At 56.2% G+C, this 41,429-nt stretch carries 31 protein-coding genes; 22 read left to right on the top strand and 9 right to left on the bottom strand.

Features of this window, described 5'->3' with window-relative positions:
• From DWX58_RS14940 to DWX58_RS14910, 7 genes are all read right to left on the bottom strand, one after another.
• Window positions 1–233: 2Fe-2S iron-sulfur cluster-binding protein (locus DWX58_RS14940; RefSeq protein WP_147382284.1), on the bottom strand; the 233-nt coding region annotated here is incomplete at its 3' end.
• Window positions 227–2,062 (bottom strand): NAD(P)-binding protein, encoded by a 1,836-nt coding sequence (locus DWX58_RS14935; protein WP_118645361.1) that lies wholly within the window; start codon window positions 2,060–2,062, stop codon window positions 227–229. The genes DWX58_RS14935 and DWX58_RS14940, both read right to left, overlap by 7 nt.
• Window positions 2,063–2,141: 79 nt before the next feature.
• Entirely contained in the window at window positions 2,142–3,476 is a 1,335-nt protein-coding gene (locus DWX58_RS14930; protein ID WP_118645358.1) for a sodium/glutamate symporter, read from the bottom strand.
• Window positions 3,477–3,581: 105 nt separating this feature from the next.
• Window positions 3,582–5,027 (bottom strand): aldehyde dehydrogenase family protein, encoded by a 1,446-nt coding sequence (locus DWX58_RS14925; RefSeq protein ID WP_118645355.1) that lies wholly within the window; start codon window positions 5,025–5,027, stop codon window positions 3,582–3,584.
• 19 nt (window positions 5,028–5,046) lie between these two features.
• Window positions 5,047–6,015 carry an aldo/keto reductase gene (locus tag DWX58_RS14920; protein WP_118645352.1) on the bottom strand — a complete coding sequence of 323 codons (969 nt, stop codon included), beginning with the start codon at window positions 6,013–6,015 and terminating at the stop codon, window positions 5,047–5,049.
• A 50-nt stretch (window positions 6,016–6,065) separates the two neighbouring features.
• Window positions 6,066–7,772 carry a hydantoinase B/oxoprolinase family protein gene (locus tag DWX58_RS14915; RefSeq protein WP_118645349.1) on the bottom strand — a complete coding sequence of 569 codons (1,707 nt, stop codon included), beginning with the start codon at window positions 7,770–7,772 and terminating at the stop codon, window positions 6,066–6,068.
• The gene (locus DWX58_RS14910) at window positions 7,769–9,844 is read right to left on the bottom strand and encodes a hydantoinase/oxoprolinase family protein (RefSeq protein ID WP_087397113.1); all 2,076 of its coding nucleotides are present in this window, start codon (window positions 9,842–9,844) and stop codon (window positions 7,769–7,771) included. Before DWX58_RS14910 ends, DWX58_RS14915 begins: the two co-directional genes overlap by 4 nt.
• A 352-nt stretch (window positions 9,845–10,196) precedes the next feature.
• Between DWX58_RS14910 and DWX58_RS14905 the strand changes: the two genes are divergently transcribed.
• From DWX58_RS14905 to DWX58_RS14840, 13 genes are all read left to right on the top strand, one after another.
• Window positions 10,197–11,615 carry a DUF4147 domain-containing protein gene (locus tag DWX58_RS14905; protein WP_118645347.1) on the top strand — a complete coding sequence of 473 codons (1,419 nt, stop codon included), beginning with the start codon at window positions 10,197–10,199 and terminating at the stop codon, window positions 11,613–11,615.
• Entirely contained in the window at window positions 11,612–12,913 is a 1,302-nt protein-coding gene (locus DWX58_RS14900) for an enolase C-terminal domain-like protein (RefSeq protein WP_243093565.1), read from the top strand. Before DWX58_RS14905 ends, DWX58_RS14900 begins: the two co-directional genes overlap by 4 nt.
• Before the next feature lie 151 nt (window positions 12,914–13,064).
• Window positions 13,065–13,913 (top strand): MurR/RpiR family transcriptional regulator, encoded by an 849-nt coding sequence (locus DWX58_RS14895; RefSeq protein WP_118645341.1) that lies wholly within the window; start codon window positions 13,065–13,067, stop codon window positions 13,911–13,913.
• 632 nt (window positions 13,914–14,545) lie between these two features.
• Window positions 14,546–16,540 carry a DUF4118 domain-containing protein gene (locus tag DWX58_RS14890; RefSeq protein ID WP_118645338.1) on the top strand — a complete coding sequence of 665 codons (1,995 nt, stop codon included), beginning with the start codon at window positions 14,546–14,548 and terminating at the stop codon, window positions 16,538–16,540.
• 377 nt (window positions 16,541–16,917) lie between these two features.
• Window positions 16,918–18,678 (top strand): potassium-transporting ATPase subunit KdpA, encoded by a 1,761-nt coding sequence (locus DWX58_RS14880; protein WP_118645335.1) that lies wholly within the window; start codon window positions 16,918–16,920, stop codon window positions 18,676–18,678.
• A gap of 15 nt (window positions 18,679–18,693) precedes the next feature.
• Window positions 18,694–20,742: a potassium-transporting ATPase subunit KdpB gene (gene kdpB, locus DWX58_RS14875; RefSeq protein WP_118645332.1), complete on the top strand. Its 2,049-nt coding sequence runs from the start codon at window positions 18,694–18,696 to the stop codon at window positions 20,740–20,742.
• A 13-nt stretch (window positions 20,743–20,755) separates the two neighbouring features.
• The gene (gene kdpC / locus DWX58_RS14870) at window positions 20,756–21,427 is read left to right on the top strand and encodes a potassium-transporting ATPase subunit KdpC (protein WP_118645329.1); all 672 of its coding nucleotides are present in this window, start codon (window positions 20,756–20,758) and stop codon (window positions 21,425–21,427) included.
• Between the two features lie 165 nt (window positions 21,428–21,592).
• Entirely contained in the window at window positions 21,593–21,787 is a 195-nt protein-coding gene (locus tag DWX58_RS14865) for a hypothetical protein (protein WP_118645326.1), read from the top strand.
• 167 nt (window positions 21,788–21,954) lie between these two features.
• Window positions 21,955–23,289: a potassium transporter TrkG gene (locus tag DWX58_RS14860; protein WP_118645323.1), complete on the top strand. Its 1,335-nt coding sequence runs from the start codon at window positions 21,955–21,957 to the stop codon at window positions 23,287–23,289.
• Window positions 23,290–23,307: 18 nt separating this feature from the next.
• Window positions 23,308–23,958, top strand: a complete 651-nt coding sequence (locus tag DWX58_RS14855; RefSeq protein WP_118645320.1) for a TrkA family potassium uptake protein — start codon at window positions 23,308–23,310, stop codon at window positions 23,956–23,958.
• A 33-nt stretch (window positions 23,959–23,991) separates the two neighbouring features.
• Entirely contained in the window at window positions 23,992–24,504 is a 513-nt protein-coding gene (locus DWX58_RS14850) for a LysR substrate-binding domain-containing protein (protein WP_118645317.1), read from the top strand.
• 40 nt (window positions 24,505–24,544) lie between these two features.
• Window positions 24,545–27,184, top strand: coding sequence for a sensor histidine kinase KdpD (locus DWX58_RS14845; protein ID WP_118645314.1), 2,640 nt, complete (start codon window positions 24,545–24,547; stop codon window positions 27,182–27,184).
• Complete coding sequence (locus DWX58_RS14840) at window positions 27,177–27,878, top strand: response regulator transcription factor (protein ID WP_118645311.1); 702 nt, start codon at window positions 27,177–27,179, stop codon at window positions 27,876–27,878. The genes DWX58_RS14845 and DWX58_RS14840 overlap by 8 nt, the downstream gene beginning before the upstream one ends.
• A gap of 519 nt (window positions 27,879–28,397) precedes the next feature.
• Here the strand turns inward: DWX58_RS14840 and DWX58_RS14835 are convergent.
• Complete coding sequence (locus tag DWX58_RS14835; RefSeq protein ID WP_118645308.1) at window positions 28,398–29,549, bottom strand: site-specific integrase; 1,152 nt, start codon at window positions 29,547–29,549, stop codon at window positions 28,398–28,400.
• A complete protein-coding gene (locus tag DWX58_RS14830; RefSeq protein ID WP_118645305.1) occupies window positions 29,530–29,859 on the bottom strand; it encodes a DUF6809 family protein in 330 nt (109 codons plus the stop codon). Before DWX58_RS14830 ends, DWX58_RS14835 begins: the two co-directional genes overlap by 20 nt.
• 758 nt (window positions 29,860–30,617) lie before the next feature.
• On the opposite strand from DWX58_RS14830, the gene DWX58_RS14825 reads away from it, so the two are divergent.
• The 9 genes from DWX58_RS14825 to DWX58_RS14785 all read left to right on the top strand — a co-directional run.
• Entirely contained in the window at window positions 30,618–31,577 is a 960-nt protein-coding gene (locus tag DWX58_RS14825; protein ID WP_158579309.1) for an SGNH/GDSL hydrolase family protein, read from the top strand.
• 14 nt (window positions 31,578–31,591) lie between these two features.
• Window positions 31,592–32,056 carry a DUF4358 domain-containing protein gene (locus DWX58_RS14820; RefSeq protein WP_118645299.1) on the top strand — a complete coding sequence of 155 codons (465 nt, stop codon included), beginning with the start codon at window positions 31,592–31,594 and terminating at the stop codon, window positions 32,054–32,056.
• A 324-nt stretch (window positions 32,057–32,380) separates the two neighbouring features.
• Window positions 32,381–33,448 (top strand): WG repeat-containing protein, encoded by a 1,068-nt coding sequence (locus DWX58_RS14815; protein ID WP_243093563.1) that lies wholly within the window; start codon window positions 32,381–32,383, stop codon window positions 33,446–33,448.
• Between the two features lie 12 nt (window positions 33,449–33,460).
• Window positions 33,461–34,135, top strand: a complete 675-nt coding sequence (locus DWX58_RS14810) for an S-layer homology domain-containing protein (protein ID WP_118645294.1) — start codon at window positions 33,461–33,463, stop codon at window positions 34,133–34,135.
• 646 nt (window positions 34,136–34,781) lie between these two features.
• The gene (locus tag DWX58_RS14805) at window positions 34,782–35,207 is read left to right on the top strand and encodes a hypothetical protein (RefSeq protein WP_118645291.1); all 426 of its coding nucleotides are present in this window, start codon (window positions 34,782–34,784) and stop codon (window positions 35,205–35,207) included.
• Between the two features lie 7 nt (window positions 35,208–35,214).
• Window positions 35,215–37,059: a leucine-rich repeat domain-containing protein gene (locus DWX58_RS14800; RefSeq protein ID WP_158579308.1), complete on the top strand. Its 1,845-nt coding sequence runs from the start codon at window positions 35,215–35,217 to the stop codon at window positions 37,057–37,059.
• A 94-nt stretch (window positions 37,060–37,153) separates the two neighbouring features.
• On the top strand, window positions 37,154–37,774 hold the full coding sequence (locus tag DWX58_RS14795) for a hypothetical protein (RefSeq protein WP_118645285.1): 621 nt from the start codon (window positions 37,154–37,156) through the stop codon (window positions 37,772–37,774).
• A 27-nt stretch (window positions 37,775–37,801) separates the two neighbouring features.
• On the top strand, window positions 37,802–40,156 hold the full coding sequence (locus tag DWX58_RS14790) for a right-handed parallel beta-helix repeat-containing protein (protein WP_118645282.1): 2,355 nt from the start codon (window positions 37,802–37,804) through the stop codon (window positions 40,154–40,156).
• Between the two features lie 449 nt (window positions 40,157–40,605).
• The coding region (locus DWX58_RS14785; protein WP_147382283.1) for a sigma-70 family RNA polymerase sigma factor at window positions 40,606–41,429 on the top strand (824 nt) is incomplete at its 3' end.

The following is a 41,429-nucleotide window of genomic DNA, read 5'->3' as shown; positions in this document are numbered from 1 at the left end:
CGGGGGGAGTTGGTGTGGACGGCCATGCCCTCCTGAACGGGGTTGTTGCAGGCGGTGACCATGGCACGCTCGCCTTCCACCTCCACGCAGCACACCCGGCAGGCGGCAATCTCGTTGATGCCCTTCAGGTAGCACAGGTGGGGGATGTGGATGTCGGCCTGCCGGGCGGCCTCCAGAATGGTGGTGCCCTCGGGCACCTGGACGGGGCGGCCGTCAATGGTGAGGTTTACCATTCTCTGCTCCTCCCTCCCTTGAAGATTCCGTAGCCGAAGTGGTCGCAGCGCAGGCAGCGGCTGGCCTCCTGGGTCGCCTCCTCACAGCTCATGCCCTCCTTGAGCAGTTCGAAGCTGCCCCGGTAGTCGTTGAGGTGCCGGTTTTTCAGATTGACCCGGCCGCAAGGCGGGGTGTTGGTCAGGTGGGCAGGGGGAATGTCCACCTCGCAGTGCATTTTATGGTCAAAGCCCAGGAAGTTGTCGATGTTGGCGGCAGCCACCTTGCCCGCCGCCACGGCGCGGATGACGGTGGCAGGACCGGAAACGGCGTCGCCGCCGGCAAAGACGTTGTCCACCCCGGGCACCGAACTGGTGAGGTCGGCCTGGATGGCACCCCGGCGGGTGGTAACGCCCACCGCCTCAAAGGGCTGGGCCACGATGGCCTGGCCGATGGCCACGATAACGTAGTCGCAGGGGATGCGGAACTCCTTCTGGTCCGCGTCCACGGGGCGGGGCCGTCCGTCCTTCCCGTAGGAGGTGATGAGCTGGGGACGGGTCCACAGGGCGGCCACCTTGCCGTCGGGACCGGCCTCAATGCGGGCGGGGGCCTGGAGGGGCAGAATCTGGCAGCCCTCGGCCATGGCCTCCTCAATCTCCTCGGCAAGGGCGGTCATGTCCTCCACCCGGCGGCGGTACACGCAGGTGACCTGCTGGGCCCCCAGGCGCAGGGCGGTGCGGGTGGCGTCCATGGACACATTGCCGCCGCCGATGACACATACCCGCTTGCCGGTGAAGTCGGGCACCCGGCCCTCGCCGATGTTGCGCAGCAGCTCCACGGCGCTGACCACGTTCTCCGCCTCCTCGCCCCCCAGCCCCAGCTTCTTGTCGGTGTGGGCGCCGATGGCGATATACACCGCGTCATAGCGCTTCTGGAGCTCCTCCATGTCCATGTCCAGGCCGATGGAGACGCCGGTGCGGACGGTGATGCCGGTGGAGAGAATGTGGGTGATATCCCGGTCCAGCACATCCTGGGGCAGGCGGTAGTCGGGAATGCCGTAGCGCAGCATGCCGCCCAGTTTGGGGCGCTGCTCATACACGGTGACCTTGTGGCCCATGAGGGACAGGTAGTAGGCCGCGGTGAGGCCGCCGGGACCGCCGCCGATGACGGCCACCCGCTTCCCAGTGTCAGCCGCCCTGGAGGGCGCGGACAGGTCGGGGGAGTGGTCCACGGCGTAGCGCTTGAGCCCGCAGATGTTCACGCTGTCATCCACCATCCGCCGCCGGCACTGGGCCTCGCAGGGGTGCTCGCACACATAGGCGCACACGGCGGGGAAGGGGTTATCTTTACGGATGAGGCGCACCGCGTCCTCGTACCGCCCCTCCCGGACCAGGGCCACGTAGCCGGGGATGTCCACGTGGGCGGGGCAGGTGGACACGCAGGGCACCGGGTGGCTTAGCCCGCAGATGCACCGGCCGTGGAGGATGTGCTCCTCATAGTCCTCCCGGAAGCCCCGAATGCCCAGCAGCACCATATTGGCTGCTTCGAAGCCGATGGCGCAGTCCGCCGAGTCGGCAATGACCCGGGCGGTGCGCTCAATGAGGTCGATGGTCTCCAGGGTGGCGGTGCGGTCCAGCACCTGCTCAATGAGTACGGCCAGCTGGCCCAGCCCGATGCGGCAGGGCACGCACTTGCCGCAGGTCTGGGCATGGCACAGCCGCAGAAAGTTCAGCGACATGTCCACCGGGCACAGCCCGGGCTGGCTGGCGCTGATGCGCCGGCCCATATCCCGGTACAGGCCGCTCAGTACGGTCTGGGTCTGGCCGGGGGTCTCAATAGCTAATCGACTCAATGTAAATGCTCCTCCTTGTCGCGGATTTGCAACAACATGGTACGCTTGCTCAAATCAGCATTAGTGCTTATGGCCGCAACTAATTAGACACTCTTGCCCTCTTTCGAAATACTTCTCCGGCAATCAGGAAGACGATTAACAGAACAACGCTGATGCCGAAGACCAGCTTAGGATTGCTGATAACCAGCATAGGCATAATAAGAAGATAAGGGAGCGAATAGCTGTAGCCTAGGGTGCAGGACGCTGCAACCGTTTCGGCGGCTACTGTTTTATGATCCGGATCTACTACCTTTGCCAGTAGCAGGCCGGTGGAGAGCAACCCCATGTAGGCACCGTACTGCGCCACGGCGGAAGCAAACCAATCCTGGGGACACCAGCGCTTGGAAAAGAAAATGGAGACCCAGGTTGTTGCGGCAATAACCACCACGGAAATGACCACAATAGGCAGCAGATAAGAGACAAAGGCCTCGATTGAAGTGGTGGCCACAGCAGAAGTGATAAGGTACTCCAGAGAAACATTGGAAATACGCTCAATGGTGTCGCGGTCAATAAACCGATGAAGCGCGGGAATTCGGCCGATAATGATTCCAAATACGCCGCTGCAGAACAGGGAAGTGGATAAAAGAGGAAGATTTTCCCAAAACGGATCAATGCTGATTAAAAAGTTTCGGAGCCAAAGGGCACAGGCGACAACAAGACCCACAAAGGCCAGCTGAAGGGTAAACGGGTCCACCGATGAGGATTTGGACACCGCGCTTCCAATGGAGGGCCGCTTTCCAAGGGCAATGTATCCGGTACGGAACTCCTCGGGCAAATCGGCCAACGAAGCGGTGGTGTGCTTAATCAGGCCCTTCCGAATGCCAATATTGACCATTACAATGCCGAACACAATTCCGCAGACCACGCCTATGGTGGCGATGGTGATAGCGACCGGCACGGCATTGGTCCAATAGCCCTCCTCCTCAAAGATGGTCGCGACAGGAACAGACCAGCCAATGCCTCCGTAAAGGGCAAAGAGCGGAATCAGTCCGAAGCCAATGGGAACAACGGCCTGAAAGAAGAAGGCCACAATCATACCCAGAACTGCCTGAGCCTGATGGGCGACGCCGCCCACCAGGGTTGCCGCCACCGCTTGCTTGGTGATTTTTTCCATGGACTCGCCCAAAAACGAGCAGGCAAAGGTGACGGCCAGCAGCACGCCGGACCACTCGCTGATGCTGGCGGTATAGGTCATATGTACGGGCGAGTACAGCCCCAGAATCTGAGGCCCGATTATGAGACCTACCAGGCCTCCGATGATGGATGCGGGGAGGAAGAGACACTGAAACAATTTGACTTTCATGCGAAGAAAATATCCGATGGCCAGTAGAATGCTGATAACTGCAAAGTCATGGGCGACATCCATTAAAGTCATATTCTTCCCTCCTACATAGAAAATAGTGGGAGCCGGCACCGGTGGGCTGTAAGGCCCAGCATCCGTGCCGGTTCCCGGTAAATTTAAAGTTCTTTGTTCCAAAACTCAGGAAATTGCCATTCTTATGCCCTTGATATAGGTGTATTCCTCCAGGGAATACCGGCTTCCGTCCTTCCCTATTCCGCTGTTTTTACAGCCGCCGTGGGGAACCGCCGGTCCGGTTCCGGGGCCGTTTACATTGACGATGCCGAACTGGAGACCGCGGGTCAGCCGGTAGACTTGGCTCAGGTCGGTGGACCAGATGTAGGAGGAGAGGCCGTATTCGGTGTCGTTGGCCAAGCGGATGGCCTCCTCCTCCGTATCATAGGGCAGAAGGGCGAGAATGGGGCCGAAGACCTCCTCGCGGAACACCCGCATATCCGTGGTGACGCCGGTAAGAATGGTGGGCAGGAAATAGAATCCGGACGCTTTGTCTGCGGGCCGGGTTCCGCCGCACGCCACACTGGCCCCCTTCTCTACCGCGTCCGCCACCAGCTGCTCCATCCGGGCAACCGCCGCCTCGTCAATCAGCGGACCGGTGTTGGCCTGCTCATCCAGCGTGCCGCACTTCGCTCCCGAGGCAATCTCCGTGCACAGCGCCAGAAATTCCCGGTACACGCTCCGGTGAACGAAGGCCCGCTGGGGCGCCACGCAGGTCTGACCCGCGCAGCGCATTTTGTTCCCGATCACATGGGCCGCGGCGGCGCTCAGGTCTGCCGAAGGCGTCACAATGACAGGGGCGTTTCCCCCCAGTTCCATGGAGAAGCGCTTCACGCTGGTGGCAGAATCCCGCACCATGCGCAGACCGCCGGCGGTGGAGCCGATCATGGTAATCATAGCGGGAATGGGACTCTCACACAGCGTGGTCCCGATTTCTTTGGCATCCCCGGCCACAAAATTGATTACGCCCTTCGGAAATCCAATGCGGTGCAGAATTTCGCCGAAGTAGAGGGTGGAAAGGGGCGTTTTGGTGGCGGGTTTAATGACGGCGGTACATCCCGACGCCAGAATGGGACCAAGCTTGGTGGCCAGGTTGTGCATGGGGAAATTCCAGGCCAGCGCGGCCACCACCACCCCCACGGGCTCCCGCACGGCCAGAAACATGTTTTTTCCGCCGGCGGCGTCCCGAATGCCCTGGGCATGCTCGCTTTTCGCCTGTTCCAGGAAGAAGCTGAGGTAGCCGGTCAGACTGCCGGTCTCAAAGGCCGCGTGGGAACGCAGCTTCCCGCTCTCCAGCATGAGCAGCGTCAGGAGGTTCTCACTCTCCTGAAGTACGGCGTCCCGCAGCTTCATCATCCAGGCGCCCCGCTCCTCCAGGGTCAGCCCGCTCCATGCGGGGAAGGCGTCACGGGCGGCCTCCAGAGCCAGCTGAGCCTGCTCCCGGGAGGCCAGGGCCACCTGGGCCACCGGTTCCCCGTTGCCCGGACAGCAAATTTGTGTCGTTCTCCCCTGGCCGGCGACCAGTTCGCCGTTGATGTACTGGAGAAAGTTATTGGTTGGAAGGGAATACATAAGGTTGCCCCCCTTTTTCTCAGCTGTAAATGTGGATCTTGGAAATGGCCTCGTCCAGCGCCTGCTTTTCCTGTGCGGTCAGCTCCCAGGCGGCGGCGGCACAGTTTTCCTCCGCCTCCGCCGCGTTGCCCACGCCGGTGAGGACGGTGTGCATGTAGTCATGGGCAAGGGCCCAGTTAATGGCCACCTGTGCCACCGTGGCTCTGTGGGCCTCGGCAATGCCGTCCATGACCTTCAGCAGCGCCTGGATCTGGGAGAAGCCGGGCTCGGTGAACATGGGGCCGTAGAAAGAGGCGCGCATATCGCCGTGGCCAAAGGTGGGCACCTCCCGGAACTGGCCGGTGAGGATGCCCCCGCCCAGAGAGCCGTAGCCCATTGTGCCGCATCCCTGGCCGGCATAGTACTTCAGAACATCCTCCTTGGTGCGGTTGACCATATTGTAGGGATACTGGACAATATCCAGAACGCCGTCCGCCAGCAGGCGGTCTGCCAGGTCGCGCTCCAAATTAGACATACCCAGGAAACGCACCTTCCCCGCGTCCTTCAGCTCCTTCATGCAGCCGATGGTCTCCTCAATGGGGGTCCCCACCCGGTCATCCCAGTGCATCAGGTAGCCGTCAATGTAATCGGTTTGGAGCCGCTTCAGACTGGCGTCAATGGACTTCAGCATGTTTTTGCGGCTGGAATCCTTAATGGTACCCTTGTCACTGTCATTGGGATCCACAAACTCACTGCCAAATTTGGTGATCAGAAATACCTTGTCCCGGTATCCGCCCTGCAGGGCCTTGCCCAGAATCTCCTCAGAGCCGCCGGAGGCGTAGATGGGGGCGGTATCCACAATGTTTACGCCGCAGTCAATCATGGCGTGCACCGCCGCTACGGCGTCTTCCTGGGTAACGGCGCCAAACTGCTTGCCGCCCAGCGCCCAGGTGCCCAGACACAAAACGGAAACATCCTTTCCTGTACTGCCGAATTTCTTGTAACGCATACAAAGCACTCCCTTCCAGTTTTTGTCTTAGATTTCAAACAAAGCGTTTTTTATGCCTTCCCAAATACGTCAATTTGTTCCAGCTCGTCCTCCGTCAGTCCGTAGTCTCTCAGCGCACTCTCCGGCGTAATATACCCCTCCTCCAAATCGTGGACAATGAGGGCGCGATCCCGCTCCATAGGATCCCCGTAGCCGCCGGCCCCCGGCATCTGGCAGCGGAGCACCCCGTTGGCCTTCAGGGTCGTTCCGGACTTCTTGGAGTCAATGACCGCCTCTTCCTCTGTTCCGGGGTAGATGGTAATGACACCGGGCAGGCCCGGCTTTCCGCCGAACAGACCCCAGGGCGGCGTCTTTTGGCGGTCGGCCTTAATGGTAAACTGGCTGTCGTGGCCCAGGACCCGAATATCCTTGCGCATGGACAGGCCGCCGCGGAATTTGCCCGGGCCGCCGGAATCGGGTACCAGGGTATATTGCTCCACCATATAAGGGAACTCGATCTCCATACTCTCAATGGGGAGGTTGGAGGTGTTGGTCATGTGAACCTGGACGCAGCTCAGACCGTCTTTGTTGAACCGGGCGCCGGATCCGCCGCCGAAGGTCTCCATATAGACGTAGTACTCATAGGTCTTGGGATCCACGCCGCCGAAGTAGACGCCGGTGATGGAGCTGTTGCTTCCCGCCATCACCTTGTGGGGCACAACCTGGGACATGGCCCCAAACACCATATCCGCCACCCGCTGGGCGGTATCGCTCCGGCCGGCGCAGGCGGCCGGCTCGGTGCAGCCCAGGATACAGCCCGGACGCGTCTTGATCTGGATGGCCCGGTAGTACCCTCCGTTGGCGGGGAGCGAGGGGTCCACAATACTGCGCACACCGTAGTAGACGGCGGCCCGAAGGGCGGACAGGGGGAGATTGATGGCGCCCTTTACCTGGTCCGGGTTGTCGGTAAAGTCCAGGGCAATGTCCTGATCCTTGATCTCCACCGTGACAGACAACTTGATGGGGCCGCTGCCCACGCCGTCGGAGTCCAGATAGTCGGAGAAGGTGTGCACGCCGTTGGGAATCTCCGCCAGAGCCATGCGGATCTTCCGCTCGGAGTAGTCCAGCAGCTCCTCCATGCAGGCGGTGACAGTGGCGGTGCCGTAGCGGGTGCACACATCCTCCACCCGCTGCACGCCCTTGCGGTTGCAGGCAAACTGGGCGTTCAAGTCGCCCCGGCGGATGTGGTTGACCCGGCAGTTGAGGAGGATGAGGTTGAGGATGTCCTCCACCAACTCCCCCTTCTGGAAAATCTTCACCGGGGGAATCCGGATGCCCTCGGCGTAGATGGAGTCGGAGTCGGCGGCGTTGGAGCCGGGGACTCGGCCACCCACGTCGTTGTGGTGGGCGATGTTGGCAACATAGGCCACTACCTTGCCCTCGTAAAAGACGGGGGAGGCCACGGCGATGTCGGGCAGGTGGGTGCCGCCGCCGTTATAGGGGTCGTTGGCGATAAACATGTCTCCGGGATGGATCTGGTCGGGAGTGAAATTCTTTTTGATCTCTCCGATCAGGCCCAGCAGGGAGCCCAGGTGCATGGGGATATGTTCGGCTTGAGCGATGGTGTGCCCTTCCGCGTCGAACAGCGCGCAGGAGCAGTCCTTGCGCTCCTTGATGTTGGTGGAATATGCGGACTTGACCAGGACTGCGCCCATCTCCTCGGCGATGGACATAAAGGTGTTTCCAATGACCTCCAGCAGGATACCGTCAATTTTCACGCCTCGTCGCCTCCTTTCCCGTCGCCAAAGGCATTTACAATCAGATTGCCGTGGATATCTACCTCAAACCAGGTGTTGGGCGGAATGACTGTGGTGGAGTCCATCTGCTCCACAATGCACGGGCCGTCCACGCGGGGACAGCGGCCGAATTTGCTTCTGTCGTAGACGGGGCAGCGAACCAGACCCGACTCCTCGAAGTAGACATCCCGATGGTCTATCACCGCTCCGGAGGGAGTCTCCATGTGCTCAGTCAGCTCGGCCAGTCGGGGCTTCTGCACCTGACCGATGGCCTCGCTGCGGAAGTTGACAAACTGAACGGGGGCGTTGGGATTGTAATAGCCGTAGTTCATCTCGTGGGCCCGGAAGAAATCTTCCTTCATTCGGTCCAGGTCCGCCTGATCCACCAGACCGGCGGGAATTTCCACCTGGAGCTCGTAGTTTTGTCCCACGTACCGCATCTCGGCCACGTTGTGGAACTGGCGCCGCTGCTCCGGGACGTTTTCCGAGGCCAGCCACCGGCTACCCTCCTCCATCAGCGGCAGAACTGCCTGGTTAATCTGCTCGGGCGTCGCCTGGTCGTAGGGGATGAGGGCGGTTTTCACATAGCTCTTTTTGATGTCTGCCGTCAGCAGACCCAGAGCGCACAGAGCGCCGGGGGCGGGGGGGATGAGCACCGTGCGGATGCCCATCTCCTGGGCCAGGTGGACGGCGTGGAGGGGACCGGCGCCGCCGTAGGCCACCAGGGTGAAATCAGAGGGGTTATGGCCTTTTTCCACGGTAATCACACGGATGGCCCGGGCCATGTTGGAGTTGACGACGCTGATGACGCCCTGGGCCGCTGCCTCCACGGAGAGCCCCATAGGGTCGGCGATTTGCTTTTTCATGGCCGCCCGGGACAGTTGGGCGTCGATTTTCAGCCGGCCGCCCAGTACGTAGTGGGGATTGATCCGCCCCAACACCAGATTGGCATCGGTGACCACGGGTTGTTCATTGCCCAGGTTATAGGCTACCGGCCCGGGATTGGCGCCCGCGCTCTCTGGCCCCACCTTCAGTGCGCCCGCGTTGTCGATGTGGGCGATGGAGCCGCCGCCGGCGCCTACCGCGTGGACATCGATCATGGGCACGCCGGAGGGCAGGCCACACACCTTGCGCTTGGTAGTGTATTCCGCGATTCCACCCTTTACCAGGGACACATCCGTGCTGGTTCCGCCCATATCATAGGTGATGATGTCCTGGAACCCCGCCGCCTTGGCAATGTAAATGGCGCCCATGACCCCTGCGCTTGGGCCGGACAGGGCCGTCTGGACAGGGGTCTGAATGGTGGAGGAGATAGACATGACGCCGCCGTTGGACTGGGTGATGTAGGGCTCCACCCTGACACCCACTTGGCGGATGCGATCCTGCAGGTTGTGGATGTACATCTTCATCCGGGGGCCCAGATAGGAGTTGATCACCGTGGTGCTGAGACGTTCAAACTCCCGGAACTCCGGAAGAATGGTGGAGGAGACGGAGCAGTAGACCTCGGGCCAGGTCTCCTTGATGCACTGCTCTACAATTCGCTCGTTTTCCGGGTTCAGGAAGGAGAACAGGAAGCATACCGCCAGCGACTCCACACCCTTTCCCTTCAGCTGGCTGAGTACCCGCAGCACCTCGTCCCGATTTACCTTCCGGAGGATGGTGCCGTCGGCCATGGTGCGCTCGTCCACCTCGCAGCGAAGCGCGCGGCGCACCAGGGTCTCTGGTTTGTCCTCCATAATATCATACAGGGAGGGGCGTGTCTGACGGCCGATTTCCAGCAGGTCCCGGAAGCCCTTTGTGGTGATCAGAGCGGTCTTCGCGCCCTTGCGCTCAATAATCATGTTGGTTGCAACCGTGGTGCCGTGGCCAAAATACTCCAGCTGCTCCACCGGGACCCCGTAGAGCGCCAGAGTCTCTTTTGTCCCGTTTGCAATTGCTTCTGACTGGTCATGCAAAGTGGAGGAAAGCTTATAGGTGTAGTAGGCTCCTGTTTCTGAGTTCAGCAACGTGACATCGGTAAAGGTACCACCTACGTCAATACCGATTCGATACATTGGCTCACACTCCTTTGACCGTTTAAAATTATATGGTTCGTCTGAATATATACATACAATACTGACCTATGCGTACAGTATATATCATGAATTTTGCGTATGTCAATATATTCAATCTGGATATTAAACAATAAATTAAACAAAATAGCCAAAACAAAACTAGCCATATTGCCGTATTGAATGCGAAAATGTACTATGATATACTTTTTTTGCCGAGCAAATATCCTATAACGCAGAACCTCTTAAAGGAAAAAATAGGGGGGAATACGCTGCGCCAGGGTGCCTGATCTACAAAATGTATGAGAAGAAACATTTTTTGACCTAGCGAATACTGCTGTATGGGGGTTTCTTTATGGGCGAAAAAATAAAAAATCGCAGCGAGCTTCTTTCGCACGGACACCGGCGTTCCCGGCAGACAGTTCTTGATATTACTGACGCCGCGCTGGAAGAACTGGATGCCTACGGGCGGATTCGCTCCATTTTAAAATGTGAGGGAAATCTGCTGAGGATTGGAGATCGCTGTTGGGATCTGGACCGCAAGCGAAACGTCTACCTCATCGGTGCGGGAAAGGCGTGCAACGCCATGGCTATGGCGGTGGAGGATGCGCTGGGCGAGCGCCTGACCGACGGGATCGCGGTGGTCAAAATTCTGGAGCCTGGGGACCGGTTTGTGCGTACCAGGGTTCGGATTGGCGGACATCCGATTCCCAACCAGGCCGGCTACGAGGCCTGCCTGGAGATTTTGGACCTCATTGACCGGGCCGGGCCGGAGGATCTATTCCTGTGTGTGATGAGCGGAGGCTCGTCGGCACTGATGAGCTGTCCGGTGGACGGAATTTCCCTAGAGGATGAGCAAAAGACCACGGATATTCTGCTGAAATCCGGCGCCGGAATCCTGGAGATCAACGCGGTGCGCCGCCACATCTCCCGCATGAACGGAGGCAGGATGGCCCAGCGGATTGCGGACCGGGGGGCGGAACTCATCGGCTTCAACATCAGCGATTCCGTGTCCAATCCGCCCACCAGGGACATTTCCATGCCTTGGGAGCACTACTGCGGCACGCCCATGGGCCCGGACCAGACCACCCTTCAGGACGCTCTGGCCTGCATCGAAAAGTACGATCTCCACAGCCGCCTGCCAGCGTCCGTGACCCGGTATCTCGCCTCCTGCGGCCCTGCCGGCGAGACGCCCAAAGCCTTTCCCCAAAATACATACTATCAAATCAACACCTTGCCGGACAGCGCTGCGGCCGCACAGCGCGCGGCGGAACAGCTGGGCCTGCGCACGGTGGTGCTCTCTACCTTCATCGAGGGAGAGGCCAGGGATATGGGGACGCTGATGGCCGCCATCGCCAGAGAAATACAGGCCTATCACCGCCCGGTGCCGCCCCCCTGCGCCCTCATATCCGTAGGGGAGTCGGTCACCACCATTCCGGAGGACTGTGTTATTACCGGGCATGGCGGACCGTCCCAGGAGATGGCACTCAGCTTTGCGGTGTCCGCCGCAAAAACCAGGGGTGCCTGTCTGCTCTCCATTGATACCGAGGGGACGGACGGCACCACCGTATGCGCGGGCGGCATCACCGATTCTGACAGCCTAGCGGATATGGAGAGAGCCGGCGTGGACATCTACGGTGCTCTGCGGGGGCATGCCAGCTTTGAGGCGCTCTCCGCTGCGGGCTGCGTAGTCATGACCGGCAATACCGGCACCAACCTGTGTGATCTGAATATTATGTATGTACCCGTTCCAGAGAAGGAAGAGGAGAAATGATGATGAATACCGTAATTCAGAAAATTTCCGCCCGTCAGGTATTGGACTGCAAAGCGCGACCCATGCTGGAGGTGGACGTGTTTACGCAGGACGGCAGCATGGGCCGGGGCGCCGCGCCCACCGGAACCTCGGTAGGAGCCCATGAGGCATTTGTCCTCCGGGACTATGATGTAAACGAGTTTAACGGCTTGAGTGTCCACAAGGCCGTAAATACAGTGGAAACGGTCATTGCTCCGGCACTGCTTGGAATGGATGCAGCCGATCAGCGGGCAATTGACCAGCGTATGCTGGAGCTGGACGGAACGGAGAACAAGGAGCGACTGGGCGGCAACTCCATTTACAGCGTCTCCATCGCCTGCCTGCGCGCTGCGGCTGCTGCCCACAAGATGCCGGTGTACCGCTATCTTCGGGGAGGAGCGCTGACCAACATCCCTCTGCCTACCTTCAATGTGATTAACGGCGGACGCTATCCCCAGCTGACTCAGCCCTTTAACGAATTCATGCTGGCCCCCTGGAAGGCCGACTCGGTGGAGGAGGCCGTGGAACTGGCGGTGAAGGTCTATCAACGCCTGGAACAGGTGATCAGCCGGTATTTGGGAGGCAAAAAGCCCTTCCTGGGCGGGTCCTACGGCTGGGCGGCTCCTAGCGATGACCCCGATGTTGTCCTGCAGCTGATGGCTCAGGCGGTGGAGGAGTGCGGCTGCGCGGATAAAATGGCCTACTGCTTGGATTGCGCCTCCAGCGAAATGTACGACAGACACACGGATACCTATCTCTACGGCTCCCGCCGGGTCTCTCGAGAGGAGCTGATCGACCACGCCGCCGAGCTGATTCGGAAGTATCCCATCTTGTTCATTGAGGATCTGCTGGCGGAGGACGATTGGGATGGATTTGTTCAGGCCCATCAGAAGCTGAAGGGGGTCAAGCTGATCGGCGACGATTTCATTGTGACCAACCGCCGGCGGCTCCAGAAGGCCTATGAGTGCCATGCGCTGGACGGATTCATCCTAAAACCCAACCAGGTGGGCACCATCACTGAGGCCCTGGATACCCACGCCTACGCCCAGAGCAGCGGTCTGCTTACCATCCCCTCCGGCCGTTCCGGCGGGGCTGTGGGCGATATTGTGGCCGACTTGGCGCTGGCCCTGGAGGCACCCATTTCCAAAAACGGGGCACCCAAGTCCGGAGAGCGGCTGGACAAAATCAACTCCCTGCTCCGCGCCAGCAGCGACAACCCCGCCAGCCATCTGTGGAATCTGACGGAGATATTCCGTCCGCTCTGCCTCCAACACGCTTAAAAACGCACAGAACCGTTAAAAAATTTGCCGCAACCTCGGACTCTCTTGTCAAAAACGATAAAATACGCTATAATTAAGCTATCATTTCTAGCAGAGACGGTGTTTGCGGCTGATCGGGAAAGTGACGCTGCATCAGGAAGGATAGGGTTCTATGACAGATTTCCAACAGCAGATCCGAAATGCGTATGAGCATTTGACCAACATCCAGCGGACCATCGCAGATTACTTTCTGGAACATCTGGATACGATTCCGTTTAAAAGGCTGGAGGAGTTGGCAGATCTGATTGGGGTCAGCACCACCTCCGTGATTCGATTTACCCGCAGCATCGGCTATCAGGGTTACGGCGATATGCAACAGGAACTGCAGCAAAGTATTTTGGGAAAAGCCAGCTTACCGGAACGGCTCAAAAGCTCCATACAGGCAGAAGGGGATAACCACCTGCTCCTGCGTACATTTCAGACGGATGTCGATAATATTCAAGAGACCTTGTCTGTCTTATCTGAAACGGTTTTGTCGGAAACGGTGTCCTCTATTGTTCAGGCAAGAAATGTCTATATCATTGGAATTCGCGGCAACTTTTCTGTGGCTCACTATTTGGGGTACCGCTTGGGACAGATTAAGCCCGGAGTACACTTGGTGGACGGGATTTCCATGGCCTATCCCGAGCAGGTCATAGGAATCCAGCCTGAGGATATCTGCATTGCATTTTTGACTCCCCGCTATTCAAAAATGACGGCCAATTTGGTTTCGTGGATCAAACGAAAAGGAATTAAAGTCATTTTGTTTACCAAAGCGGGAAACAAGGAGATTCACCCGTACGGAGATATCATTTTACCTTGTCAGACAACAGGTGTATCGTATAAGAGCTCATTGACGGCCTTGTTTTGTGTCTGCAATTATCTTTTAGCGGCAGTTGCACTGCAGGATCACGATCATGCAATGGATACTTTGGCGAATACAGAGGAATTACTGGGTCAAGGATTTTTCTTGGGTATTTAAAATGAAAGGGAAATAGCCTCGGAAAACTTTGTATGGACTAGTTTTCCTATAACCGGGAACGGGCGCAGGAGGAGCAATAAAAATATCTGGAGCTCTCCAGAAACAGAGGCTCCCTATGTTTGACCCACACGCTGACCCACACGGGGAAAGGACTGTACGGAACCAACGGAACAAAGAGTGCCGCCGGCCTCATCCTTTTGGAGCAAAAATGGCCGGAAAGCGTTGAAAATCAAGGGATGGAAGGCTCCCAACCAGTTGGTAAGGATGAGGTCGGCAGTTCGAATCTGCCTAGCAGCTCCAAAAATCCTCGAGAATTTCGGTTTTCGAGGATTTTTTGTTTTTTAAACTGTGTGAATCATTTCAGCTGCGGGAAAAGAGCGAACACAATACAAGCGCACTAGATAGGAAGCGGTTCCTGTCTGGTGCGCTTTTTTCTTTCTGCTGCATTGTCTTTTCCGTAAAGCTGCCTATGGTGGCTGCCTCCTTGTCCTGTATGGTCTTGGTATTCGGCATTTTAGGACCTTTATTCCATCTTAATCGCATCGGCAGATTATTTATAAGTTCATTGTACCACTCATGATACGATAACAACAAATTGTGTATTCCCAATGATGGACAGGAGGAAAAGGCATATGGAGGAAGAAAAAAGAGGCCTGGAATATGCGTCAGCTTTTTCCAAAGATCTGGTTTCTCCGGGGAGATTAAAGATATTTTTTGGTTATGCGGCAGGTGTTGGGAAAACCTACGCCATGTTGGAGGCGGCCCATCAGGCGCAAAAAGAGGGAATTGATGTTGTGGTGGGCTATGTAGAGCCCCATGCCAGACCGGACACACTGGCACTTCTGAATGGACTGGAGGTCTTGCCCGGCAAAGAGATCGACTACCGAGGAATCAAACTAAAGGAGCTTGACCTGGATCAAGCGCTGCAAAGAAAGCCGCAGCTGATTCTGGTAGACGAGTTGGCCCACCAGAATGTACAGGGCTGCCGCCACACAAAGCGGTATCAAGATGTGGAGGAATTGCTTCAAGCCGGGATCAATGTGTATACCACAGTAAATGTGCAGCATCTGGAGTCGCTGAACGATTTGGTGTCGTCGATTACGGGAATCGCAGTGAATGAGCGGATCCCGGATCATGTTTTTGACCGGGCCAACCAAGTCGAACTAGTGGATCTTGAGCCCGATGAATTGGTAAAGCGGCTTCAGGCAGGGAAAGTATATCGGCAGCGCCAGGCAGAACAGGCCCTTCAGAATTTTTTTACCCCAGAGAATCTGGCCGCTCTGCGTGAAATCGCGATGCGTCGTACCGCAGACCAGCTGAATCACACAGCCCTTCAGGAGGGGAAGGGAAAAAGCGCAAAGGCGGGAGAACACATTTTGATTTGTCTGTCCTCCGCTCCGTCCAATGCCAAGGTAATCCGGACAGCAGCGCGTATGGCGGAAGCCTTCCATAGTGGATTTACCGCACTGTTTGTGCAGACACCGGAAACGAAGGAGCTTTCGGGAGAAAATCTGAAACGCCTTCGCAGCAATCTGCGTTTGGCCGAAGAGCTGGGAGCGCAGATTGCCACCGTCTATGGGGCGGACCCTGCGGGGCAAATTGCGGAATATGCTCGGGTCAGCGGTGTAACTAAAATCGTGATGGGCCGTATGAACCACAAGCAGAATTTTCTTACTGGGAAGAAGAGCTTGGCGGATCGGCTGATTGAATTAACGGAGCTGGATATCTATATTATCCCGGATCATCAGCCCTTGTATAAAAAGCGTATGGGCAGAATTCGGATGTCCAGCCCGCGTTTTAGCTGGAAGGATACTGGCATTATGCTGCTATCTCTGGCCGTATCCACTGTGGTGGGCCTGGGATTTTTCTATGCGGGATTCAGCGAGTCAAACATGATTCCGGTGTATATTCTGGGGGTGCTGCTTACAGCCGTTTGGACGGGCAGCCATTTTTATGGAACGATTGCGTCTATGTTAAGCGTTGCCGCGTTCAATTTCTTTTTTACCGTTCCTCGGTTTACCTTTCAAGCCTATGACCCCAGCTACCCGGTCACATTTCTGATTATGCTCTGTTCCAGTATGATTGCCAGTTCCTTGGCCAGCCGGGTAAAAGCGCAGGCGCGCTTGGCTGCGGAAAAAAGCTATTATACAGAGCTGTTGCTGGAGAGCAGTCAGAAATTGCAAAAGGGACATACGGAGTGGGATTGTCTGCGCATTGCGGCGGAGCAGCTGAATCGGATGTTTGACCGGCCCGTTCTTTACACGTTGAATAAAGCGGGAGGACCCTTAAATTTCCGGATTGAGCCGGAAGATGAAACGGCTGTGTTGGCCGGATTAAATTCAGAAGATCTGGGTGTGGCCAAGTGGGTACAGAAAAACAATAAGCATGCAGGGGCGACTACGAATACACTGCCTGACGCCAAATGGCTGTTTCTGTCGGTGCGAGGAATGCAAAGCGTGATGGGCATTGTGGGAATTCCTATTGTGGGATATTCTGTCCCGGATGCATTTGAGAAAAATCTGATGATTGCGATTCTGAGTGAATGTGGTTTGAGTCAGGAGCGAATCCGGCTGCAGGAAGAACGAAACCGGGCAGAGCTTCAAGCGCAGACCCGAATTGCGGAGTAAAGGTGCCTCCCGAAAACAGCTCGACATTAACGCTACGTTAATGTCGAGCTGTTTTCCTTAATCCCTATTTATAACTCCGGGGGGTATTCTAGGAAAGCAAAACAGAGAGGTACTTGTTTTGCAGAATGTCAATTCGGAAAGGAGTTTTCGACAATGATGGATCTGTTAATGGTCGGAACCTTATTCATCTCATTTGGACTGGTATGGCTTCTGATAGAGTGGTGCCAGAAGCAGATAGACGCCCAAGAGTAATCCGTTAGGAGGGAACCCTATGATCGCGTTAGGAATCATTATTGTGCTGCTGGGTGGATATCTGGTCTATGCCCTGGCCCACCCCGAGCGTTTTTAAGGACACACAGGTTTAGGAGGAATTACCTATGGTACAGCTGGTACTGACAATTCTCATTTATTTGATCATTGTCATTCCGGTGGGGCGGTATCTCTATCATATCGCCGCAGGAAAGCATACCTTCGCCGACCCGGTGTTTGACCGGATGGACGGAGTGATTTACAAAATTGGCGGGATCAACCCGAAGAAAGGGATGAATTGGAAGCAATATGTGCTGGCCCTCATCGGGACCAACGCGGTGATGATTGGCATCGGCTATCTGATCCTGCGCATCCAGAGCATTTCCTTCTTCAATCCCAACGGCATTGAGGGCATGGAGCCCACCCTGTCCTTTAACACCATCATTAGTTTTATGACCAACACCAACCTGCAGCACTACTCCGGCGAGAGCGGCCTGAGCTATCTCTCCCAGATGCTGGTCATTATCTTTATGATGTTTGTTTCGGCGGCCAGCGGCTATGCCGCCTGCGTGGCCTTTATCCGCGGGCTGGTCGGACGAACGAAGGACAACGTGGGTAACTTCTTTGTGGACCTGGTGCGCATCACCACCCGTATCCTGCTCCCGTTCTCCATCGTGGGCGGCCTGCTGCTGGTGTGGCAGGGGGTGCCCCAGAACTTTAATGAGAATGTGGCGGTCAAGACCCTGGAAGGTACTTATCAGGTTATTGCCATGGGTCCCATTGCCGCCCTGGAAATCATTAAGCATTTGGGCACAAATGGCGGCGGCTTCCTGGGGGCAAACTCCAGCACCCCGTTGGAGAATCCCACGATTCTGTCTAACCTTATCGAGCTCTACTCCATGATGCTCCTGCCCGGCGCCTGCGTCATTACCTTCGGCAAGATGGTAGGCGACAGCCGAAAGGAGCACCTGGCTAAGCTGGCCCCGGACAATGCGCTGCCTGAGCATCGGGAGAGCATCACCGCCAAGATTTATGGCCGGGAGGGCCGCAGCATTTTCCTGGCGATGGGTATCCTGTTCCTGGTCGGCCTGAGCCTGTGCTGCTGGGCGGAAAGCCAAGGTAACCCCCTGCTGGCCCAGATCGGCCTGGACCAGTCCATGGGCAGCATGGAGGGCAAGGAAGTCCGCTTCGGCATTGCCCAGTCGGCCTTGTTTACCACCGTTACCACCTCCTTTACCACCGGTACCGTCAACAACATACACGATACTCTGACCCCACTGGGCGGCATGGTGCCCCTGCTGCACATGATGCTCAATGTGGTCTTTGGCGGCAAGGGCGTGGGCCTCATGAACATGATCCTGTATGCCATCCTGGCGGTGTTTATCTGTGGCCTGATGGTGGGCCGTACCCCCGAGTACCTGGGCAAGAAGATTGAGGGCCGGGAGATGAAGCTCACCGCCCTGTGCATTATCATCCACCCCTTCCTGATTCTGGTGTTTTCCGCTTTGGCAGTGGCAACTCAGGCGGGCCAGGCCGGCATTACCAATCCCGGCTTCCATGGGTTGAGCCAGGTGCTCTATGAGTACGCCTCGTCCGCCGCCAACAATGGCTCCGGGTTTGAAGGACTGGCGGACAATACTTACTTCTGGAATATGACCACCGGTCTGGCCATGTTCTTTGGCCGCTACCTGTCCATTGTTATCCAGCTGGCTATCGTTGGCTCTCTGATGAAGAAAAACTATGTCAGCGAGTCGGCCGGAACTCTTCAGACCAACACTGTTTCCTTTGCGGTCATTCTGGTCTTTGTTGTTTATATTTTTGCCGCGCTGACCTTCTTCCCGGCGCTGGCTCTGGGCCCCATTGCCGAGCATCTGACCATCTGGGGCTAAGGAGGAATGGACCATATGAGTAAAAAGCAAAACAAAAAGCTGCTGACCCCTGAGATCCTCAAGCAGGCCCTCATCGGGTCGGTAAAAAAACTGGATCCCCGGTATATGATGAAAAACCCGGTCATGTTTGTGGTTGAAATTGGATTTCTTATCACTTTACTGATGACCTTTGTTCCCACTCTGTTCGGAGGAAACGATACCAGCCTGCGTACGTATAATCTGATCGTATCTGTCATTCTGCTGGTGACCGTGCTCTTTGCAAATTTTGCAGAGTCGGTGGCCGAGGGGCGGGGCAAGGCCCAGGCGGCCAGCCTGAAGAAGACCCAAAAGGATACCGAAACCCATCGGTTGGATGCGGATGGCAACGAGACCATTGTCCCCTCCAGCCAGCTGAAAAAGGGCGATGTAGTCATGGTGGTGGCCGGAGAGGTCATCCCCGGTGACGGTGAGGTTATAGAAGGCATTGCTTCCGTAGATGAATCTGCCATTACCGGTGAGTCTGCCCCTGTGGTCCGCGAGAGCGGCGGCGACTTCTGCTCGGTGACCGGCGGCACCACCGTGGTGTCTGACTGGCTGAAGATCCGGATTACCTCTGAGCCTGGCAACAGCTTTTTGGACCGGATGATTGCCCTGGTAGAAGGCGCTTCCCGGAAGAAGACCCCCAACGAGATCGCCCTAAACACACTGCTGGTCTCTCTGACCATTATTTTCCTGATCGTCATTGTGACTCTGTACCCCATTGGTATTTACAGCGGCGTGCAGCTGCCTGTTTCCACGCTGATCGCTTTGATGGTCTGCCTGATTCCCACCACCATTGGCGGCCTGCTCTCCGCCATCGGCATTGCCGGTATGGACCGGGTGACCCGCTTTAATGTGATCGCCATGTCCGGCAAGGCGGTGGAGGCCTGCGGCGATGTGGACACCATGATCCTGGATAAGACCGGCACCATTACCTTTGGAAACCGTCTGGCGGCTGACTTCTTCCCCGTGGAGGGGGCCGCCCGCAGCGAGCTCATTCGCTGTGCGGCCCTGACCAGCCTGCACGATGAGACCCCCGAAGGCAAGTCCACGCTGGAGCTGGCCCGCCGCCTGGGTGACACCAGTGAGGAGCAGCCCGGCTCTACCTTTCTGGAGTTCACCGCCCAGACGCGCATGAGCGGTGTCGATCTGCCGGACGGTACTTGTGTCCGGAAGGGCGCTTCCGACGCCATTGAGCAATATGTCAAAGAGCGGGGAGGAGCGGTCCCTGCTGACCTGCATGCCCATGTGGAAGAAGTGTCCTCCCTGGGCGGTACTCCTCTGGTGGTGTGTGAGAACGATCAGGTGCTGGGTGTCATCTACCTGAAGGACACCGTAAAGCCCGGTATGGCAGAGCATTTTGAGCGTCTGCGAGCCATCGGCATTAAGACCATTATGTGCACCGGTGATAACCCCCTGACGGCAGCTACCATTGCCAAGGAGGCCGGTGTGGACGGCTTTATCGCAGAGTGTAAGCCTGAGGACAAGATCAGCGTCATTAAAAAAGAGCAGGCCGAGGGCAAGATCGTAGCTATGACCGGCGACGGAACCAACGATGCCCCCGCTCTGGCCCAGGCCAATGTGGGTCTGGCCATGAACTCCGGCACCACCGCTGCCAAGGAAGCCGCCAACATGGTGGATCTGGACTCCGACCCCACAAAGATCCTGGAAGTCGTTGAGATCGGCAAGCAGCTGCTCATTACCCGTGGCTCTTTGACCACCTTCTCCATTGCCAACGACATTGCTAAGTACTTTGCCATCATCCCCGCCATGTTTATGGCATCCATTCCCCAGCTGGGTGTGCTGAACATTATGCATCTGACCACAGAGTATAGCGCCATCCTGTCGGCTCTGATTTTCAACGCAATCATTATTCCCTGCCTCATCCCGCTGGCGATGAAGGGCGTCAAATACCGCCCCATGTCTTCCAGCAAGATGCTGGCCCGGAACATGATGATCTATGGGTTGGGCGGCGTGATTACGCCCTTTGTGGGAATCAAGCTGATCGACATGATCATTGCCCCGCTTCTCACTGGCCTTGTCTAAGGAGGTTTCTGTCATGAACGATACAAACAAGCAAACTGCGGTGCACTGGATTCGCCAGTCCGTGGTCGTGACGTTGATTCTTCTGCTGCTGTGCGGCTTTGTTTTCCCGGTGGTGCTCAGCGGCCTGTCTGCGGTGATGTTCCCCAGCCAGGCCAAGGGCAGTCTGGTGACTGCCGATGGGGAAGCGGTAGGCGCTGCAAACGTGGGCCAGGACTTTACCGAGCCCTATTTTATGAAGTGCCGTCCTTCCGCCTGCCAGTACAATACCTATTATGAGGATGAGGAAGGCAGCCAGTTCTACAATGACGGCAGCGAGTTTGCCGGTCTTGCTTCCGGCAACAACAACTATGCCCCCTCTAACCCCGCCCTGACGGAGCGGGTAGAGGCTGACATTGAGGAGTTTCTGGCTGCCAATCCCGGCGTGAGCCGGGAGGATATTCCTGCCGACCTGATGACCGCCTCCGGCTCCGGCCTGGACCCCCATGTCTCTCCCGAGAGCGCCCAGATCCAGATCCCTGCCCTGGCCGAGGCCTCCGGTCTGAGCGAGGAGGAGCTCAGTCAGATTGTGGCGGACAATACCACTGGTAAGCTGCTGGGTGTTTTCGGGGAAGAAACCGTCAATGTGCTGGGTGTGAACCTGGACATTGCAAAGGCCATGGGTCTGGTAAGCCAGACAACAAAATAAGGAGCGTTCTCCCGATTTTTTGGAGACAAGCAAACCGATCACCGGCCTGCCTGTGTGTTTCAGGCAGGCCGATGGTCGTTTATTGATTCTTAATTTCATACATGCAATCTTTTTCCCGGTTTTAGTTTCTGCACGTTATGATAGTGCCGCGAGGAGGGAAGAGATATGGTTGCGTTTCTCAAGCGCGTCTCTCATTTTGAAAAGCAAATGGATGCTTCAATGGAACGGTTTATGTTCCGTCACAGAGTTTGGGGCTTTTGCATGATGTTCATCGGCATGCCCATCCTTACGTTGGCCGCGGTGTGTACCTGTACCATCGTTCTTGTCTTTCCCATGGCGCTGATATGCGGGTGGATTTAATGGAACCGGATGGTTCAAACGCGTTTTGTCAGATCAATATTGGGGACAAAGGCGGCGTCTTAATGCCGTCTTAATATATGCCTTCATACGTTAATACCTCCTTTAGACAATGCGTAGATAATAAGAGCATAAAGAGGAGATAAAGACGTATTAAGAGGTGGAGGCTTATGTGGCAGCTTTTACATAAAAACAATAAGTCCCCGTTCCGGATTATTATATTTGGCTTTCTGCTGGTCATTTTAATGGGAAGTTTTCTTCTCATGCTCCCGGTATCAACAAAAGCGGGGGAGTGTACCTCCTTTTTAGATGCGCTGTTCACTGCAACGTCGGCCGTTTGCGTGACCGGATTGGTGATCCATGATACCGCCACCTATTGGTCCAATTTCGGGCAGTCCGTCATTATTCTGCTGATCCAGATTGGCGGGCTGGGCGTGATTACGGTGGCGGGTGCGTTTTCGATTCTCTCGGGCAGAAAGATCGGACTGATGCAGCGCAGCACCATGCAGGAAGCGATTGCGGCGCCAAACGTGGGGGGAATCGTACGGCGGACCGGGTTTATTCTAAAAACGGCCCTGGCGGTGGAGCTGTTCGGCGCAGTGCTGCTCTTCCCGGTGTTTTTTCGTGAGTTTGGGCTTTTAAAGGGCGCGTGGTATTCGCTCTTTCATTCCATTTCCGCCTTTTGCAATGCAGGCTTTGACTTAATGGGGATAAAAGCTCCCTTTTCGTCCCTGACGGATTATGCGGACAATCCAGTCATCTCCATTGTGATCGCGCTGCTCATCGCCATTGGCGGCATTGGCTTTTTGACCTGGGAAGATATCCGGACAAACGGCCTGCATTTTCACAAGTATCGCATGCAGAGCAAAGTCATTCTTACGGTGACGGGCGCTTTGATTCTGATTCCCACCATCTATTTTTTCCTGTTTGAGTTCAACCAGGCACCCATGGGGGAGCGGGTCCTGTTATCTTTCTTTCAGGCCGTCACACCAAGGACCGCTGGGTTTAATACCGCAGATTTGACCTTGCTGAGCGAGACCGGACAGTTTGTCATCATCATTCTCATGCTGATCGGCGGCTCTCCCGGTTCCACCGCAGGCGGTATGAAAACAACTACATTGGCGGTCCTGCTGGCCAACACCCTGGCGGTGTTCCGGCGCAGAGAACATCCGGGCTTTTTTAACCGCCGGGTATCAAGTGAAGTGGTGTCTCAGGCATCCACCATTTTGATCATGTACTTAGTGCTGTTTTTAACCGCCGGACTGGTCATCAGCCGGGTGGAGGACCTGCCCGTTCTCGCCTGTTTGTTTGAGACGGCATCGGCAATTGGTACCGTGGGACTTTCCCTGGGCATCACCCCACAGCTCAGCTGTATTTCCCATCTGCTTCTGATCACACTCATGTTTTTTGGACGCGTGGGAGGTCTGACCTTGATTTTTGCAGCCCTGTCTCATGTACAGGGCAACAGCGCCAGACTTCCTCAGGAACGGATTACCGTAGGATAACGGTGGAATGGAGGAGTTATGAAAACAATTTTATTGATTGGCTTAGGCCGCTTTGGACGCCATATTGCGATGAAGTTGAATGAACTGAATCATCAGGTCATGGTGGTGGACAAGGATGAAGAACGGGTCAATGCGGTTCTTCCCTTCGTCACCAATGCTCAGATTGGAGACAGCACCAGCGAGGAGTTCCTTACGGCCATTGGGGTCCGCAATTTTGATGTGTGCATTGTAGCCATTGGAGATAACTTCCAGAGTTCTCTGGAGACGGCATCCCTCTTAAAGGAATTGGGAGCTAAAAAGGTGGTGGCCAGGGCGGCCCGGGATGTACAGGCAAAATTCCTGCTGCGCAATGGAGCGGATGAAGTCGTATATCCCGAAAAGCAGATGGCCATTTGGACCGCGATTCGTCACAGCTCCGACCATATTTATGATTATATTGCCCTGGGAGACGACCATGCCATCTTTGAAATTGAAGTTCCAAGCAACTGGGTGGGAAAGACCATTGGACAGCTGGATGTCAGAAGACGATACAATGTGAACATTATGGCGGTAAAGCAGAACGGAAAGTTTGCCATGACGGTGATCAAACCCGACACCTTCTTGCCCGAGCACAGTACGATTTTGGTTTTGGGAACCCAGCGTGATATTCAGAAATGTTTCCACATATAACAGCTGCCCGCATTGGGAGAGGAAGTGGCATCTATGAACGCATTTGTAGAAGGTCTGGTTTTGATTGGCGGATTTTTGGCGGTTGCGGCGTATGGCTATTACGCCATTTCCAAGCTGGAGGACGTTCTAAATCACAACAGCGCGTATCTGGAAGCAGAATATGATCAGAAGGAACAACAGGATGATCTAAACATTGCAGCTGCCAACCTTTGTACCATGCAGGTGGGGGCTCAGGTATTAAAAGATATGAAAAACCAACACCCCAATCTGCATTGTACCTTTTCCATGGGGGAGGAACCGGAGCTGCTGCATGCTTTGCGTACGGGAAACGTGGATGTGGTCATCATGCACTCCAAAGCAGAAAATGACAAAGCGGTCCGGCAGCAGAAGGTCATGCTTCAAGCGCAGTCCTTTACCAACGAAGATGGGGTAACCATTACTCCCATTGACACAACCCTCCAAAGTCAGTTCGTTGTCTGGAAGAACCAGGACCACTGTCCTTTTACCACGGAATTTGTTCAGAAACTTTGCGGACGGGGAGCGTAGCATTATGCTATAATAATTCAGCGTGAAAGGAGGGACTGCAATGGCCGCGGAGAAACAAATGGAGGATCGGGCAAAACAGCAGGGAAAGCTTACCATTTTTGCCAGCTATTTTTCCGGCGCGGGAAAAAGCTACGCAATGCTGAAGGCGGCGGAAAGGGCCAAGGAGGCTGGCGTCGATGTTGTGATTGGCCTGAGTCCCTCGGAGCAGTGGCCTGAAACCAGAGAATTGGTAGCGCTATTTGAGAAAATACCCGGTAAAACAGAGCGGCCGGACGGGCGGACAGATGATGAAATTAACCTGGATGCATGCCTGAAGCGGCTGCCGCAGCTCATGGTGGTCGATGAGCTCTCCCACAGAAACGGGGACAATTCCCGCCATTGGAAACGCTATCAGGACATAGAGGAGCTGCTGAAGGCGGGCGTGGATGTTTATACCACCCTGGATATTCAGCATATCGAAAGTATCCAGGATTCTGTGGTCTCCATCCTGAACGCTCCTGTTTTGGAACGGATTCCCGATCGCGTGTTTGACCGGGCGGCGCAGGTGGAATTTATTGATATTGAGCCGGAACGGCTGCAGCAGAGGCTGCTTCAGCACAAGAAGGGGGCGCTGCTTTCCAGCTGCTCGTTATCCCAATTAAGCGCCCTTCGGGAAATCGGTTTGCGCCGCTGCGCCGATCGGGCCGCTATGTACACCCAGGCAAATCACAGCCAGACCGGGTACCGCACCCATGAGCATATTCTGGTGTGCCTGTCCTCCGCTCCCTCCAATGAGAAAATCATCCGTACAGCAGCCCGAATGGCAGGTGCTTTTCGGTGCGGCTTTACGGCGTTATTTGTTGAAACAAAGGACTTTCAGTGGATCACTCCAGCGGATAAAGAGCGGCTTCAGGCCAACATTCATCTGGCACAGCAATTGGGGGCGGTCATCGAGACGGTTTATGGCGATGATGTGGCGTATCAGATTGCGGAGTTTTCCCGTTTGTCGGGCGTCACAAAGATCGTACTGGGCCGCAGTGGAGTGCCGCGCCCCTGGCTGGGGAAAGCGTCCTTAACGGAACGCCTGATTGAGCTTACCCCTGAGCTGGATATCCATATCATCCCCGATAATGGGTCAAACAAGCATTTTTCCTCCAAGCATTGGGAGATCATGCACATGCCGGCCATATCCGTGCTTGATCTCTTGAAGAGTATTTCCATTCTGATCCTGACGACTGTAATCGGATTTTTATTTTACAACTGGGGCTTTACGGAGGCCAACATTATTACCCTCTACATTTTAGGGGGGATGCTGGTTTCTGTGTCTACAAAAAGTTCAATCTGCAGCTTTATTGCCTCTATTGTCAGCGTGTTGACGTTTAACTTCTTCTTTACGGAGCCCAGGTTTTCTCTGCACGCCTATGACAGCGGATATCCGGTTACCTTTCTGATCATGTTCCTGGCTTCCCTGATTACGGGTTCGCTGGCCTCGAGACTGAAGTCCCACGCCAAGCGCTCTGCTCAGGTGGCATGGCGTACCAAGCTTCTGTTTGAAACGGACCAGAACCTCCAAAAGGCACGAAGCCAAGAAGAAATCATTTCGGTTACAGCAAGGCAGCTGCTGAAGATCTTTCAGCGGGACATCGTTGCATACCGCGTTCAACAAGACGAGTTGGTGGGACCGGAAATCTTTGTGTTGGATCAGAGCACGCCCACGGACAGCTACACCACACAAAAGGAGCAGGAGGTAGCAAAGTGGGTGCTTACCAATAATAAACGGGCGGGAGCGGGAACGGAGACCCTTTCCGACGCCTGCTGCACCTATCTGTCGGTCCGTACGGGCAAGCAAGTGTATGGAGTCGTAGGAATTGCGGCCTTGGATAAGCCGCTGGATTCCTTTGAAACGAGTATTCTTTTCTCCGTGTTGGGAGAATGCGCCCTTGCCCTGGAAAATCAGAAGAATCTGGAGGAAAAGGAAGCGGCCGCTGTATTGGCAAAAAATGAGCAGCTTCGCGCCAATTTGCTGCGTTCGATTTCTCACGATCTGCGTACGCCGCTTACTTCCATTTCGGGGAATGCCAGCAATCTGCTTTCCAACGGAACTTTGTTTGATGAGAAGACAAAGGAAGAGATGTATACCGATATTTATGATGACGCCATGTGGCTCATCAATCTGGTGGAAAATCTGTTGTCCGTCAGCCGTCTGGAAGACGGGCGGATGAACCTGCGCATATCCACGGAGCTGATGGATGAGATTGTTGCGGAAGCGCTTCGGCATATCAATCGGAAAAGCGTAGAATACCAGATCAATGTGCAAAGCAGCGAAGAATACCTCCTGGTACAGGTCGATGCCAAGCTGATTATTCAGGTCATCATCAATATTGTGGACAATGCAATCAAGTATACGCCGCCAGGGTCTGAAATCGACATTGGGTGGCGGAAACAGGGAAACTTTATTTATGTTTCCGTGGCTGACAACGGTCCGGGAATTTCGGACCAGGCCAAGCCTCATATTTTTGATATGTTTTACAGTGCGGCCAATCCGATTGCCGACAGCCGCCGCAGTATGGGGCTGGGATTGGCGCTGTGTAAATCCATTGTCAACGCACATGGGGGAGAAATTAACGTAACGGATCATTTGCCTCATGGCTGCGTCTTTACATTTTCTGTACCCGCCGGGGAGGTAGAGCTGCATGAATAAACCATTGATTTTAGTGGTTGAGGACGATACACCGGTTCGCAACCTGATTACGACCACATTAAGAGCCCACGATTACCGGTTTTTGACCGCGGCAAACGGAGAATCGGCTGTTCTGGAAGCGTCCTCTCATAATCCGGATATCATTTTGTTGGATCTTGGGCTGCCGGATATAGACGGGGTGGAGGTCATTCACAAAGTCCGCTCCTGGTCGAATTTGCCCATCATTGTGATCAGTGCCCGGAGTGAAGATACCGATAAGATTGAAGCATTGGATGCCGGCGCAGATGATTATCTGACAAAGCCCTTTTCCGTGGAAGAATTACTGGCCCGGCTCCGCGTGACACAGAGGCGGTTAACCGCGCTTCAGGTTGGAGCGGCAAATACAGAAGCGATCTTTACGAACGGGAAGCTGAAGGTGGACTACGCGGCAGGATGTGCATTCCTGGATGGTCAGGAGCTCCACTTGACCCCCAGCGAGTATAAGCTGCTGTGCCTGATGTGCAAAAATGTGGGAAAGGTGCTGACACATACCTTTATCACACAGCAGATCTGGGGCCGAAGCTGGGAAAATGATGTTGCCTCGCTTCGTGTGTTTATGGCAACGCTGCGAAAGAAGCTGGAAAAAGAACCTGGCTCACCCCAGTATATTCAAACCCACATTGGGGTTGGATATCGCATGATGAAAGTGGAGTAGTTCGATAGGGAAGAGATTTACGAATTACCAAAGCGTCTCTGGACTTGGTGGTCCCATTCACTAAGCGTCTAAAATGTCTGTCCCTTCTCTTTGAGAACCCTGCGCTAAAATATTATAGTCAAGATGAAGAAGAACACCTGTATTTTGACCGCTTGAACATGGGACATGCTTTCCCTATTTTGACCACACAACCATCCACAGATACAGTTGGAACAACCGGAAATCCTGCGTCTAAAAAGTGCCGAAAAGCAATTTGCTCGGGATAGAAATGCCTATAAACTACGCAAAAGATTAGAAAAATTAAAATTTTTGCGTTGGTAAGGATGAGGTCGGCAGTTCGAATCTGCCTAGCAGCTCCAAAAAGCCTTGAAAACTTTGGTTTTCAAGGCTTTTTTGTTGCAATTTTTGTTTTTTTAGTGTAGCTCAAAATGTGGGTCAGTTGGTTGACCCACACGCAGAAAGAGCTAAAGAGTGCCGGACGGGAAGGCTGCGCTTCCCGCCCGGCTTTTTCTCTCTGCCTTACATGACCTGTGCCATGAAGCTGCCCATAGTGGCTGCTGCCTCGTCCTGTTTCTGCCGTGTGGCGTGGGTATAGGTGCGGAGGGTGAACCCGGCATCATAGTGGCCCAGCATGGAGGACACCGTCTTTACATCCACGCCGTTCTGGAGGGCTGTGGTGGCGAAGGTGTGCCGCAGATCGTGAAAGCGGATGTGGGGCAGTCCTGCGTCCTTTAGGATCTTCTTATGGAGGTTGACCACCGAATCCGGGTGGTATAGTTCTCCAGTGATCGGGGAGGGGAACAGGTAAGGGTTGTCCGGATGCTTGTTATGTTCCTGGATCAGCAGGTCTACCGCGGTTTGCGGGATGGACACCAGGCGGACGGAGTTCTCCGTCTTGGGTCGGGTGAGCTCCAGGGAGCCATCCGGGTTTCGGACATACTGTTTGCTGACCGAGATGGTTTTGTTCTGAATGTCCACATCGTCCCACCGCAGGGCCACCAGTTCGCCTTTTCGCAGGCCACTGACCAATTCCAGATAGAACATGGGGAGCAGGTCTCTGGCCTTGGCTGCCTCCAGATAGGCATGCATGTCTTCAGAGGGAAGAATCTGCATTTCGATCTTGCGAGGCTTTGGAGCGATGCAATCTTCAGTGGGATTCCTGGGGATGAGCCGTTCCTTCACCGCCCGTTCCAGAGCCGCATGGAGCATCAGGTGGACGCTGCGGACGGTGGTGGTACTCAGTCCCTTTGCTTTTCCTTTTCCAACATGTATTCTGCCGTCCTCCAATAACTCCTTGTAGAGCTTTTGCAGGTGCCGGGTGGTCAGCTTCTTTAGTTTGATACTGCCAATCCGGGGAATGGTGTAGCGCTCGATGATGAGTTCATACCGATTTGCCGTGGCGGTGCGGACATTTGGCTTGGCGTAGAGTTCGTACCAGGTGCGCAGCCATGTGGCTACGGTGTATTCTTCGGTGCGGCTCACATCCAGCCCCTGGCACTCCTCCAGAGCCTTTTTCAGTTTTTCCTTGACCTCCGCTTGGGTCTTGCCCAGCACATTCTTGATAATGCGCTTGCCGGTTTTGGCATCGTACCCGGCGGTGTATCGCCCTTCCCAGCGGCCGTCCTTCCGTTTTCTGATGCTGCCCTCTCCATTAGCCCGTTTCTTTGCCACGAGGCGTCACCTCCTGTTCTGCTGCCTTGCAGGCCCGCTGTTCTTGTTCGCAATCGAAAGAGTACAGACCGTCAGCCTCCAATTCTTTTGCAATGCCCCAGGCCAGCTTAAAGCCTGCAATAAAGCTGGCCAGAGAGGTTTTCTCCCGCAGCAGGTTTTGTGCATCCACCAGCTGCATCAATTTGCGCCGCTGCGGCTTGTCCAGGCAGTCCCGCACCTCCTGCCGGGTCTGTTCCATTTCTTTCTCCAGCTCTGCAAAGTCCGGCTCCCGGAAGAACCGCTGGTGCAGGGCAGTCATGTAGTCGTTCACTGTGCCTCGCCTCCTATTCAGTGACACAACATAGCACAGAGAAACGAGAATAGCCAGGGCAAACGGGCAGAGTTATCAGATCAGTAACAATTTAGAGCTGGTCAGTGTTCGGAGGACGATATCTTTGATAACAGCGTACTGTTTGTGGAAGGCTTTTTATTTTTGTTTAGGCGACGCAAATTTTGAGGGGGAAGGACTGCACTTGCTCTTTCAGAATTTGCATCAAAAATAGGCCTCATCCCCGTCGTGAACCCCGACAAGCGCCTGATACGGCGGGCTTTTCTGAACACAAGATCCCCGCCATGCCCCCAGGGCCCCAAACATGATCCCCGCCCTTAAAATCCCGCAACCCCTTGTCCCGCCCCGCGTTGCGGGGCGGTGTGATTTGGCCGGGGGTAGCCTGCGACCCCCGGCCTTTATCCTGCACAAAAATCGTACCCTCGGTTCATATCGGCATAGCCCCATATCTGTCCTCCGTCGCAAGCGGCAAAGCGTACCCATTCCTTAGCATTTCCTTGCCGCTTTCTGGCCGCTGCGCTGAGGGCGCAGGGCGGTTTTGCCGCACAGACGCGGCACGAAGCCGAATGACCTTCGGTGGGGCACGGATGCCCCCTCGCCTCTGCTTGCGGCACACAGCCCCTTACACGGCCAAACAGGGCGGAGAAACGGCGTTGCAGAAAAATAGCAGGACAAATCTTGCCCGAATGGAAGCTTTATGCTATAATGGGGTGTATTTTACGAAAAGGAGCGAGACACCAATGAAATATCTGGCGGCGCTTATGGTGCTTTGTGCGATGGCACTTTCTCTGAGCGGCTGCAACGGGACACCTTCCGTTGAAAGCCAGACTCCGCCCCAGTTTTCTCAGATGGACGAAACATCTTCCCGTGCCGAAGGGGGTGCGTCCCTTTCCCAGGAAATGGATTCCTCGTCCGCGCCGGATGCCAGCGATTTGGTTGCTTCTGGGCAATCTGAGCAGGCCCAGCAGCCCTCTGACCCGTCCCAGCCGGACGCCGGAAGCGCTGATTCTTCCAAGCAGCCGCCTCAGAAGCAGTCTGCGGCGGCTGCTTCGGTGGAAGCTTATTTTGACAATACACTGTTTGTTGGCGACTCGATTATGGAGGGCATCCGTCAGTATGTCATGGGACAGCGGGAGAGTAACGCCTGTCTGGGCGAGGCGAAGTTTTTAACCACTACGATCGGGATCTCCCTGGCCGACCTGGTGGGGGAACGAGAGGCGGGAATTGCGTACAGCTACAAGGGCAGCGAGATGTCCTTGGAGGAGATTGTGACGGATATGAAGCCGCAGCGGATTTTCCTGCTGCTGGGCCTGAACGACCTGTCCACCGTGGAGAAAGAGCCCAGCAGCCAGGCGGTTGTAGACCGGTATGCTCGGCTGATCCAGAACCTGAAGGCCTGCTTACCCGATGCTCAGGTAGTGGTTATCACCAATCCGCCCAAAATTAATTCCTCCTGGCTGCCTGACTATGCAATAAACCGCAGCTTTAACAATCAGCTTATCGGGGAATTTTGTGACGGTTTGAAGGCCATGTGTCAAACAGAGAACGTTCCCGTCCTTGATGCCCATGGGCTGCTGGAGGATGAATCAGGCGCCCTGCCGGAAGCGTTCTGTCGGGATGGGTACGTTCACTTGAACAATGCGGGCTCCAAGATTGTGGTGGATGCCCTCTATGACTTTGCCAGGGAACAGAGTATGTGAATGGGGGAATTGTGATGAGACGACGCTGTCTGCTGACACTCTGGGTGTTGATGCTGCTGTTTGTATCCGCTTGCGGGTCAGGGGAAACGGTTTCCCCCGACCCGCAGGAGCTGTTTGCCACCATGGAGGAGCAGCTTTCGCTGCCTGAACTGGTGGACATGACCGACGAGTATCTGGAGATGGGAGTGGGGATCCAGGCATCTTTCTATGACAGCGCAGTCTATTATCTGCCGGAGGACGGGACCCTGCCGGACGAGATCGCCATTATCCGAGCGGTGGACAGCCAGCAGGCGGATGCCATTCAGAGTGCGCTGGAGGAACGGCTGGCCTATAAGGAAAAATCCGCCCAAATGTACCTGACCGAAAACATGTCGGTCATTCAGCAGGGAGTGATACGGCGCGACGGGCTGACCATCTCCCTCATCGTGTCTGAGCAGGTGGAGGAAATTGAGGATTTGTTTGACTCCATGAATGCGTGAATCCTTCAGACCCGGAGCGGGAAAAGGTTTGATTTTACAGCTATAATAATCCATGATACATGAAAGCAGCTGCCTGAAACTGATTTTTACTGGTTCAGGCAGCTGTTTTTTGTTTTACCCTTCTTAAACCCGCACGCTGGCGCGGGTGGGAAATTATGGCTTAAATATAGCTTGAATATAGCTTAATATCTGGGTATAATCAAAGAGTGTCTGTGTCGTATCGCCGGGGAGACACCGACGGAAATACGAAGTAGAGGAAAGGGAGTTCAAGCAGTGGAAAAATGGTTGAAGCGCATCCTTGCTGCAGCACTAATGGTATCGTGTTTGACAGGCTCAGTGTTTGCGGCAGGCACGGGAGGAAACGCCGAGCAATTTTGGCAGGAAAATGGGGACCGGCTGCTGTCACAGGGCATCTTCCAGTACGGTGAGCGTCCGTTTCGGGAGGGACTGATGCCCGCATTGGTGAAGGAGCAGTGGAACTACATCAACGAACAGGGCGAGGTCGTGGACCTGAACCGTGGGCGCTTTTTGTATGTGTTTGACTTCTTTGAAGGCCTGGCGGCGGTCATGGATAAGGACACCATGAAGGTGGGCTATATTGATACCACCGGAAAGCTGGTGATCCCCTGTCAGTATTACGCCTATGATTCCATGGGCGGCGTGTATGTGGGATATTTCCACAATGGTAAGGCTACCGTGTTCACGGACGGCAGCTTTGCCGCCACCGAGTACGGCGGATCCACCGTCAAGGGTGCACAGGTGGCGGAGATCAATAAAAGCGGCAGCAAGAGCAGCGCGCGCACATGGAGCAGCGACGAACTGACCAGACTATACCTGATTGGCGATAACGGCTATATGCCCGATGGGGTAGAGGAGCAGCCGTCCTCTCCGCTTAAAATTGAATTTGAAGACGACTATTTCCTGTCGGATTTCGGGCCGCTGTACAGCCTGACTGTTACCAACACGTCCAGCCAGCCGGTGCAGGGGGCGTATTCCCTGCTGGTCTACGAGCCGGAAGCGATTTGCTGGGCCTGTACCCGGGGAAAGGCGTATTATGAAAAATATCTGGGGATGGAAAACTATGTGCATCGGGATGATGTGCAGGCGAGGGTATTCCCTATCGATCTCGATCTGGCGGCGGGCGAGAGCAAAACCTTCTCCATGCGCTTTCAGGGGATCTGTTTCTTGTCGGACTGCCGGTTTATCTGGGTGGAATATGACAATGCAGCGGAGCGTGAAACCTATTTGACCAGCGATGCGCTGTCTGAGGATGTCTATCACAGCGGGGAAACCACAGGGCCGGTTTGGGGCTACGGAGTGGAAGACCAATCCTTCCTGACGGCATACCCCTACAACCTGACGTTTGCACCGCTGACGCACAAGGATACATAAGGAGAGACGGGAATGAAAAAGAAGCTTTCAATTCTGCTGAGCCTGGCGTTTGTGGTTGGCATCTGCTGTGTGCCGGCCATGGCCATCAAGAGCGTGACACAGTATGAGCCGGAGGATATTCTTTCCGAAGAACAGATTCAGCGAGAGCAAGTTTCCGGTTGGGCCAAAGATGTGGTGAACACGGCAAAGGCTCTGGGTATGATTCCGGCGTTTACCGACAATCCGGCGTTCACCGGCACGATCACAAGAGAGCAGTTTGCGGAGCTTGTGGTAAAGATGGTGGAGACGGTGCTGGGAGAAGAGATGGAGGCCGCCTCCCCGGATACATTTTCCGATACCACCAACCCCGCCGTACTGAAGGCCTGTCAGGCTGGAATTATTGCCGGCGTGGGCGATGGGAAATTTGCGCCCAAGCTGAGCACCAACCGCGAACAGATTGCAACCATGATTGATCGCGCGGCACAGTATCTCTCCGCGAAGCTGGGAGAAAACCTGACTCCCAACGTTGGAAACATGGAAGTGTTTTCGGATCGGGGGGACATTTCCATCTGGGCCGCAGCAAGTATGGCTGCACTGGTGGGGAACGGCATTATGTCCGGCACTTCCGCTACCACCATCTCTCCCAAAGACACTTGTACGGTAGAACAGAGTATCCTTATGGTCTATCGCGTTTACGAAAAAGCATAAACATACTGACACGGCAGAAGGACGGACATTCCTGAACGGGGACTCCGTCCTTCTTTGTTTTTCAAAGAGTCAAATGATCCGGTGCATACAAGGCTATCAAAATAAACTATGGAGTCTCATTTACGGAAAACCTCCCGCATTGTGAGTTTGACCCACACGCTGACCCACACAGGGAAACGAACGGATGGAAACAACGGAGTAAAGAGTGCCGCCGACCTCGTCCTTTGGAGCAAAAATGGCTGGAAAGCATTGAAAAGCAAGGGCTGGAAGGCCCCCAATCAGTTGGTAAGGATGAGGTCGGCAGTTTGAATCTGCCCAGCGGCTCCAAAAATCCTCGAGAACTTCGGTTTTCGAGGATTTTTTTGTTGTCATGTTGCCTGTGTGCACTATGCAGCGGCAGGGCGACTGCTGATCCCCACCATAGTTCACATTTGTATAAGGTATGCCCCCCAGAAGGCTTGCCTTACTCCTGAAGAACCGGAGAGCGCACGAAACAGAAAACCATTCTGTTCCGTGCGCTTTTTTGCTGCTTTTGGTGGGAATTAGGCGGAAGCGGCGGGGCTTCCATAGCGCTATTTAAAAATATACTTGGGCTTTTTTTTAATTACCGCTATAATAAACTTAATACCGGAGAGGAGGGAACCAGATGTTGGACACCACAAGCAAGCTGTTTCACAGACTGCGGGGCCGGGAGAGCGGGAGAGAGCTCTTACGGGGGGCGCAAAGAGCGCCTACCTGCGCACAGCTGCTGTCCAGGCTGATCGAGGGGGCTGGGATCTCGGCCACGGAGTGGATGGCTGCCGCGGATGTGAGCAAGTCCTATGGCTATCAGATTCTGCGGGGCGAGCGGATACCGGGCCGGGACATTCTGCTGCGCACGGCTCTAGCCCTACATCTGTCCCTAAAAGACACCCAGCGGCTGCTGGCGGTGGGGGACTGTGGGGCCCTCTATCCAAGAGTACGCAGGGATGCCGCGATTATTTTCGCATTGAATCAAAACATGACGCTGCTGGAGACGGAAGAGCTGCTGAATTCCCTCCCCGAGCGGGGCCTCTATGCCAGGGAGAACTGACATGGGGATGAAGGAACAATTTTTGCGGGAGTATCAGACCAAGGTGCTGGATGCGCAGTTGCTGCCTCCCTGCCTGAGTGCTCAGTACAGCCTCCAGGCCTGCCTGAAAGACGGGGAGCGGCAGGTGTATCTGGTCCATGACCGGGCTGGATGGCCTGCGGTTTTGAAAATCCAGCCGGCTGGACGGGAGGACACGCTGAAGCAGGAGTATGAGCTGCTGCGGGGACTGCGGCACCCCCAGCTGCCCAGGCCCATGGCTTATTTGGAATGGGAGGGAAGGGAGTATCTGATCCGGGAGTATGTAGAGGGAGTCAGCCTTTATGAGCAGGTGATGTCCCAAGGCCCCCTTTCCCGGGAAAAGGTGCGGGCGGCGGCGCTGTCCCTGTGCCAGGTGCTGAGTTATCTGCACCGCCAAAATCCACCGGTCATCTGCCGGGATGTGAAGCCCCAAAATGTGGTTATGGACCCAGCCGGCCGGTGTCATCTCATTGACCTGGGGGCCGCCCGGCGCTACCGGCCGGAGCAGCAGGGGGACACGGTGTTTTTGGGTACTCAGGTCACCGCTCCGCCGGAGCAGTTTGGCTATCAGCAGACCGATCAGCGCTCCGACCTTTACAGCCTGGGGATCCTGATGCGCTTTTTACTCACCGGCAGCTTTGAACCCTCCAAACAGCACAGCGGTCCTGACTATCTGACCCGGGTGATCCGCCGCTGCACCGCCTTTGACCCCAAAAACCGCTATGCATCCGTTGGGGCGGTATATCGGGCGCTGAAATACCCCCGGCTGGGGCTTGCGGCAGGGGCGGCCGGAGGCATACTGTGCGCGGCCATTCTCCTGCTGCTTTTGTGGACCCCGGCGGGGGAAGCACAGGTCCAGTCCTCCCTGCTGGAGGACGCGCTGCGCCAGGAGCTGCAGCTGGAGGCGGGCGAACCCATTCCCACCCAGCGGCTTGGGGAGGTGGAGCAGCTGCTGGTGTGCGGACAGGAACTGGTGGACACCATCCATGAGCATGAGGAAATGGTCAATTGGGCCCACGATCTTTATATGGAGGAGCGGGCCCATGGGGATATCAGCGATGAGGATCTGGCGCTGCTGGAGCAGTGTGTCAATTTAAAGGTGCTTATTCTGGACTATCAGCAGATTTCCGACCTGACCTCTCTGGCCCAGCTGCCCCTGGAGTACCTGAGCCTCACGGGAAATGAGGTATCCGATCTCAGCCCCCTGTCCGGGCTGACCCGGCTCCAGGTGCTGGATTTGGGGGAAAACCCCGTGCGTTCTATACAGGTGCTGGAAGAATTGCCCAAGCTGCGGGAGGTGACCCTGGAGGCCACGGGAATCACCTCGGTGGAGGTGTTTGCAGGCAGTGAGCTTCAGTCTCTCAATGTGCGCACCACCTGGGTGACGGACTATACCCCCCTGGAGACCTGTCCCAACCTCACCCAGCTGATCACCGGCAGCATGCCGGAGGGGGCGGCCCAGACCCTGGGTGGACTGACCAATTTGGAGCAGCTGCGGCTTTATTCCACCAAGGGTGTGGACCTGGCCCTGCTGACAAAGCTGCAGAGGCTGCAGGAGCTGGATTTGTGCGGCTGCACCCTGAAACATCCGGAGGCGCTGGCCGCCTTCCCCGGCCTGAGGGCCCTGAATCTGGGGGAGACCGGCCTTACGGAAGTGTCCTTCCTGCCGGAACTGCCGGTTTTGGTGGAAGTGATTTTGAAGGACAATCCCATTCGCGACTTTACCCCCCTGCTGGACTGCCCCTGGCTGGAGCGGCTGATTTTGAGTCAGCAGCATCAGGACCAAGCCCAGGAGCAGCTGGCACAGGCGCCCTTTGAGATGGTGTTTGAATAGGAAACAGTACGCAGACTGCGCACCAATTTTTCCTCCGGACATGGTATGCTGAAGAAAATCTCAGCTGTGGCTGACCATGAAGGAGGAAGAAACAATGAAACGAAACAAATGGATTGCCCTCTGCCTTGCCGGTTGTCTGGCGCTGGCGCTGACCGCCTGCGGCAGCCAGACCACGCCGGGGACCAGCAGCTCAGGGGAGAACTCGGGCAGCGGCGCCGGCAGCAGCGCTGACCCAGGCGCCGTGAGCTCCGCCCAGAGCAGCGCCTCCTCCCAGGAGGAGCAGGAGACCCTGGTGGAATACGCCGTGGAGGGCCTGGGCACCTTCCAACTGCCCGAGGGCTTCGCCATGGAATCCGGTGAGATCACCGAGCCCCTGCCCAACCGCTATGCCATCTTCCAGAAGGACGGCTACTACATTCAGGCCAACCGCTTTGGCGCGGAGGCCTATGAGATGGCGGGCGCGGCGCTGCCCGCCGACCTGGAGGAATATTCCACCCGCAGCGGCGTCCAGAACTCCGTGCCCGAGGGGACGGTGTTTAACTACGACGAGTACGGAAATTACGCCGCCCAGTTCACCCAGGAGGATGGCCAGCTGTGCTACTATGTGCTGCTCCAGGGGGAGGAGTCTTTCGGCAGCATCTATCTCACTGCGCCCCAGGAGCTGTTTGACGGGGACACCGCCGCTTTGTGGCTCAGCGCTTCCAGTCTGGAATAACGGATTTATACTTGCAGAAGGGGAGAGATGAAACGGATGTGGAAGCGGATGCTTGCCGCCGCAATCACTGCGGCGTTTCTGATTCCGGCTTCGGGCTGCTCTGGACAGGCGGGGCCCCAGGAAGGGGGCTCCGCGGGCGAGGCGGGGAATGGCTGGACATTTCCCACAGGCGCCGCTCCCGAGACAGAGTATGAGCGGGCATTCTGGTACGGCTTTGGGGAGGAGCCGGAGCGGGACCGTGAGGCGGTTATCACCGAGCGGGAGATGGTGGATCTGCTGACGGCGGTCATTGCCGCCAGCGGCGGGGATGTGGACGGATGGAGTGAGCTGACCGCAGGGGCCTCGGAGGAAGAAATCTACCGGGACTACGGGGCCATGCTCCTGCTCTACGCCGCTGAGCGGATGGACGCTACCGAATTCACCGACGGCTTTGCCCCCTATCTCATCGGCGGCCGGACGGACGAGGACTGGGACGCCTTCGGTACCGACATCCGGGGCGGCTATGCCCTCTTTGAGGAGGGGGAGGAGCAGTGGGACCGCACCTGCGATTCCATCTCCAGCCAGATGGAAGACGGGCAGGAGCTGAACTATCTCAACGCCAGTCAGAACTATGCCATCAGCCGCCTGTCCCTGGTCACCGGCGCGCCGCTGCTGGATTTCTCCTATGATACCTTCACAATGAACCTCACGGAGCCGTTGACCTATGAGGCTGGGGCGGTGGCGGCGGTGCGGCTGTTTGAGAGCCGCCCGGAGACCGCGGCTCAGTTCCCCGAGGACCAGGCGGTCACCGCTCGGGCGGAGGAGCTCCTTCAGGAGGGGCAGGCCCGGCGGGACGCCATTCTCACCAGCGAAACGAAGATTGTGAAGAGCGACACCTTTGTCCCCGGCGAGACCTATACGGGGACAGCCTATTACCTTTCCAATGACGGCGACGACGGTGCCGACGGCACCAGTCCCGAGACCGCCTGGGCCACCATTGACCGGCTCAATCAGGCGGAGCTGAACTACGGCGACGCGGTGTTCTTCCGCCGGGGCGACGTGTGGCGGGCCGTCCAGGTGTACACCCGGCCCGGCGTGACCTACTCCGCCTACGGCGAAGGGGAGAAGCCGAGGCTGTACGGCTCGGTGGAAAACGGCGGGGGAGAGGACAAGTGGTCCTTGTGGTACGAGGGGGACGACGGCAGCAAAATCTGGGTCTACTACCGCCCCATGCTGGACTGCGGGTCCATTGCCTTAGGTGAAAATCTGGCGGCGGAAAAAGTCCAGCCCTTCTGGAACGGGGAGACCTATCAGGTTCTGTCCAATCTGTGGCTCACCGACCAGACGGAGCAGGCCGCGGAGGAGCAGGCCGCTCTGCCGGAATTTGACCCCGCCGTACACCTGACGGAGGATCTGACCTTCTTCTCCCAGGCCAGCAACGGTCTTCCCGACACCCTGCCCATCTATCTGCTGGGCTGGGTGGACACCGGCGGGAGGGAGCAGTACTGCCTCACCGCCGATGGGCCGCTGTATCTCCGCTGCGACCAGGGTAACCCCGGCGAGCTCTATCCCGATCTGGAGTTTCTCTCCCCCTATGCGCCCTTTGACGGTGTGCAGGACGATGTGGTCATCGACAACCTCTCCGTGCTCTACACGGGGCGAAACATCCTCTCCGTAGCGCCCGAGTGCCAGGGCGTCCTGGTGCAGAACTGCGAGCTGGGCTGGGGCGGAGGATGCAGCGCCTCCTACGCCCTGGACACCATCACCGGCTATGCGGCCGGTGTCCAGCGCAACGGCGGTGTGGGCGGAGCCAGCTCCAGCCACAATACCTTCCGAAACAACTATGTCCACGAGACCTACCAGGAGGGGCTGGGGTTGGAGACCGCCATCGAGTTCAGTGGCCGGACCTTTGACGTGACCGACGTGGTGGTGGAAGGAAACGTGTTTTACCACTGTTCCGCCGCCATGCTGTACTTTAACTGGGACGAGGAGGCCAACCCGGACCACCAGTTCCGCAACATCAGTTTCCGGGACAACTATGTCTTTTACAGTGCCATGAGCAATTGGACCGATAATGGCGAGGAGGTACACGGCTATACCACAGGCTCCTTTACCATTGACGGAGGACCCAATATGCAGGACGGCACCGTGGAGGTGCGGGACAATGTGTTTTTTGCCGCGGGGGAGTGTCTGGTGTATATCCGGACCTATGTGCCCGAGTACCTGCCGGACTTTGAAGGAAACTGCTATGCTCAGTTCTCCGACCGTGTGTTCCTCTCCAGTGTCTCCGCCCCTTGCTACTGGAGTGAAAACGTCGCGGAGGGCGTGGTTGACATGCTGGGTGACAGCAGCGGAGAAGTGCTGAGCCTCTCCAGAGAGCGGTGGGGCGACGCAAACTGGTAACGAACCAGGATGGAGCGGGGGATTCCCCCGGCGCTCCCTTTTGCCCCAGAGATGCACAGGACAGTACCATCTGCCCCGCAGACATAAAAGCCTCGGGAGCTTCGGCTCCCGAGGCTTTTTGCTGCCCGAAGGAGGCGCTTTGCACCGGAACATGCGGTTGGGGGCAGGAAAAGGAAACCTGATGTTGGCCAGAGACGGGCCTGAGTGCGGCAAAAAAATATTTTGCCGGATAAAACCGATGGCCCCGCTGCCGGCACTATATGACAGAAAGGGAGGTGGAGCGCTTGCGTTTTTGTGGGGACCTTTGTAAAATAATAAGAAAAGAGGCTCCTTTCTCATGAGATACATTCCCTTCTTCCAATTCCTCCGCCTCTGTCTTCTGATGGACGCGGAGGAGCATCCAATGCCCCAGGGGATGACAAAACAGATAGAAAGGTCGAGAAATTGGGATGGAACAGGAAAATCTGACCACATTGATCCAGCGCGCCCGGGAGGGGGATCCGGATGCCCAGGATGCTCTGGTGCGGAAGGCCCAGAATAGGGTCTATTACCACTGCAAAAAGATGCTGAACAAGGAGGAGGACGCCCAGGACGCCGTCCAGGATGTGCTGATCACCATGATCACCAGCCTGGACAAGCTGCGGGAGCCTGCCGCCTTCTGGGGCTGGGTGAACGGCATTACCGCCAACCGCTGCCGCCACCTGCTGTCCGCCCCCCACAAGGAGTGGCAGATCCCCGAGGACGAGGAAGGCAACTCCATGCTGGATGCCATGGAGAACCTGGACGAGACGCTGGTGCCGGAAAAGGCGCTGGACAACGAGGAGACCCGCCGCATGATTCTGGGTCTGGTGGACGGCCTGTCCCCGGAGCAGCGCATGTGCGTGCTGTTCTATTATTACGACGAAATGAGCGTCAAAGACATTGCCCAGGCCATGGACACCAGCGAGGGCACGGTGAAGAGCCGCCTCAATTACGCCCGAAAGGCCATCCGCGCCGGTGTGGAGGAGTACGAGCGCAAGGGCATCAAGCTCTACAGCGTCAGCCCCATTCTGCTGCTGGTGTATTTCCTGCGGCAGGAGGCAGCTGCCTCCGTCCTGGAAGGTGCGGCGGCTTCCGCCATGGCCGGACAGGTTATGGCCCAGGCGGGGAGCGCCGCCCTGGCAGGGGCCACCGCCATGGGCACCGGAAGCGGAGCGGCCGCCGGTACCGTGGGAGGCAGTACCGCCGCCGGAGCCGCGGCCGGAAGCGCCGCAGCCGCCGGTACAGCGGGAGG

This window comes from Pseudoflavonifractor sp. AF19-9AC, assembly GCF_003478995.1.
Lineage (GTDB): Bacteria > Bacillota > Clostridia > Oscillospirales > Oscillospiraceae > Lawsonibacter.
This window is presented reverse-complemented; position numbering and strand designations above follow the sequence as displayed.

Bases quoted from the DNA above. Each gene is read 5' to 3' on its own strand.
- DWX58_RS14930 (WP_118645358.1), bottom strand. From the start codon at position 3,476: ATGACTTTAATGGATGTCGCCCATGACTTTGCAGTTATCAGCATTCTA.
- DWX58_RS14925 (WP_118645355.1), bottom strand. From the start codon at position 5,027: ATGTATTCCCTTCCAACCAATAACTTTCTCCAGTACATCAACGGCGAA.
- DWX58_RS14920 (WP_118645352.1), bottom strand. From the start codon at position 6,015: ATGCGTTACAAGAAATTCGGCAGTACAGGAAAGGATGTTTCCGTTTTG.
- DWX58_RS14910 (WP_087397113.1), bottom strand. From the start codon at position 9,844: ATGTATCGAATCGGTATTGACGTAGGTGGTACCTTTACCGATGTCACG.
- DWX58_RS14905 (WP_118645347.1), top strand. From the start codon at position 10,197: ATGGGCGAAAAAATAAAAAATCGCAGCGAGCTTCTTTCGCACGGACAC.
- DWX58_RS14900 (WP_243093565.1), top strand. From the start codon at position 11,612: ATGATGATGAATACCGTAATTCAGAAAATTTCCGCCCGTCAGGTATTG.
- DWX58_RS14895 (WP_118645341.1), top strand. From the start codon at position 13,065: ATGACAGATTTCCAACAGCAGATCCGAAATGCGTATGAGCATTTGACC.
- DWX58_RS14890 (WP_118645338.1), top strand. From the start codon at position 14,546: ATGGAGGAAGAAAAAAGAGGCCTGGAATATGCGTCAGCTTTTTCCAAA.
- DWX58_RS14880 (WP_118645335.1), top strand. From the start codon at position 16,918: ATGGTACAGCTGGTACTGACAATTCTCATTTATTTGATCATTGTCATT.
- kdpB (WP_118645332.1), top strand. From the start codon at position 18,694: ATGAGTAAAAAGCAAAACAAAAAGCTGCTGACCCCTGAGATCCTCAAG.
- kdpC (WP_118645329.1), top strand. From the start codon at position 20,756: ATGAACGATACAAACAAGCAAACTGCGGTGCACTGGATTCGCCAGTCC.
- DWX58_RS14865 (WP_118645326.1), top strand. From the start codon at position 21,593: ATGGTTGCGTTTCTCAAGCGCGTCTCTCATTTTGAAAAGCAAATGGAT.
- DWX58_RS14860 (WP_118645323.1), top strand. From the start codon at position 21,955: ATGTGGCAGCTTTTACATAAAAACAATAAGTCCCCGTTCCGGATTATT.
- DWX58_RS14855 (WP_118645320.1), top strand. From the start codon at position 23,308: ATGAAAACAATTTTATTGATTGGCTTAGGCCGCTTTGGACGCCATATT.
- DWX58_RS14850 (WP_118645317.1), top strand. From the start codon at position 23,992: ATGAACGCATTTGTAGAAGGTCTGGTTTTGATTGGCGGATTTTTGGCG.
- DWX58_RS14845 (WP_118645314.1), top strand. From the start codon at position 24,545: ATGGCCGCGGAGAAACAAATGGAGGATCGGGCAAAACAGCAGGGAAAG.
- DWX58_RS14840 (WP_118645311.1), top strand. From the start codon at position 27,177: ATGAATAAACCATTGATTTTAGTGGTTGAGGACGATACACCGGTTCGC.
- DWX58_RS14825 (WP_158579309.1), top strand. From the start codon at position 30,618: ATGAAATATCTGGCGGCGCTTATGGTGCTTTGTGCGATGGCACTTTCT.
- DWX58_RS14820 (WP_118645299.1), top strand. From the start codon at position 31,592: ATGAGACGACGCTGTCTGCTGACACTCTGGGTGTTGATGCTGCTGTTT.
- DWX58_RS14810 (WP_118645294.1), top strand. From the start codon at position 33,461: ATGAAAAAGAAGCTTTCAATTCTGCTGAGCCTGGCGTTTGTGGTTGGC.
- DWX58_RS14805 (WP_118645291.1), top strand. From the start codon at position 34,782: ATGTTGGACACCACAAGCAAGCTGTTTCACAGACTGCGGGGCCGGGAG.
- DWX58_RS14800 (WP_158579308.1), top strand. From the start codon at position 35,215: ATGAAGGAACAATTTTTGCGGGAGTATCAGACCAAGGTGCTGGATGCG.
- DWX58_RS14795 (WP_118645285.1), top strand. From the start codon at position 37,154: ATGAAACGAAACAAATGGATTGCCCTCTGCCTTGCCGGTTGTCTGGCG.
- DWX58_RS14790 (WP_118645282.1), top strand. From the start codon at position 37,802: ATGAAACGGATGTGGAAGCGGATGCTTGCCGCCGCAATCACTGCGGCG.